This is a genomic window from Pseudomonas sp. Irchel 3F6 (assembly GCF_900187595.1).
GTDB classification, from domain to species: domain Bacteria; phylum Pseudomonadota; class Gammaproteobacteria; order Pseudomonadales; family Pseudomonadaceae; genus Aquipseudomonas; species Aquipseudomonas siliginis.
Window position 1 is genome coordinate 227082 of the sequence record NZ_FYDP01000006.1, and the last position, 57671, is coordinate 284752.

The window sequence follows — 57671 nt, forward strand, 5'->3', positions numbered from 1 at the left end:
GCTACGAACTGCGCAACAACGGCAATACCGTGGTGATCGTCGATGAGTTCAAGAGCTGTTCGCTGAGCAAGGAAAGCGATTGCGGGGCGACCACCAAACACCATGTGCTGGCGGGCAAGTCCTTTGCCTTCAACAAGGAAAAGGGCCGTGAGTACCGCTTCTTTCTGATCGAAGGCAGCGACAAGAAAACCATGAAAGTCGCCAGCCGCTAGGCCGGTTTTCCATTCACGCATCAGGTAGCCAACATGATCAAGCAATGCACCGCCGCCCTGCTGGCGGTCGCCGCCGCGTTGACCGCGGCAGTGACGTGGGCCGCCCGGGAGGAGCACACCTTCGAAGTGTCGCTGACCATTCCCAGTCGGCCCTTCTACATCATTCCGGCACAACCGGACTGGATTCACCGTCCGCAGGTGCTGGCCTGGCACCATGCCACGGACAGCCTGGGCAATCTGGAAAAATCTTTTGACATGCGGCATGACAGCAGCGCCATCGAGGCGCGTCTGGCCACCGAGCCATTCCTTGATACCGGCACAACGGGTGAAGTGATTGAGCTGCGGGTGACGTTCAATGACGTCGTGCTGAGTTCGCACATCATTCCGCAACAAGTGCTTTCGGAAGAAGAGGCGGCTGTCGGTAAACGTGTGCTGCTGAAAATCGAACCCATCAAACCCCCAGGTGGGTATCGCCCCGGGCATTACAGCGGCAACGTAGTGTTGTTGTTCAACGCCAGCGCGCCAGACGGCAATGACGCTGATGCCTGAATGTCTTACGCGGTGGGTATCGCAAGCACGACCAGGGTCCGTGGGCAGATTCGGCCAGCCTGAAACGCTCGCCGAATGCCGTGTGATGGTTTCAGAGTCCGGCCCTGTCGAGGGCTTCGCGACTCAAGGCGCGGGATAGCTCGTTGCGCTCGTAGCTGATTTTGTCGGCCAGCTTCCTGTACTCCCGGTCGCTGCTGAACACCTGGCTGTCGAGCTGACGGAATTTTTCTTCGAACAGGCGCAGATTTTCCTGATAACGGTCAGGATAGGTATTGCGCAGGTAATCCTCCCAGAAAGGATCGGTATAGAGATCGATCATGCCGTTGACCAGGCCATCCCCTTGTTCGCGCTGGATGATTCTCTGGTAAGCCGCGTTGAGCTTTTCCTCGCTTACCCCGGCCCGAGGCTGCACAGGCATGCCCTCCGCTTGCCAGGGCAAATCCAGACGCTCGCCCAGGCCCGCTTCGAACGCCCGATGAATCTGGATTTCGTCCGGCGCCGGCAGGCGCGGATCGATCAGGTGTTGCTGCTGCTGACGACTGACCTCCATGGCGGCCTCATCGCTGACCCGATCAAGGCGCGCCGCGCTGCGCGCCAGACGCACAAGTCTGTCTTCCAGCTGCGAGGCCGATGCCGTTTCGTTCCAGGCCTTGGACACCAGGACTTTGAGCCCCAGTGAATTGAACAGCTGCTGGCCCAGATCAGCGCAATCCTGTGCAGACACGTTCTGCTCGAAGAGCTTTTTGCGCAGATGTTCGTCGAGCGCCGCCGCATCGACCATGTCCCAGACCCGTGCGGTCAAATTCCGCCGCCCCGCGTCAGTCCCGTAATCGGCGGATTCGCGTTGCTTGCGGATCACGCTGAAAAATCCGGCGGAATCAGGCTCGGCCATCAGGTCATGCCAGGACTGCTCGCGGTATCGGCTGAAGGCTGCCGAAGGGTGGGACTGATCCGCATTGGCGGGCATCAACTTCCAGTAATCAAGCTCATCGGCGGCGGCGGATGAATAACCGGGCACGACGCTCAACCCTACCGACTGGCGATACTCGCCAAGACGCCGCAACTGGTCACTGTCGAATTTGGCAACACTGATCCGTGCGCGAGCCAGCAGGCGCGCCTGATCGCTACCGGGTTCGACCCGGGGCAGGGTGTCCAGCGGATTGTCTCGCATGTCCAGGTAGAACCCCTTCGGGCGCTGCCGTATCTGTCCATCGACTTCAAGCCATCCTGCCGGCCAATCGCGAATGCGCGTATTGACCAGGTTCAGTTCGACCAGTTGCTCCATGCGCCCGATATCCGGCGGCACACGCAGGTTGTTGCCATTGAGATTCAGGCTGTGCAAGCGGGTGAGATTGCCCAGGCGCGTGCTTGAGTCATAGGTCAGTTCAATGCTGTTGTGCGACAGATCCAGCGTCTGCAACTGATGCATTTTCCCGAGGGCAGCCGGCACCTCCTTGAAACCGCAGCGTTGGGCGCTCAATTGCCGCAGATTCGGGAAACTCGCCAGCAGGCTGTCCGGTGTGGTTGAAAGCGCAATGTTGGTGATGTTCAGTCCGGTAATCCGCTCGAAGTATTGCTGCATCCCGGGACGCCGTCGCAAGTCGCGCCACCATGACTCAAGGTTCGGTAGCGGCAGTTCGGCTGAAAGGTCCAGCGTATAGCCGTGTTCCGGATGGGGATTGCGTGCGCCGGGCCGTTCGTTCTCGCGTTTGAAGCACTTCCTCAACTGCTGCTCGATGTACAAGCCGCCCTCGCGGACGAAATCCGTTGGCAGCGCGATCAGTTCCCCGTTGTCTTCAATGACGGGGGTGTAACTGCTGCGCCAGCTGTCGAGGGCGTTGTCGAGCACTTCGCGTTCGCGCTCAAGGTCGGCGATGGCGCGTTCGCTGTTGCCCTTTTTTTCCAGCGCCGCCAGGAAACCCGCGACCTCTCTGTCGTTGAGTTTCGGGTACAACTGTCTGAGCCGCTGTTCCGGGGTTTTTGCCGCCCAGGGCCAGCCGCGTAGAAGAATCTCCGTCTCGCGGGGGGCGACCGTTCGAATCGGCGGTTGCGCCAGAGCAATACGGCGTTCGGCTGGCGGCGCGCACTGTTCCATGATCCACAGTTTCAAGGCGCGGCCCTGACCGCGCTGATAACCGGTGCTCGCCAGCGTTTCGAGCGGTACGGCGCGCAGGATGGCTTCGTGGAAGTCGCTACTGTCATGCAGCAACTGACCCTTGGCGTCGCGCACTTCATAACGGCCTTTGCCACGCCTCAGCAGCTGCCTTACGGTGCTGGCGTCTTGCGGCCCGACACTGCAGCGCAACGGACCGTGCGGGCTGCCGTCGAACACTTCGATGCGCAGGTCGGCAAAGGTGTCGGTGTGGATTTTCAGCGTATTGAGCGCCAGGCGTTCGGTCTGTTCGGTCATCAGATCGTCCCGATAAAAACCGTCGTACGCGCGACTGGCCGACGCCTCGAAATCCAGCTCCCGGGCCTGATTCTTCAGGCGTAGCGGCAAGTGCTGTTCATCGCTGATGCGTTGCCGTTCGGCGACGCGAGCCTGGCTCAGAACCGTCTCGGCCAAGGGCAACGGCAGGTCCGGGAACGACTGTCTGATCACCGCTATCTCGGCGTCGCCGCTGCGCTGCCCGGCCTGGTACAGATGGCGGGCGACGGCGCTGCGCTGCTCATTGAGCGCGTCGGCCAGTTGACTGCGCAGGACCTGGACCCGTTGCTCGGCAGTGACCATCGGGCCGAGCAGATGATTGAACTCGTCGTCGCGCAGGAACCCGGCGACCCGCTCGGGCAAATGTCCGGCGTTGAGATCAGCCTGGCTGATGCGCAACGTGTCGGCTTCGGACGCCAGCGCGTTGCCGTATTTATGCGAGTAGCCGGTCAGGTCCTGACGCGCGAAAACCTCCAGCGCGCGTCGCGGCGGCCAGCCCGGCAGGCTGGTCAGCATCGGCTCCAGCCATACCGCATCGGCATCGATCGGCTTGCCGTTACGCAGGTTCTGCGCAGCCTCGATGACATCCTCGTATGCACTGACGCGCCTGACCGTGTCGGCCAGCAGCGGCGGTGGCGGGCTGTTGTCGCTGTGCATGCGACGCAGTTCATCGTGGCTGGTGCCGCTGCTGCGCCGGATGTCCTCCAGTTGCACAGGCGTGAAGCGCTCGACGCTGTGACCCAGGCGAGGCATCAGCCGGGCGTCGGGCCAGTCGCCTGGCGATTCTGCTTCATGCAGCCAGGCGCCGTGACCGTTGTGTTCGATCCTTGGCTGGTAGGCATTTTCTCGATTCGGATGTTTGATCCGGTGAGTTTTGCTGGTGGCATCGGCGGAGGCTTTTTCCACCACGTAGAGCTTGCCCTCCAGCGGCAGGACGCTGGCGCTGGCATGTTGATGCAAACCGTGACGATCGGGCTTCGATTGCGCTGCCAGGCTCAGCTCGTCGCGTGCATAAGGGCTTAGGTCGCGATGCCACAGGCTTGGTTTGCCGTCGGGCAATTTGACCGGTTGCATGGCATCGACCTGCGGTGAGAGTTTTATCCGCAACGTTTCGCCAATCTGCGCGCCGGCGCCGAACGCCGCCAGTTGAATGACATCGGTCACCACACTGATGACATGTCCGGCAGCTTCCTCCCAGACGCCTTCGGCCAGATCGACGATGCCTTCAATTACATCGCTGGTCAGTTGATAGGCGGTATAGGCCATCATCACCTCGCCCAGACCAGGCACAAAGGGCGTGGCAATCAGCAGGGCGACGTTGAAGATGTCCGAGACGATCCGCTTGAAGTTGTCCCACCACGCCCAGCGTGCGTTGCTATCGGCATCGGCGGTCGAGACAGCGATTTGCCGCGCATCATTGATGACCTTGTTGAGTTTCTGCTGATAGACGTGCCGCCAGTAATCGCCCTGCAACGGCAAGCGCGTGAACTGCAACCTGGGCTTTTCCACCGGGTCCTTGCGCCACACCGGGCGCTGGTCGGTGCTCTGCTCGCGTTCGTGATGGCGGACGACGAACAACCGCTGTTCGAGTTCGGCAAAAAAATGCCCACGTTGCTGCTGATCGACGAACTGGCTGAAGAATTGCCGGTACGTATGCCCGGTCGAGGCGCTCAGGCGGTCCTCGCGCAACTGGCGGGTCAGTTCGTCACGAAACGCCGCCAGCGACTCGTACTCCTTGAGTGGATGATCCGGATCGTGCGGCACGTAGACGATCAGGCGTCGAACCCCACGACTGTCGGGGTGGCCGTGCATCAGCAACAGAATGCCGGTCAGGCGGGTACCGAGCATGGACAGGTCATTGCAGCGAATCGAACGGTTGTTGAGACGCAAGCGCGGGTTTTCCTCTGTGCTGAAGCTGAGCACCATCCTGAAGGTGTCGTACTGGATCTCTGCCTTGAGCAAGGCGATGTGCGCCGCGACGGCGAGGGCGTCTTTGAGGCTGGTGCCGATCTTGTATTGCAGAAGGCTCTCGGCCAGCGCTTCGCCGGGCAGCAAGTAGCCCTGCAAGTGCCTGGCATATTGCCCGCCCAGGTCGAGGTCGCGACACAGTGTCTGGAACTGGCTGATGGGCATTTGGTTTTTGAGCGGCAAGACGTCGAAGTGGCCGCGCGCATCAGGCTGGCTGATGTAGTCCGAGCCTGCACCGACCGTCTCTTTGGCGGCAAAGTTGTGCAGAGCGGCATCGAGCAGTGAGACCGTACGGGTCGTCGAACCGTCGACCACGTCGATTGCATACCAGGGACTGCTGGCGGGGATATACAGGCGCAGCCAGGTCTTCCTGACGTCCGGCTCGATGCCATGGCATTGCTTGATCCTTGCTTTGAGCAGCGGCTCGGCGAAGGCGTACAGGTCGGTCCTGGCCAGCAGATGATCGACCTTGTTCTGCGAGTCCCAGGCCTTGAGATTGGCGGCGGCGAGTCGGCTGGCAAACGTACCGGGTGCGCTGTACCAGGGTTCGCGCTTCAGTGGCGTGGCGGCGAGTGCCAGGCTGCGGCTGAGCGTTGCAGTTTTGAACGGCGCGCTGACAGCCGATTCGATGAACGCGTAATGCCGGCCTTTGTCGGCGGCTTCGGCAGGCTGAGGGGAGTCAGACATGGCCAATCATCCTTGATTGTTTGAGGAATGATCAGCGTACCGGCGGCAGGGCAAAACAAAAGTTCAAAGATCGGGAGCCAAACGTGTGATCGCCTCAGCGATGCGACAAGAATTCGAATCGGAACAATGCACGAATACCACCTTTTGCGCCGATGGCCTTCGGCGCGACGTGCAGGCTACGTTCGGTCAGTGCAGCGCCGATGCCACCACGGGCGCCTGTGGCGGTTGGCACTGTGAGTCGCTGCCCGGTTGCAGATACGGCGTGAGAATCGGCGCCATGCCTTTGAGTACCTGCGTGGGCAGAGCCGAGGTGAACTTGAAGTTCTCCGCCGAGCGCCCCGGGACGAACGCGGTGAGGGTGCCGAAATGGTGGTCGCCGATGTAGAACACAAAGGTCGCCGTGCGGTTGATCGACTTCGAACTGATGATCCGCCCGCCAGACCCGATCGCCGCAATGCGGTTGTCGCCGGTGCCGGTCTTGCCGCCCATGGCCAGCGGTGTGCCGTCGGGCAGTTTGAAACTGCCGGACAGCCGTTTGGCGGTACCGGCGTCGACCACTTGCGACAGCGCCTCGCGCATGGCTCGGGCCACTTCCACCGGCATCACGCGTTTGCCCACGTGCGGGTCGTTGATCAGCCTGGTTTCATACGGCGTATCGGCAGCAAAGTGCAGGCTGTCGATGCGCAGCGTCGGCATGCGCACGCCGTCATTGAGGATGGTGCCGATCAGCTCGGCGAGCGCGGCGGGACGGTCGCCGGAACTGCCGATGGCCGTGGCCAGTGACGGCACCAGGTGATCGAACGGGTAGCCGACTTTCTGCCAGCGCTGATGAATGTCGAGGAACGCTTCGATCTCGAGCATGGTGCGAATACGACTGTCTCGCGCACCCTTGTGCCGGCTCTTGAACAGCCAACTGTAGACTTCCTGGCGTTCGAAATGGCTGGCCTTGACGATCTCGCTGAAGGTCGCTTCCGGGTGATGCAGCAGGTAACCCATCATCCACAGGTCCAGCGGATGCACCTTGGCGATGAAGCCTTGGTCAGGCAAATCGTAACTGCCGGGGCCATAGGAATCGTAGAGGCGGATCAGACGGTCGTCGGTGAGTTTTTCGTTGAGCTTGGTGCCCTTGAGGTGCGAGCGCACGAAACGGTTGAAGTCTTCCTGACTGGCCTCCGGCAGCAGATAGCGATGCACCGCCGCCATGCGGATCGGCGTCGGGCGGATGCTGTCGAGGAAGGTTTCCAGGCGCGCCTGGGTGTCCTTGTTCTTGTACTTCTTCCAGAACTTGAGCAGGAACGAGGTGCCTTCGCGGTCGGCGAAACTGGCCAGGTATTCCTGACGGCGCGGATCGCGATCATCCTTGAGCAATTCGCCGTTGGGGCCTGAGTAGGTGGTGTAGCGGACGATGTCGCGCATCAGCCGGATGAACGGCAGGTTGATCGACTCGCGCAGCGAATCGCGCAGGGTCGGCAGGCGACCGTTGTCCTCTTTGCGGAAGTTGTTGAATCTGTGCAGGCCGCCGCCGGTGAAAAACGCCTCGCCGGGGCTGGCCGAGTATTTGCGATCGAGCGAGGCGCCGAGCAGCTTCGACAGGTCGTGATCCTTGTTCTGGATCAGGTAGTCGATGACCCAGCGGCTGAGGCGATCCTGATCGGGCACTTCGACTTTTTTCAGTTCTGCCACGCCCATCGCGCCGTATTTGTCGTGCAGCTCGGCGACGATTTGCAGGTACGTGGTCAGCACACGCATTTTCGCCGTCGAGCCGAGTTCAAGCTTGCTGCCTTCGTTGATGTCGAACGGCTGATCAGTGCTGTCGGTCTGCACGCGCACCCGCGAGCCGTCCGGGGTCAGTTCGAACAGGGTGAAGCTGTAGCGTACTTGCGTGGTGCTGGTCGGCGTCAGCAAGCGTTCGCCGAGCAGACCGATTTCTGCTGCGTAGGCCGGGTCGGCAAGTTTTTTCAGATAAGCCGTGGCCTGCGTTTGCAGATCGCCCTGCAGGGTGCTGGTGGCCGACAGGTCGAGGCGATCGAGGTCGTACAGCGGGCGATTGAGCATGCTCGCCAAGCGGCTGCGGGCAACACTGATGCCCTTGTTGGTTTCAATCGGCTGCATCGTTGGCTGGGTCTGCCAGTCGCGATACGACACGGTGCTCGCCAGCGCAGCGTCAGCGAGGGCGCTGTCGATCACGCCGTTCTGCTTGAGCAGGCGCAGGTGGCTGTCGGTGAGGCTGGCCAATTCGTCGCGACCCTTGGTCAGGTAATGCGAAGGGCGGCGCTGGGCGATCATCAGCGAGAGCATTTCACGCAAGGCCAGGCCTTTGGCGGCCATGGTCTGCGGGTCGGTCTTCGGGCTGTTCAGTTGCTCGTTGGCCTTGTTGAAATCACTGCCGTACCAGACCCGCAAACCTTCGGCCATGCCGTGCACTTCACCGTGGCCGGGCACCGCCGAGAGCGGCACGCTGTTGAGGTAGTCGCGCACGATGTTCTGCCGCGAACCGAGAGTCTGCGGGCCATCCTGATAGGCGCGCACGCTGGCGGAAATCATCTGGCGGATCTTCTCCGCGCCCGACACGGTCAGGCCATCGGGTGAGTGGCGATACTTCTCCAGTTGCGTTGCCAGGGTGCTGCCGCCGGCCGATTGCCCGGGCAGGTGCAGCAACTTCGCCACTTGCGACCACGCGGCCATGCCGAAGCGCGGCCAGTCCACCGCCGGGTTGGCCAGCGGCTGTTTCGGGTCGAGGAGAAAGCGGTTTTCGATGAACAGCAGGCTGCTGACCACCACCGGCGGAATCGCCGCGAAGTCGGCATACAGTTGCTGCGGATAGTTGTATCGATACAGCGGCGCGCCTCGGCAGTCGGTGATCGACAACCCGGCCTGGATCTTTTCCGAGTACGGCACGAACAGGCCTTTGTCGGTGTAACCGAGCAGGGCGGGGGAGAAGCGCGTTTGCTCGGTGATCACGTAATTGCGCTTGAGCAGGCGTGGCAGGAATTCGTCCAGAGAGCTGTAACCCAGGCGCAGATCGAAAGGGCCGTTGCCCGGATAACGAATCGCTTCGCTGGGACCGGGTTCCAGTTTGTAGGTCAGCGAAGCGGCGTACTGGCTCAGCTCCCGCGCCTGAAAGCGCGAAGTGCGCATTTCCTTGGACGCGGCGAGTCCCACCACCACCGCAATGATCAAAAACAGCAACCAGAAAGCCTTCCACCCGTGCCGCTGACGACGGGGTTTTTCAGGGACAGGCGCTTCATTCACACGTTCAGTCTGAACCACGGTTTTACTCGAATCGGTTTGCCACAAAGCGCCCATAGTCGACTGATCCATTCACGCAGATTGATCGGACTTGTCTGAAGCTTAGACGGTGGTTGGAGCCGGTGAAGAAAATGTGCAGAGCGGAGGAGACGGCTTGTCTGAATAACTGGAACACACACTGTGGCGAGGGGATTTATCCCCGCTGGGCTGCAAAGCAGCCCCAAAACCTGCCATCACGGTTTCTACAGGCACACCGCATGTGAGCCAGTTGCGCCTGCTACGCAGCCGAGCGGGGATAAATCCCCTCGCCACAAGGATGCTGTTCACATCCCAGGATGTTGTCTGTGTTGAGGAAAGGATTTAGGTGGCTAGCCGATTTATCAGTCATGCGGAAATTCCCTGTGGCGAGGGGATTTATCCCCGCTGGGCTGCAAAGCAGCCCCAAAACCTGCCAGCACGGTTTACGCAGGCGCACCGCATGTCAGCAAGTTGCGACTGCTGCGCAGCCGAACGGGGATAAATCCCCTCGCCACAAGGATGCTGTTCACATCCTCATGATGTGTCTGTGTGGGCATGGATTCAGTTGGCTAGCCGATTTATCAGTCATGCGGGGACTCCCTGTGGCGAGGGGATTCATCCCCGCTGGGCTGCAAAGCAGCCCCAAAACCTGCCACCACAGTTTCTACAGGCCCACCGCATGTGAGCAAATTGCGCCTGCTACGCAGCCGAGCGGGGATAAATCCCCTCGCCACAAGGATGCTGTTCACATCCCCATGATGTGTCTGTGCGAGCGATGGACTCCCTGTGGCTAGCAGATTTGTCAGTCTTGCAGGGACTCCCTGTGGCGAGGGGATTCATCCCCGTTGGGCTGCAAAGCAGCCCCAAAACCTGCCACCACGGTATCTACAGGCACACCGCATGTGAGCAAGTTGCGCCTGCTACGCAGCCGAGCGGGGATAAATCCCCTCGCCACAAAAAGGCTGTTCACATGCCGGGATGTTGTCAGTGTGAGGGATTCAGGCGGCTAGCCGATTTATCAGTCATGCGGGGACTCCCTGTGGCGAGGGGATTCATCCCCGTTGGGCTGCAAAGCAGCCCCAAAACCTGCCACCACAGTTTCTACAGGCCCACCGCATGTGAGCAAGTTGCGCCTGCTACGCAGCCGAGCGGGGATAAATCCCCTCGCCACAAAAAGGCTGTTCACATGCCGGGATGTTGTCAGTGTGAGGGATTCAGGTGGCTAGCCGATTTATCAGTCATGCGGGGACTCCCTGTGGCGAGGGGATTTATCCCCGCTGGGCCGCGAAGCAGCCCCAAAACCTGCCAGCACGGTTTCTACAGGCACAGCGCATGTGAGCAAGTTGCGCCTGCTACGCAGCCGAGCTGGGATGAATCCCCTCGCCACAAGGATGCTGTTCACATCCTCATGATGTGTCTGTGCGAGTGATGGACTCCCTGTGGCTAGCCGATTTATCAGTCATGCGGGGACTCCCTGTGGCGAGGGGATTTATCCCCGTTGGGCTGCAAAGCAGCCCCAAAACCTGCCAGCACGGTTTCTACAGGCACACCGAGTCTGAGGAAGTTGCGACTGCTGCGCAGCCGAGCGGGGATAAATCCCCTCGCCACAAGGATGCTGTTCACATCCCCATGATGTGTCTGTGCGAGCGATGGACAGATTTATCAGTCTTGCAGGGACTCCCTGTGGCGAGGGGATTTATCCCCGTTGGGCTGCAAAGCAGCCCCAAAACCTGCCAGCACGATTTCTACAGGCACACCGCATGTGAGCAAGTTGCGCCTGCTACGCAGCCGAGCGGGGATAAATCCCCTCGCCACAATAGATGCACTTATTCCAGAGAGCTGTTGCGCTCAGAGCCAGCAGGTATCCCAAAGCGGGTAATCACCGAGGTTATCGACCAGCCCGGCTCGCAAGGGATTATTGATGATATAGCGGGCGATGGGCTCCAGGTCCTCGCCGTCACGGATCGCTCGGTCATGGTAGCCGGTTTGCCACAGCGGTCCGTGACGTCCGGTGTTTCTGTTAACCGCATGCGTACAGCGAGCCTTTACACCGCCAATGACTTCACCAAGTGAGCCGCGTTGCAATTGCATCAGCCAATGAAAGTGGTCAGGCATGACAACCCAGGCGATGGACTGCGCGACTCCTTGCTCATGAGCCCGGCGCAGTTCTGCAACCAGTAATCGGCCTGTCCGCCAATCTGCAAATACAGGCTGGCGTTCGTGGATGACAGAGGTGATGAAGTAGGCACGACCGTTTTCCGAGAAACGACCTTGGCGCAGACGGTGGGAATTGGGACGGACTGGCATGTGAGCTTCCTTGCATGTGCTCCTGGCTTTTTCAAAGGTTAGTGGTTGGCCGCTCCGGTCGGCGCTGCAACTGTTGAGCGAAATTTCTGAATCCGCCGGGCGATTTATCCGTGATCAAGCGCGAGGGGAGACATCGCGCAGTGAATCAAATGCACCGGGGCTGGAACATGACGCTGCACCATGTCTGTGCAATACTTCGCGGCTTTTTCAGTGGCGACTTTTCCTACGTAATGCAGGTAATGCCTCTCCGCAGAACCCACTATTGCCGAGAGTTGTCGCTGAATGTTGTGACTTTTAGAGTGAAAAATCCTGCCCTGAGCTTTTTATACTGCACGCCCCGCTGATCTTCAGGCCAGCCCTGCAAGACACGTCTGCCCACGAAGCCGACGCGGTTTCCTGCCCAGCCAAGGCCTATCGGCCGACGCTTCGAAACCCGGTGGTCATATCCAATAACAAGACGAGGTTGTACCCCTATGCCAGTTGGCAATCCTCTGCCGCACGGCGACACCGCTTCGGGCGGTCCGCTCAAACGTGAACTCGGCGAACGGCATATCCGCCTGATGGCGCTCGGTGCCTGTATCGGCGTCGGTCTGTTTCTCGGTTCGGCCAAAGCCATCCAGATGGCCGGTCCGGCGATCATGCTCTCTTACATCCTTGGCGGTCTGGCGATCCTGGTGATCATGCGCGCCCTCGGTGAAATGGCCGTGCATAACCCGGTCGCCGGTTCGTTCAGCCGCTACGCGCAGGATTATCTCGGTCCGCTGGCCGGCTTTCTCACCGGCTGGAACTACTGGTTTCTGTGGCTGGTGACCTGCGTCGCGGAAATCACCGCCGTGGCCGTGTACATGGGCATCTGGTTTCCCGATGTGCCGCGCTGGATCTGGGCCTTGGCAGCGCTGATCAGCATGGGCTCGATCAACCTGATCGCAGTCAAAGCCTTCGGCGAATTCGAATTCTGGTTCGCCCTGATCAAGATCGTCACCATCATCGCCATGGTCATTGGCGGCGTCGGCATCATCGCTTTCGGTTTCGGTAACGATGGCGTGGCGCTGGGCATTTCCAATCTATGGGCGCACGGCGGTTTCATGCCCAACGGCGTGACCGGTGTGCTGATGTCACTGCAAATGGTCATGTTCGCCTACCTCGGTGTCGAGATGATCGGCCTGACTGCCGGTGAGGCGAAGAACCCACAGAAGACCATTCCTGACGCAATCGGCTCGGTGTTCTGGCGGATCCTGCTGTTCTACGTCGGCGCGCTGTTTGTCATCCTGTCGATCTACCCGTGGAATGAAATCGGCACCCAGGGCAGCCCGTTCGTGATGACCTTCGAGCGTCTGGGCATCAAGACCGCCGCCGGCATCATCAATTTCGTGGTGATTACTGCGGCGCTGTCGTCGTGCAACGGCGGCATCTTCAGCACCGGGCGCATGCTCTACAGCCTGGCGCAGAACGGCCAGGCCCCGGCCGGTTTCGCCAAGACCTCGAACAACGGTGTGCCACGCCGGGCACTGCTGCTGTCGATCGCGGTGTTGCTGCTGGGCGTAATGCTCAACTATCTGGTACCGGAAAAAGTCTTCGTCTGGGTCACCTCGATCGCCACCTTCGGTGCGATCTGGACCTGGGTGATGATCCTCCTCGCCCAGCTGAAATTCCGCAAAGGCCTGAGCGCCAGCGAACGTGCCGGGCTTAAGTACAAGATGTGGCTGTACCCGGTCAGTTCCTACTTCGCGCTGGCGTTCCTGGTACTGGTGGTCGGCCTGATGGCGTACTTCCCGGATACCCGCGTGGCGCTGTATGTAGGACCGGCGTTTCTTGTGCTGCTGACGGTGTTGTTTTACGTGTTCAAGTTGCAGCCGACGCAAGTGACGCAAGGTTCGGTGCGTTCGGTTTCTTGAACCTTAAGTGCGTAAACAACGAAGCCCTGATCGAGAGATCGGGGCTTTTGGGTTTTATGGGCAAGGCGATTAACGGTCAACGCCTTAAAATCGCACGGGAAGAGCTATTGACACGTGAGTACGACAAGATGACCGCTGGTCGGATAAAGCCCTCGACCTGTAATTTCTGACAGTAGACCGTCTTCAAGCTCTGGCCTAGTTTGGAGGTCCGTCCTCTGGCAGCGGCTGGCCCTCACCATGAAAGGATTCTCTGCAACCACCGCCATCGGAGTGGCCGATGCGCTCATCCATTGGCAGATATTTTTCGTGCTCTGTCAGGCGGCCGCCCTGAGTCAGGCGGCCAGCAACTTTGCGGCGTTCTGCGTAGCTGCTGCGCTCTCTTTCTATCTGAACATGCTTTATATCTTTGAAAGGGAAACGCCGGTATTTCCCTATCTGATGTTCATCGGCCTGATGGGCGGCGTGAGTTTTGGCGTGGGTGTCATTGGGGATGTCTGGCGCTTGTCGGGGCTTGTGACGGTCGCTTCGTTTTCGCTGGTGAATATTGTTTTAGGGTACTGCGTTTTCCGCTTTGTCCTTTTTCCAGGGCGACGGGCATGAACGTCTCTCCGCCTGACGTACTGCCGATGTCAGCGTCCTGCGCTGCTTCAATGCCCTTCGTAGTTGATCTGGACGGTACCCTCGTCAAATCTGATCTGCTGTTCGAATGCGTGATGTCCTTTGTCCGCAGCAAACCATTGCACTGCCTGAAACTCTTTCCCTGGCTCTGGCACGGCAAGGCGTATCTGAAAGATCGACTGGCAATGACATCGGACGTCGATCTCGCGACTTTGCCCTATGATCCCGACGTACTCCGGATGATCGAGGAACAGCGCAACGCCGGTCGGAAAATTGTTCTCGCCACAGCCAGTCATTACACATTGGCAGTGCGGATCGCCGAGCATCTGCAGGTGTTTGATGACGTTCTGGGTTCAACCCTCGAGCAGAACCTTTCGGGAACGAACAAACGTGATGCGCTGGTGGCGTTATATGGGGAGAAAAGTTTCGATTACATCGGCAATTCGCTGGACGATCTGCCGATCTGGCGGTCGGCCAGGCAAGCTTATATCGTCAATCCGCTAGCGGGCGTCCAACGTGCCGCCCGGCATCTGGATAACGTAGTCCAGGTGGTTCACTCTCGCGTTACGTATTTCAGAAGTTTGTACAAAGCCTTGCGCATTCATCAATGGATGAAGAATGTGCTGATTTTCGTTCCCCTGCTTGCAGCGCATCAAGTGGCCAACCCGCTGCTATTGGGGCGCGGCTTGCTGGCCTTCATGCTTTTCGGCTTGTGTGCATCCAGCGTCTATCTTCTGAACGACTTGCTCGACCTGAACGATGATCGCAGGCACCCGAGCAAACGCAATCGACCCTTCGCCAATGGTTCGTTATCCATCCAGTCCGGTCTGCTGATTTTCCCCCTGCTGTTGTCAGTGTCGTTCATCGGCGCGTGGTTGTGGCTGCCTCACCCATTCATTGCCGTGCTGGCCTGCTATTACGGCCTGACGCTGGTGTATTCGCTGGTGCTCAAGAGGTTGATGGCGCTGGATGTCATCGCTTTGGCGCTGCTTTACACCTTGCGCATCATTGCCGGTGGCGCCGCTTTCGGGCTCGACCTGACGGGGTGGATGCTGGCTTTTTCCATGTTCATGTTTTTGAGCCTCGCGCTGGTCAAGCGCTATGCCGAGCTGTTGCTGGCGCTGCACGGCGGCATCACCGGTAAGGCCGGCGGCCGCGACTACTTTCCTGCGGACCTGGCAATGCTCTCCTCTTTGGGGGCCGCATCCGGTTATCTCGCTGTCCTGGTGCTGGCGCTTTACATCCATGACAGCGCAACTACCGAGTTGTATGCATATCCCCGATGGCTCTGGTTTGCCTGCCCATTGATGCTGTTCTGGATCACTCGTATCTGGCTGCTGACGCATCGCGGCCGCATGAATGAGGATCCGGTGGTTTTCGCACTGCGTGATCGCTTGAGTCTGGTGATGGGAACAGTGTTCTGTCTGATTTTCTGGGTGGCGGCATGATGGCCTCGCTGGCTTCCTGGGGAAACTATCCCTATGCCCCGCAGAGTGGTCGTCCCTGCCACTGGCAAGCGGATATCGGACCGCAGTGGCAGCAGTTGATCGAATCACACGGGACAACTTTGCCGTTTGGCAATGGGCGCAGCTATGGCGATAGCTGCATGGCCGCAAGCGATCATGTGCTGCAATTACGTCCCCTGAACCGCTTCATCGAAGCCGACTGGGAAAAGGGTGAGATCTGCGCTGAGGCCGGCGTGACACTGGGCGAGATTTTACAACTCGCCATTCCCCGTGGCTGGTTTTTGCCCGTCACACCCGGTACGCGGCATGTAACGCTGGGTGGGGCGGTGGCCAATGACGTCCACGGGAAAAATCACCATCGCTGCGGCACGTTTGCCCATTCGCTGGTGTGTTTCGGGCTGCACCGTTCCATGCAATCGCCGATGGTGTGCTCGGCGACGCTAAACCCACAGTGGTTTGCCGCCACCATCGGCGGGCTCGGCCTGACGGGCGTGATTACCTGGGTGCGCATTCGTCTGCGCAAAATCCAGTCCAGCCTGATCGACAGCATACGGGTGCGTTTTGACTGTCTGGATGACTTTTTTGCCCTGTCGGCCGACATGGATGCGCGGCATGAATACAGCGTCGCGTGGATCGATTGCCTGGCCAAGGGCAATGCGCTAGGGCGCGGATGCTACACGGCTGGGGATCATTGCGAGGCGGGGCCCCTTGAGGTCGCTGCACCACGTTCTCTGTCTGTCCCGATCCGCCCTCCGGTATCGCTAATCAATTCGCTCACCTTGAAACTGTTCAACTATCACTACTGGAAACGGCAGCCAACGAACGGACAACATCAAAAGGTTGCCTACAGCTCGTTCTTCTATCCGTTGGACCGTATCGAAAACTGGAATCGCATCTACGGACGCAGAGGTTTCCAGCAATTTCAGTGCGTATTGCCGGCCTCGGTTGCAGCCGTGGCACTGGCCGAATTACTCAAGTCGATTGCGCGTAGCGGCAGTGGCTCCTTCCTCGCGGTGCTCAAGCGTTGTGGCGACATTCCTTCGCCGGGATGGCTTTCCTTTCCTATGCCCGGTACTTCATTGGCGCTGGACTTTCCACACGACATAGATCTGCCGAAAAAACTTCTGCCGCGTCTCGACGCCATCGTGCGGGAAGCAGGCGGTCGTTTGTATCCAGCCAAGGACGCTCACATGAGCGGCAGCGATTTTCGCCAGGCCTATCCCGCCTGGGAGCAGTTGGAAGCGATGCGCGATCCGACCCTGATGTCCCGTTTCTGGCAGCGAGTCACTCGATGAAAAAAATACTGATTGTGGGCGCCACCTCGGCGATTGCCTGCGCTTGCGCACGATTGTGGGCGGCTGATCGCAGCGAATTGTTCCTGGTCGGCAGGGATGCGCAAAAACTCCAGCAAACCAGCGTCGATCTTCAGGCTCGAGGTGCCAGAGCCGTGACCACGTACGTCATGGACGCCAGTGATATCGCCGCACATCCGGTCATGTACGAGAAATGCCTGGCGACGTTGCAGACGGTGGATATCTGTCTGATTGCCTATGGCTCGCTGCCAGATCAGTACGCGTGCGAAAAACACGTTGAACAGGCTATGGAGCAGTTCGCCAATAACGGCAGTTCAATGATCGCGCTGTTGACGCTGTTGGCAAATCGCATGGTTGTCCAGCAGCACGGCACGCTGGCGGTCATTTCCTCGGTTGCCGGGGATCGAGGACGACCTTCCAATTACCTGTACGGCGCGGCAAAGGCGGCCGTTTCCACGTTCTGCGAAGGCTTGCGGGTACGCTTGTTCAAAGCGGGTGTGCATGTGATCACGATAAAGCCTGGGTTAGTCGACACGCCCATGACGCGAGGGGTGGCGCTGCCCTCCGTGCTTGTAGCGCAACCGGATACGGTTGCCCGGCGAATAGTCAGAGGGATCAATCGACAGGTGGCGGTGCTGTATGTGCCCGGCTTTTGGGCGGTGATCATGTGGCTGATTCGGGTGATGCCGCAGCCGCTGTTCAAGAGGCTGAACCTGTGAATCAGACACTGAGGTTATCCGGGTGGCGTTACCGCGTTTTGATTGGCTCGGTGATTTGCTCCGCCCTCGCTTATCTCGCTGTTTCCCTGTGGGGTGGGTGGTCGGCGGTGAGCGCGGCGGTCAGTCGAGTGGGTTGGTGGCAGTGCGGGCAAATCGTCTGCGTGGTTTTGCTTGGATACGGTCTGCGTTTTTTGCGTTGGCAGGGTTATCTGTCTGCCTTGGGTCACCGGTTGCCTTGGCGGCCGAGCTTGAACATCTACCTGGCCGGATTCGCCCTGACGACGACTCCCGGCAAGGCCGGGGAGGCGTTGCGCGGTGTTTTGCTCAAACGTTTGGAGGTGCCTTACGCACAGAGCTTTGCCGCGCTGTTCAGTGAGCGGCTTGCGGACCTGCTGGCGATGGTGGGCCTGGCATTGTTCGGCTTGAGCGCGCATCCGGAATGGTTGTCGATGATCATTGCCAGTTTCGTCCTCTTGGTATGCGGTACATCGATGATGTTTTCGCCAAGCCTTGTCAGCGCGATTGATCGTCGCACTGAGCAACGGCACGACAGATTCTCGCGGTTGCTGGGGCATGCCGTTCAGGTATTGCGTCAGTCGCGCCGCTGTCATTCCCCTCGTCGCTTCATGGGCGCAACGCTATTGAGCCTGCTGGCCTGGGGGCTTGAAGCATTGGCGTTTTACTGGATTTTGCAGGCGATGGGCGCGGACGTGGGCCTAACGTTGGCGATCTTTATTTATGCGGTGGCCATGTTGGCGGGGGCTCTGAGTTTCATGCCGGGCGGTTTGGGCAGTGCCGAAGCAGCGATGCTAGCGCTGCTGGTTTCAGGCGGAGTCGGGTTGGCAGATGCGATCGCGGCGACGGTTTTGTTACGGCTGGTAACGTTGTGGTTGGCGGTCGGGGTGGGAATGCTTGCACTTTTATGGAAGAGGTCGGTAGCCGGTTTTGATCATGGCTGAGTAACTACTGAGGAGATGACAATGGACACTGCGTCGCGAAAGTACAAATTGGCAATGTACCTGTGTCTGATTGGCGCAATTGGATTTGGCCTGTATGTAAGGTTGCGCAACATCGATGCTACTGGCCTGTGGCTGGATGAGGCCTTCAGTGTATCGGTAAGCGATCCGCAAAATGGATTCTTTGACGTGTATCGAACTACATTGAGTGACGTTCATCCTCCCTTTTATCAGATTTTACTGTGGACTTATTATCAGGCTGTCGGGTTTGGCGAACACACAGGGCGGTATCTCTCTGCGGTAATCGGCGTGCTGTTGATTCCCTCTGTATTCCTCCTCGGGCGCAAATTGTTTGATGAACAAGTAGGGCTCATCGTTGCGTGGTTGGCAGCGGTCAATAGTTTCTTGGTTCAGTATTCGCAAGAGACTCGCTCTTATGCGCTTCTGTCGTTGCTTACCGTTTTGTCTTTTGTGATCTTCTTGCGCTGCTTAAGTCGAGGCAGAGGGCAGGATTTTTTTTGCTATTGGCTGACTTCCGCCGCGCTGATAAATACTCATTACTTCGGTTATCTGCCGGTCTTTGCTCAAGTGCTTGTGTTGCTTCACATGATCTTGCGCAGCGAGGTCCACAGCCAAGTTATATACAGGTTCATTTGCGCCGGATTTTTTGCCGCATTAACCGTAATTCCTGGTTTATCGTACGCTGAGAGTAGCTTTTCTCGGGATTTCTGGATTCAACCACCCGAAACTGTTTTTTTCTTCAAGGTTTTCCTGTTGTATTTCGGAGATACGTTTCTGGCCGCTTTGCTCGCTGTAATTTTAATTTCAGGGCTGGCGTCGATGGCTCAAAATCCTGAAAGCGCAATTGCTTGCAGGCTGATTGTGTTCTGGGGGGTAGTAGGAATTGTGGTGCCCTATGTCTGTTCTGTTTACTTACGCCCGGTGACAACTCAACGCAATTTTATTTTTCTTCTGCCCGCCGTATTGCTGGTGGCTGCGTACGCAGTTGGCAATATAAGAGATGTGCCAGTAAAAGTGTCAATGCTGGTGGTATTGATGACATTTTCTGCTACGCCTTTATTCAGGGATATCAGTTATCTGAGGGATCCTGAAAATCCGTACTCACGCGAGACGCACATGAGAGATATCGTCATCTCTGTAATGAATAAGTCAAGCGTGTTGCCAATCTATTCGCTTGATGCGATTCAGTTTGGTGTCTATTTCAAGTTGCTGGGATCTCCGCTGCTTGTTAGTAATTTAGAGAAGCTGAAAACTGATTTGTCGTTGCCCAGTCACCCGAAAGAATTTTATGTTCTGGAGACGAACTATGGTCCTGGTTTTGCTCAGGGAATCAAAAATCTAGAAAGGTACGAAGCAAAAATTATCGATAAGGAAGAAATAGGTCATGTGCGATTATTCAAGATCCGTACATTTGAACCATGATCGGTAGCGGTGGGCATTCCGAATGGAAATGCACACCTTTGAGCAGTTACGCAGCGACGACCTCGCTCGGCTCAAAACTGTCCGACCGCGCCATCTGCCACATCCGCGAATAGAACTCGCCATTCACTTCGCCGGTAAGCAATTCCCCCGGTTTCAGAAATACATGCAACTGCGAGAACAGTTTGATCTCGGTCGCCGACATGCGTCGTACCAGATGCTTGGCCGACAGTTGCGAGGGATGCTCAAGGCCTGCTGCAGCGAGCATTTCCGCCAGTGCTTTGAGCGTGCTGCGATGGAAGTTGTAGACGCGCTGGGCTTTGTCCGGTACCACCAGAGCGCGTTGGCGCAAGGCGTCCTGGGTGGCAACGCCGGTCGGGCATTTGTTGGTGTGGCACGACTGCGACTGGATGCAGCCGATGGCGAACATGAAGCCGCGCGCGGAGTTGGCCCAGTCAGCGCCGATGGCCAACACGCTGGCGATGTCGAAGGCGCTGACGATCTTGCCGCTGGCGCCGAGTTTGATCTTGTCGCGCAGGTTCAGGCCGACCAGCGTGTTGTGCACGAACAGCAGACCTTCGCGCATCGGCACGCCGATGTGGTCGGTGAACTCGACAGGGGCGGCGCCAGTGCCGCCTTCCTTGCCATCGACGACGATGAAATCGGGAAGGATGCCGGTTTCCAGCATGGCCTTGGCAATGCCCATGAACTCCCACGGATGGCCGAGGCAGAATTTGAAGCCCACCGGTTTGCCACCGGACAATTCGCGCAGTTGCTGGATGAACTGCATCATCTCGATCGGCGTTGAAAACGCACTGTGGCGCGACGGCGAGACGCAGTCTTCGCCCATCAGGATGCCGCGTGTTTCCGCAATCTCCCTGGTGACCTTATGCTTGGGCAAGATCCCGCCATGGCCGGGTTTGGCGCCCTGGCTCATAAACTTATACCCTACAAACCTGTAGACCTAAGGAGCCAAGAATGGGCCGTAAGCACATCAAGCATGATGTAGAGCAAGCGCTGAACCTTGAACAGTCCCTCCACCCCCTGGAACTGAGGAATGATGAAGGCATTTACCCTTTCTCCCCCGTATGGCGTTGGACGCCCCAGAACGGAAAGAGAAGAGGGGAGACTGTTTCCCTCACTATCGATAGCCGAAGCGCCTCTGCCAAAGAGCTAATTGAAGAGGGAAACAACGGTCGTCGTTTCTTTTATTCGGAGTATCAATCGCAATACGACTGGGCAGTCGTGGCACTTGGCCAAGGCCTCAAGACAATGTGCATGGAAAACCGTTGTTCGCAAAATGAAGCTTCTTATGCAAGAAATGCCGTGGGCAGTTTTTTTGAGTACTGCAGGCAAAAAAACGTCAGGTTGGATACTTTCAAAGATTTCAGTTTTCAGTTGATGTGCGCCTGGCGTAATGACCTACGATCTGTGGAGATGAATAGCCGATATAAAGCAGCTGTGTTCAGGCGATTCAGTAGAGTCGTTGAACAGGTGATGGGAACAAGTTTATTTCCCGTAAAATTCACGATGCCGGTGTATACGTCGGATGCCCCGGATCCACTGGCACCTTACAGCGATGCTGTGATGTATCAGTTGATCGGTGCATGCGTCAGCGATATTGAAACAATCATGGAGGCTGCGAAAGGTTTTAAGCAGCTAGGTGATACTGCATTCGTGCCGGAGACGGAGTTGTACGCAAGGGGGGCTGACTGGCGGCGTATTGTGCGGGCCTATTTTGAAAGTTGCTCATTTCGAGGCGGGTATGTTCCGGATACTCATCCTGAATCGGATGGTCGTGCCAAGCTTACTTCTATTGCATCAAGGGTTTCGAGTGTCTCGACAGCTGAGGTCGGAAAGTTTACAGACGCGGTAAAGCTGATTTGCACTGAAACTACATCGGATGGTGTAGATGCTCACAAAAGACTTACAGAAAAAGAAGTGGCAACCCGTGGCTCGCTGTTTCCATTCCTGCTGTTTTTCCTCATTTGTTCAGGTAAGAACAAGGAGGTTGTGATGTCATGGCAGCGAATGTATCGCATCGGCAAGACCTCTGTATCACCACTGGATTGGAAAGATCCTCTTGATCCAACCAAGTGCCGTGTACGTGGTTATAAGTCACGAGGGAAAGGTAGGGGCAAGATTGAAGCCGACGATACCTACATCAAAATTTCAGAAGAGGGTATGTATCCCATTTTCAAGTTTTTGATGTGGTACACCGAACCGCTTGTATCTTTGGTAGGGGAGCGGTCGAAGGACAGTCTTTGGTTATATTTCGGGAAGCGAGGTGTAAATGATTGCAGTATTACGGATCGATTCCTGCAGTCCGCGCTGGCCTTTCTTGATAGGCATGAAATCTGGGACGTCCATGTAGGTGCTAACGGTGAAGTATCGAATCGTCGCTTGGCGTCTTTGGACTCACGTCGTTTTCGAAAAGTGTACGCCGCCAAGGAGATGATGAAGGCCATCAATGAGGCACAGAATCATCGGGAGCTCGCGGCGAGCCTGACCCACGCACTCAAGCATAAGCAGTTTGATACAACGCTTGGCAGCTACCTTTTCCTGGGCACCCCGAAAGCCATTACGGACATTGGAATCTTCACGCTCCAAGAAAACTACCTTGAGGAGGCGCGCAAGTTTCGCGGAGTTCGTAAGGAGAACGCCGACGTTGAGGGGCTCCCGGGCTTTTATGCCGCCTGCGCCAATCCAAAGGCTCCGGATTACGAGGGAGCAGCCGCATCGGGGGTAAAGGTTTGCCAGGAGTACGATATGTGCCTTGGGTGTACGCAGAGCAGGGTTTTCGACGCGCATTTGCCCAGGATTGCCAAACGTATCCTTCAATACGAAGCGCAACGAGAAACGATGCCACGCGAAGGTTGGGAGGCTGCATTTGGCCGCAAGTTGGCCAGGGCCCAAGATGTTCTGAATGGGTGGTCGGATAGGGCTGCTGTGAATGATGCGTGGGACGCCGCAAAGAACAATTCGGTTTTCCTACCTGAAATTATCTGTCGTGGTTAAGGGGGAAACTCAATGAGCGTCTACGTAAATCAGCCAACAGCACAGTCGTCGGCTGTCGAGAGCGTTGCCGAAAGCATTACCGACAGTGTTGTCGCAAAACACTGGGAGTTGCTGAGGTATATCGAAAGCCGTTGGGGTGATACAAAAGTAAGCAGTCTGAGCACCTTCATAAATAACGAGTGGGATTTACGAAAGGAGGGGGCGCCGTATCGTTTTAATTTTAATGGGATTGCCGGCAGCGATGCCATGACTCACTTTCCAATGCGAGTTTTGCTGAAATCTTTAACTTTTTCACTTCTCGGGCATACGGCGATCATTCAAAGATCGCCAAGGACTGTCTACAATATTCTCAGTGGGGCTAAACCACTCATTACATGGCTCGCTGATCTCAGTTGTTTGGTCGCAGACACGGAAGGTGGGTATTTCAAGTTGCCAAGGGATATCACTCTCGAAGAATTTTCGGATTTTTTCAAAGGTGTGAATTCTGAAGATATTCACCAGAATAGCAAATGGGACAGGGTGCGATTGCTTTCCGAGTGGTGGAGTCTCTCAGGCGATGAGGGTGTTCTGCCCTCATTTCTAAGATTGGCATGCGACCCTTTCAATGGCAAAAAATTAGTTGATCATGGTGTCAGTAGTGACAATGACAAGCCTGAGCCAAAACTGGAAGAAGAGTCCGGGTGGCAACCGATCCCTCTTGAATATGCATTTCCTTTAGCCAATGCGGCGGCAGACTATATTGAGCGCTATGCAGAGCCCCTGATTCAGTTTCATAAAGTGGTCTATGAGGGAGTCGTTGATAAGCGTAGCAGCAGTGTAGTTAGCCAAGGTGCTTTTACAGAAAGGTGTACGGAGCTTGGACTTACTATTGATCAGGTCGCTGCTGGTCTACCCTTTGAATTAAAGTTCAGCAAGTATGCCTCCCCTTCGGATCGCACAAAGTACACCTATAGGCTTGAACGCAAGGACGCGGAAAAAAGCCTCGCTCATATGAAGAGGGCGGCGGTTACCATTGTCCTGTTCACCACAGGGATGAGAAGCAGCGAGGTGTCTTGGCTGGAGGTAGGGTGCTGTGTGCCTGACTATAGTATCGGGGTGGAGAACTTCTATCGAATGACGGTGACCGTGCGTAAAACCAGCAAAGAATATCAGGCTGGGCAAATCATCACCATTCCGGTTCCTTACATCACTTACCTTGCCGTGCGAGTCCTGGAGAAGCTGGGTTCGCTGAAGCGTCGTGGGAACTACCTGGTGGCTCCCTTGCAGTCGAACGAGAAGAGTGACCATGTTACTGGCCCGGTGAACGTCGGGAGTATTCTCAATTACGTCAAAGGGTTTGCTCAAGAAATTGGCAGCGCGTACATCCCTCATCCGCACCAATTCCGGAAAACCATTGCGGGTTGGTTTGTGCTCAATAGTCCCGTGCTGGGGCCATTGTTGGTCATGCGGTTGTTTTCGCACAAGTCACTGGCGATGACCGAGATGTACCTGAGAAACAACCCTCTGATTCAAGAGGCTCGTCAGGAGATGCTTGCCGAGCAGTCGCTCAACCTGATTCACGGCATCAGCCGGTCTGCCCAGGCGGGCAAGCTTGCAGGTGTATCAGGTGAGCGCATCAAAGCCGGAATGCTTCAGGATCCGTTGTTCGAGGGCATTACCGGGGACAAGTTGGGCACGACCATGGAGGAGTACCTTCGGGAACGCGCCCTGCACGGTTCCATGCATTTTCTACTGACGCCGTTGGCGGTCTGCATGTTCGATCCTGAAGACGAGGAAGAGAAGCCATGCACTCAGTTGATCGCAAAAACCGGCGGTGAGGGCGTTCAGCCGCTCGACGCTGCTGCCGGTGGTTTACCGATCGTCAATAACTGCGTGGGTGTGAAGTGTGATCGGTGCTTGATCACCCAGTGTGAGTCAAAGTCACTCGACCAGTCTCTTGGTTTTTACAGCGAGCTTATCGGCGGCGCTATCGAGGAGGACTACGCGGGCAATCTTCACCTCATGTCCAGTGCTCAGGAGTTTGTTGAGTTGTATTCGCCAGTTTTGGAAAGTGTTCGATGAGTTTGAAGAGAGACCGATTCAAAGAGGCCAAGGCCTGCTTCGAGGAGATGAAACAGGAGTTTGTACAGACAGGCGCGGTGCCCACGATCGCAGCCGTGGCGAAGCGTGCCCAGGTCGACCGCAAGTATTTTTATGGGAACATTAATACGCCAGATTCGGGATTGCGTGACAAGTGGGTTGCTCTGGGGAAAGAGATCAGCGCCTACAAGTTGGTGCAAAAGCAAGCTGTGCTTGTCAGTGATGAGCCAACGGATAGCGATAAACTGAAAAACGCGATCATTGAAAATTACGGTTTGGTGGAGCAAGTCAGACAGCTCGATGAGATGAAGGATCGGCTTCAAACGCTGTGGTCTAAGTCTCAGGAGCAGGTCGATAAACTTGAGTTACATGTCCGTCAACTGGAAGGGCAAATCCATGTTCAAAATGTAAAGGGCCCAGTTGTTGCCTTCAGTGGTCGCCCAACCGTCATCAGCCCGGATGCTTTGCGCACGGGGACTGATGCGCTCGCCATGAAAAAAGCGTGGATCGAGGCGTTGAAACATCTGAAGGCCGCAATCGACACGCCCAACCAGAAGAATGTGTATGTGACCATTGGTGCACCGGGGAGTGGCAAATCTACATGGAGTTCCACGTTCACCTTTAGTCATCGGATCTCGGTGATTTTTGATGCCTGTAATTTGACTCGAAGCGATCGTTATGAGCTGTTTGATATCGTTAGACAGAACCCTAGAATTCATATCGTCGCCGTGGTGTTTTGCCTTGCACTGGAAACGTTGGAGGAGCGCAATAAGAAGAGAGTGTCAGCGGATAAGCTACCCATCCAAAAACTTCGTGCGTGTTATGAAAGTATCGAATATCCCACGCTCTTTGATGAACACGAGATTTTCGATGAAATCATAATGGTTCGAGGGTAGGGGGGATCATGTACATTGAATTCGTAAAGAATACTGACGGTACCCATATTCCTCACGTTCAAGGGAAGCTGTGCGTTCCGCTTGTTCAATTCCTGATTTACCAGCGTGTGACGCCAATGAGTCGAGGTGGACGCCGAGAGCCTACCACCATTAACAATATGGCGATCCATATGAAAATATGGTTCGACTATTGCGCAGACTTGGGCTTGAAATTTGATCAGGTTACTTTCGAACTGCATTTGGAGGTTCTGAAAAAATCGTTGAGAGCCAGCCGCGCACAGCCTCAGTCCATCAATGCCTATTATCGTACATGGCGGGTCTTCTATGAGTGGTGTGATATCCAGGGAATTGGGCATCTCATGCAATTCCCCTCGAAAGTTGAATCAACCAAGAGTCAATCGCGCGGTAATCCTCTGCTCGCCAATCAGCTTACCAGCAATGCAAAAATTCTGACTGACCCCGGGCTAGAGGCAGTGACAACCGTAGATGACTATAAGGAATTCGTACTCAATCACGATGAATTTGCAGCTTTTGCCGAGGCGCTGCGGGTCGTAGATCCGGTTTATGAAAGTATCGGGTACATGATGGTTACCACGGGTTTGCGAATTGGTGGCATTATTCAAATGCCGGTGGGTGCGGATAAAAGGAATCCTAAATGGCTACGATACCCTGAGTTGGCGGCCAGTGGCGCAACGCTTCAAAAGCTCATCTACTTACCGAAAGGCAATAAGCGTCTCCTACAATGCATTGTTCTCACAGAGTCTTTGAAGGTGCTTCATGAGAGCTATATTCAAACAGTGCGTAAAGAACGGGCGCAGGTATACAGAAGTAAAAGCAAATCCGCAGACGTTCCTTTGTGGTTGAATAGAAATGGCAAACAAATATACAAGAATGATATTTGGAATGCCTTCCGAGCAGCCTCACGGACGGTGGGTAGGGAGGTCAAGCCTCACCATCTGCGTCATACCTATGCAACCTACATTATTTATAACTACTTTAAAGCACACGGGTTAAAGCCAAACTTGGCCTACGCTCATGATATTCACGAGCAACTCAGGTCTCAACTGGGGCATCGTGATATCGAAGTCACGAAGATGTATATACGCACTGTGATACGAACGGAGACAGAGGCATGGCTGCCTGTTCTAACGCCCCACGTTAAGCACCGAGTTGAGGGGCGCATGGCAGATCACGTACTGGCGTCAATGGCGAAATTTTTCGAGCCGACTTCGCACTCGGATACGCTTCAGTAGTGAGTGGTTATCCACTGGGCTGCCGGCTAGGATGATGCTGAGACTCTAACTGAGGCCAAGGACAGCTCGATGATAAAACAGATCATTTTACGTGACGTATCGAGCTACTCCCCGACGGTGGATTCAGTCATAGGCCCACTTAACAAGGTCAACGTGTTCTATGGCCACAACGGGACGGGCAAAACCACGATTGGCAATTTTCTTCAAGATCCTGGGGAGCTTTGCTACCCATCGTGCAGAGTAGAGCCGCGCGATGATGAGCGCGAGATACTGGTTTACAACCACCTTTTCACGGAAAAGAATTTCCCCGCCGATGCTCAACCGGGAGTGTTCACTCTAAACGAGGGCAATATCGAGGCAGAGGCTGCCCTCCAGGCGGCGGAGGCGGCACTCAAGACGCTTGCTCAAGAACAGCAGGTGGAGATCGAGGCTGGCAAGGCTGTTGTCGCTGAGCAAGAGGCTGCAAAGGAAGCGTTAAGGGAGCATGTCTGGGCTTTGAAAAAAACGTTTGACAATACGCCTCTCAGGTACTGCTTTAGTCAACTCAACACCAAAGAGCGGCTTCTGGAAAGGGTTATCCCTCTTGTGCACACCACGACTACCGATACCCCTGAGAGCCTTAGCGCTGAAGCGGCAGAGCTTCAATCAGCAAGTGATTTGGAGTTACCCGGAATCGCGTCGTTCAGCTTCCGCGAAATGGATGTTGAGGTGAATACCGTACTGACTGAGGTGATTGCAGGCTCCGGCGATTCTTACCTCTCCGCGTTGATTCAAGAGCTTGGGCATTCCGACTGGGTGAAGGATGCCTTGGGATTCGTCGATAAAAGCGACGAGCACTGCCCTTTTTGTCAACAAGTCTTGCCCCCAGATTTTTACGACGAGGTAGCCAGGGTCTTCGATAAGACTTACGAGCAGAGGCTAGAGCAAATACGGCAACTCAAGTCTCGCTACGACAAAGGTGTCGAGCGAGTGCTTCTGCAGTGTGGAAGACCTGAATACCAGAGCAGTGCGTATCAACTGCATGTCGCTAACCTGAGGGTGATGCTTCAGAGGAATGCCCAAGGCCTTGTGACCAAGCTTGCGAGCCCTTCGACTTCAGTCGCGTTGGAGTCGACTGTCGATTACTTTAAGGCGCTGAATGAAGCGGTGAAGGTTGAGCAGGAAAAAATCGATGCGATCAATCTCAAGGTCAAGGACAAGCAGAAGTATCTTGAGCAGATAAAGGCCAGGTTCTGGAACTGCTTCAGAGGCAGTTGCGATACGGTGATCAAGGCGGCGACGAAGAAACACCGCGAGCTCGACGTCAAACGAGAGGAAAAGCGAACGGCCATTGAACTCATTCGAGAGAAGGTCAAAGTCCATCGTGAGGTGATCACGCAGAGCAAAGCGAAAATCACGAACATCGATCAGTCCGTTGATAGCATCAATAATGCTCTTGGACACTTGGGTCTGCAGGGGTTCAGTTTGATCAGGGAGGAGGGGGATGTTCCCCAATACCGATTACAACGGCCTGGCAATGCTAACGACGTGTTCCGAACCCTCAGTGAGGGTGAGAAAACGCTCATTTCCTTTCTGTATTTCTTGGAAGTGTGCAACGGCGATATGGATGGCAAAGCCAGCAAACTGAAAAGTAACCGGGTGATCGTGATTGATGATCCGATTTCCAGTTTGTCACACAACTACATCTATGATATCGCATCACTAATCTACAGGCGCGTGCTGAACCCCAAAGACCGTTTCAAGCAAGTGTTCATCTTGACGCATAATCTTTTTTTCTTTCACGAGATGCTGAAGCACCTGAGGAGGGCAGACCAGTTTTCACTTTTCCGGATTATCAAATCTACATTCAGTGCGGTGATTCCCATGAAAGATACGGATGTCCAAAATGACTACCAATCTTTTTGGCAGACCATCAAGGATGCTTTGGAAGGGCGTACATCAGCGAACGTCATTCCGAATATGATGCGCAATATCCTAGAGTACTATTTCACGTTCGTTCATCGTCAAGAAGCACTGCAGCAAGCCCTGTTTGACCTCGCCGATGAGGATGCCGATTTCCGGGCACTTTACCGCTACGTGAACCGAGAGTCCCATTCAGACGCCATCAATCTCACGGATTTCGGCGAGATCAATCCTGCGCACTTTGTGGAACGCTTCAGGCAGGTTTTTGTGCGTACCGGCTTTGAGGAACACTACGACAAAATGATGAGTTGATTGCCTGAAAGGGCGACCCTTTGGCGGGCCATGGATACTGCGAGACAGGCCTTGATTTCAATGCTGGGTCAGTGAGATCGGCCAATAAAAGTGCGTCGAGACTACATTAAAAAATGGATTGTAACGCTATGCACAATGACCTAGAACATTTCGATTATGAACAGTCGCTATCAATCATGATTGGTGAAAACGGTAGCGGAAAAAGCCAAATGCTAGCGAGGATTGCTGAAGCCTACATAAGTAAAAAATATAGAGTTATTGCCATTGCCAATTGTCCTTTTGATAAATTTCGCGATCATGGCAAGCGGTATCATTTTATGGGTGGTCGCTATGGGAGGGACTTTATTAGTATTGCGCTAGCGGCAGTTGTGAAGTCTATCAAGGAGCCATCGGTCACCAGGTTTAATATTGGAAAAGTGTTGTCATATCTCAGGTTTGATCCAATTCTTGGAGTTTGTCAGAAAGAGAAGCAGGGTCAAGTGGATTGGTATAACCTAGAGTCAAGTAACTCCGCAGTATCAAGAGATAGCATCGACCTTGGACGGTGGAGCTTGAATTTAAACAAAACGGAGCTACAGAATTGGCCTGCTGTTTTTCTGAGAAAGCAAGGGGTGGAGTTTCCCTTAGAACACGCTAGTTCTGGCGAGATACAGATGTTCACGATGCTGGCATTCATTGCGTCCAACATTACTGAGCGCACTGCTATTATAATTGATGAACCTGAGAACAGTTTGCATCCGCGCTGGCAGCGGGACTATATAAGTCGGCTGTTTGACTTGTTTTATGGTTTTTCGCCGTTGGTGATAATTGCCACTCATTCTCCGGTTTTGGTAACCTCAGCGCCTAATGTGGATGTCCGTCATAGTCTGTACAAGCTTAAGCAGGGGTGCATTCATCCCGTGTATCCGCACGCAGGAGGTATGGAACAGGTAATGTGGGATGCGTTCAAGATTCTCACGCCAAGGAGTAACTTTCTTTCTCGATATATTGCTGACTTGCTGCACCAGTTTGAGGTTGGGCAAATCAGTAAGCTAGATTTTGATCAGGCATTTGAAGAGTTACGTGGTGCTGCTCAGTATGATGATAAACAGTTGATGCTGATCGACCAAGCACGGCGGCTTGCGCATGAGTGAGTTTGAGTACTCGTTAGATGAGCATCGACTGATCATGCAAGCGTTAGGGCTGCGCAGAGAACCGGCGTCTAATTCGACCAAAATCTGGGATGCGCATTGCGTTAAGCCCGTGAAACGTAGGCTGAAAGACCATAGACTGCGAGAACAGCGTGGGGTGTGCTGTTACTGTCAGCAATATATCCAAGGTCAGCATTCAATGACGCTGGATCTTGAGCATATTTTACCGAAAAGTATTTTTACGCATTGTATATTTGATCTAAAAAATCTGGCTGTTTCATGTCGTAGGTGTAATTTTTACAAAGGGGATAAGGTTGACTTTCTTCTTGATGACCTGCTGATGGTTCCGAAGATTGATAAAAGTAAACTTTTCAACATGATGCATTATAAGTTTGCTCACCCTAATCTTACTGATGTTTTTAGTCATCTAGTAGTTCAGAAGGCGCAGGACGGGCCGGCTGTTATACTTCGATATAGAATTGTTTCTGAGATCGGAAAGTTTACTTACGACTACTTTAGGCTCCAGGCCTTGGAGGTTAGCGCCATGGATGAGGTTCAGGGTATATCACCCCCAGAGAGTGGCTTCTTGTATGCTTTAGTGCAACAGATCGAGAAGGAGGTTTATGAATGATAGTGAATAGCCCTTCATCCGACATTTGCCTCACTAGCCAGCACCCGTGAAAAGTGTGAAGTTTTGCCTCGGTGTCGTTATCGAGGCATCATGGGGTAGAGCTTCCTTGCAAAAATAACGCGTGCTTGAGCATATCCCGTTATCCCGATAATACCTTGCAAAGGCAGACGCATCACTGGCTTGAGTACATTTGTATTCACTGCTGCGAAGTGGCGTTTCAAGAAGGTAGCCATAGATAAGACGATACAGGAAGGAAACATGGCTCAAGTTTAAGCGCGGCAGACCTGCATCCATGATATGCATGTTTGATCGGGAGATACTCTACAGCGACCCCAGCCCTTGCTCAATTAACGGTGCATCAATTAAAGCTCAAAACTATCCGACTAGTTACAGATCGATCACTAAAATCAAGATGGTGATGAGTGATGCTCCGTTTCAGATTGAGAAGAATCAGATGGTGCTCGACTTCATCAAAGCAACAGGAAGAAGTGAGTGAGGCGGATGTAGTCAGATAATGCAACTACTCAATCCTTTTGCCAGTAGCGATGCACTGTGGACTTCGATAACCCAAGAATCCGGCAGGTTTCTGCTTGGCTTATTCCTTCAGATTTTAATCTCTTAACCGCCTCAGCATTTTCATTATTGGTCGGTTTGCCAGGGCGACGCTTAACCAGTTCGTTTCCGGCATATTCGCCTTCCAGCTGCTTGATACCTCCCACGTGTTTGAAGTCACTCAGTTGGGCATGGGCGCGTTCGAGTGCCTGATCGGGAGTATTGCCATCTCGCAGGGCAACGCATATCGCCAGCAATGCCACTGGATCAAAATCTAATGCGGCGGCCAGATTCACTAGCTTGTCTAGGCTAGGGTTGGCATTGCCTTGCTCCAACGCGCCGATATGGGCTCGCACGCTGACATCGGCCAGATCCTCATACTCGATGCCACGTTGCCGGCGAATCACTCGGATTGCTGCGGCAAATTGTTTAGTGAGCGACATGTTCGTCCCAAAAGACAAGGATGGGGCCACATCGCCGATGTTCCGATAAACACAATCTAGTGGTATTATAGGAACTTCTGGCTTTTCGACCCAGTGCATCTGCACCGTCAGGAGGGCCGGTCGCACCCAGCACGTGTGAGGCTGCGCGTAGGGTCTAAGCAATATAGGTTTAAATCGAGATCGAGCGAGCCATGAGGATTCGAGTTTACTCAGACCTGCACAACGAGTTCGCCCCTTCGAACCACCCACAACAGACGCTGACATCGTCGTGTTGGCCGGTGACATCGACATCTTGGCGCGCGGCGTGAAATGGGCCAACGAGACGTTCAGCCAGCCCTTCATTTACTGCGCCGGCAACCGCGAATTTTACAAAGGCCGCATCGACCACACGCTTCGCAAAATGCGAGAGGCCGCTGCGCCGCATGTGCAAGCCCTGGAAATCAGGTTTGGATCTGCAACCAAACACGCTTTCTGGTCTAAACAGTCTGGACGGATTTCACATCCACCTGAGACCCGGTGGAAGCGATGGTGACCTGCGACTGTGGATGAACGACTTCCAGGTGATCAGAGCTGAGGAGAACTTTCGACGGCTACGTCCAGCAGACGTGATTGAGCGAAACCAGGTGCGTATGAATTCTTGAGCGATGAATTTGCTAATCCGTTTGAAGGTTCAACAGTCATTGTTACGCACCATTGTCCGATCCTGGAAGTTGAGGGAGACAAGCATGGCAGTCATCTCAGCGCGGCTTGTACAAATCGGTGGCATTCACTTTTACCGATGACAGACGTTTGGATTTTGGACATACACATTGCGCTGTTGATGTGGAGATTGGCAGGGGCTGGATCATCTCAAATCCTCGCGGTTACCCCGGCGAAGGCACAGGATTCATTCCGGATTTCACGATTGAAATCTGACCCAGTTGATGAGGGTAGCCAGGATGTACTGGATAAAAACCTATGGAGCTAAGCACTGTGATTTTCGCTTTCACAGATACCCCAGTGTCATTGAGAGAGCACGTAAAGCCATTGCAGATCCGGATATTGCCGGGTACTTGCTCTGCGCCTTGGAGCGACCTCCAAAAATCACAGGTCTGTTGTTTTTCGACCCGGCAAAAAAGTACCCGGAGGGACTTCCCTTTCATGCTCTGCCAGTCATCAATCGGTGTCGGAGAGCAGGCTACGACCTTTTCACGATAATCGATGGTGGGACTTTCGTTGTTGCTCACTGGCTACATGAAAATGGCGCTTTAGATCGTTTTGACCGGGTTCATTGATGCTGCCTTCGTTGGCGTTTGCAGGTAAAAAACGGTGGGGAAATGGGGTTTCCACAATGTGTGCGGGACGCAGAGAAAAATCGATTTCGGTGTGCCGATTACCGGGTACTCACGAGGCAAGACCAGCAGCTGCCTGGAAGGTTTTCGTGCGGATTCAGAATTTTTTAAGAATTAGGCAACAGTGTGCAGACTGAACTGATTGAAGATGTGCTTTATGGCCCTGCAAGGATGATAGGGGGATCGCGATTAGGGGATGAAGAGCTGATCAAATTGGCTCAGGAGGAGTTTGCGGAGCAACGGTTTTGTATCGTCCGGAACTGGATGCTCATGGACGTCTTGCTCCCTGACACTCAGGAAAGGGATGTCCAAAAGCGCGGCTTGCAACCTTCAGCTCTGTTTGTCCACGAGACAGTATTCGACAGCGAAGGGCGAACTGCAGCTCGCGACAGCTTCATTACTGGATTTCAAAAAAACTTCCAAGGGTGTTTTTTTGAAAGCGAGGATGCGCTGTACGTACTTGCTGGCAGAGGCTTTCGCAAGCATGTGAGCATGCCGGCTTTTCAAGCGCTGAATGATTACAGGAAAGCACGCTGATCGTTACTGCCTACCTGTGTCCTGGTTCGCGAAAGCTCTCCCAAGCCTCCTCCATTTTTCACTTCGGATATCGTGAATGGTTGATCCACGCACCGAGCTCCACTTTTGTGCCAGCCACTACATACAAGCGGTAGAGGCTGTGCGAGGGCAGGGCGCAGCTCTACAGCTGCTACGGGAGTTTTTTTGCCTGAACGCTCATGCCGAAATCGTTTATGCGCAAGATATCAATGCCTACTTTCTTCGCCTGGATGACGTCGATCGGTGGAGCAACAAACGCGTCGGAATGCTCGATGCAGTGGCCACCATGCCATTTAAATCTGTGGAGGCGTTCCGGGCGGAAATTGTGACGTGGACACTACAGGATTACGCACATGTCCATGACACCACGGGGCTGGATGCCTTGATCAAATTAGGATTGCCCCTGGGCAACTGATCTCGGTTTCACAGCTGGTTCGAATCATCGATCAACCCAGCCCTATGCGAAGCGACGTGTTCCAACACTGCGAGATCCCCCTATGCTCGATCCCCAGCTGTTACGTAGCAACCTTCAGGACGTGGCGGATCGCCTAGTGCCCCGTGGCTTTGCCCTGGATGTTGCGCGCATCGAAGCGCTGGAAGAACAACGCAAGACAGTCCAGATCCGCACCGAAGCTCTGCAGGCTGAGCGTAACGCGATTTCCAAGAGAATTGGTCAGGCCAAGCAATTCGGCGAAGAAATCGCACCGCTGATGGTCAATGTCGAGAGCACGGGCGGCCAACTGAGCGAGAACAAGGCTGCATTGGACGAGATCCAGGCTGAGTTGGAAGCGATCCTACTGGGCATCCCCAACCTGCCGCACGAGTCCGTGCCGGTCGGCGAAAACGGGAGTGTCGAAGTGCGCCGCTGGGGTACTCCACGAATCTTTGATTTTGAGATCAAAGATCACGCCGCGCTTGGCGGGAAGTCCGGTTGGGTGGACTTTGAAACCGCCTCCAAGTTGTCCGGCACGCGCTTCACTCTGCTGCGCGGCCCGATTGCCTGTCTGCACCGCGCCCTGGCGCAGTTCATGATCAACCTACACACCAGCGAGCACGGCTACGAAGAGGCCTACACCCCATACATGATGCGGGCCCCTGCGCTGCAAAGCACCGGTCAACTGCCGACGTTCGAGGAAGATCTGTTCAAGATCGCCCGTGAAGGTCAGGACGATCTTTACCTGAACCCTACGTCCGAAGTCCCGTTGACCAACCTGGCGGCAGGGCGGATTCTCGATGCGGAACAGCTGCCCCTCAAGTTTGTTGCCCATACCCCGTGCTTTCGCAGCGAAGCCGGCGCTTCGGGGCGTGACACCCGTGCCATGCTCCGTCTGTACCAGTTCGATATGGTCGAACTGGTACAGATCGTCGAGCCGTCTAACTCGATGGGGGCGCTGGAAGACTTAACCGCCAACGCCGAGAAAGTCCTGCAACTGCTGGGCCTGCCTTATCGAACTATGGCGCTGTGCACCGGCGACCTACCTTTCAGCGCGGTCAAGACTCACGATCTGGAAGTGTGGATTCCGAGCCAGGAAAACTACCGCAAAGTTTCCTCATGCTCCAACTGCGGCGATTTTCAGGCCCGCCGCATGCTGGCACGTTTCCGTAACCCAGAAACTGACAAGCCGGAACTTGTGCACACTCTAAACGGCTCTGCTTTGGCGGTCGGTCGTACGTTGGTAGCAGTAATGGAAAACTACCAGCAGGCCGACGGTTCGATCCGCGTACCGGATGTACTGAAGCAGTACATGGGTGGCATGGACATCATTAGTTGTGGGCGTTGAATTTTCCTTCGCCGGATCCAGAGGTCGACAAGGTGGCCGCTGCGCAGCAGATTGCTGGTGCGGCAAGGCGGGTCTTAACGTGTTGAGAAAGTACAATGGTGAAGGCAAAAAAAACCTGCTTTTGAAGCAGGTTTGCATGCTTTTTACGTCGAGCGTTGATGGTTCAGAATCAAGTCGATTACGTGTTCTCTGCTGAGGTTGCTGACTCATTCAGGTGACTCACCAAGGCCTCGCGTAGCGTTTCCAGAGCGTCCTGCAGACGCCGCTTCTCTCGCGGGTTATCTCCTGCTGGCTCAAAGCTCTCGCAATGCCTGATCAACGCCTCACAGTCGTTTGCATTCAAATCAAACTCAATCATTTTGAATCCGCTCCCGGTGCGCTTTGAGATGTTCCATCTCCCGTACCCATAGTCGTAAAAAGCGTCGCCAGTCACTTGCGTAGCTTCCTTGGGGTAAGCGGGTTGAAAGCATGCTGGCGGCTTCAAATCTTGCGTGCCAAGGTTGGGGGATATGTTGATCCAGGACGATCACAAAAGGATGACCATCAGTGCCTTCGATTCGCGTCTCTGGAACGGCTTCACGAAGCTCATCGATCGACATGGTGTAGGAGTGTCCAATAGGGTTGTCCAGATCCTGTCGGTCGATTTTAGCCAGTGCGGCCAGAGGGGCTTTGGCTTCCGCTGCGCCAGGTTGCAGGCCTTCCAACTCCCACAGCGCTTCTCTACGGTCTCGCTCGCGTATCCAGAGCGCTTTTAGATCAGTATCCATCAACAATTCCTTACTACATTGACCGTCTGCTACCACCCTTGGCGTATAAGCGAATGCTATCAGTCACTGCGAGGAATAGGGCGGTGCGGATGATGAAGTTGGTGCGCATTTCGGTTCCTCAAGAAGCTCCTGCACAGGCGTAAGGAAGGGGTGGTTGCGAGCGCCCTCATACTGGTAGCGGCCTTCATTTTTCGCGGCTGGAAAAATTTATTTTTTTTCGCCCCTTGAAAATTTTTTTGTGCGACGGATCTTTTTATTTGAGGGCAACAGAAAAGCAGCGATCTCGGTGCCTCTCCGTTCACCGGTCTTCCCGGATAACCTATGTGGTTTTTCGCTGTTGCTGTGCTCTTGCTTCTGGCTTTTTCTTGCGACTTTTTCTGGCTGACGCAGGTGTATGGCCGCCTTATGGGTGCAGCAAAATCGTCCCTCAGCGGCTGAAAGCCGCTGCTAACCCGTTTGATTTCAAATTCACGGTCTTTTTTTTGAAAAAATACCCGTGTCGGACAACTTTGTGCGTGTCAGTACGCAGATCAACTGGAGAGAGCAGATGGAAGACGAGATTGAGTTTAAGGTTTGGCGCTCGGCGCAGCAGGCATGTAGCAAGGTGTCGTTTGCGCGACTGCTTGAAGAGGCGGTCGCCAGTTTCAAGAGAATCCCTGGGCTTGATCCTATCGTGCGCCTGCACGCGTCAGGGATCGGTGCTGAGAGCATCAGAGTGCTACGTGATGCTCTGGAACGCTCTGATATCGACGCTGGCCCAACTGAAAGTTACGTCGAGCTTAGATCTCGTCTGAGAATGCATTTACGCGACCATCTGCAATTGCACGTGATCAAGATGAGTTTTGCCTCTGACGAGCTTAAAGCGGATCTGCTTGAACGAGATCTTGGGTTGTAGCCATCGATGGCATCGTCGGTACCGCTCCGCTGCAAGCGTGCCGATCCGACAAATCGATGCAGTGCTTTAACGAAAACCACTATTAAATGCTCATCCTAAAAGAGACTAGACGCGGATCAACTGCTGCTTCCTGCATTGATGGGGCTTCTAATCTCTGCGCTCACAGTCGGCTATATACAATACTGGCGGCGCTGATGCGCTGGATCAGATTGCTCAACAGGATAGATTGCACGCCTGTGAAATCTTCAGTGAACTTAGATCTGCCGTCTTCATGAGAGCTGTGTAGCGGCTCTCGTTACTCGTCCCCAGGCTTATGGCTTACCTGGTTAGCAAGAGTCAGGCTTGAAGAGATTTTGAGGGGCCATTTTTGCTTTTCGACCTTCAGAGAGTAAGGCCGGAGCCGGGGGGAGCTCAAAATACCTGGATGCTTTCATCTGTTAGGAATTGCGATAATAGAAGGTAAGCTTTGCCAAGGTCATTGAGGGTCAATTGTAGCCTATAGAGTTCCGCCTCGCCTGCCTCCTCTCCGTAAGGGTAAAAGCCCCGTGTTTCATAGTAGTCTGATTCCTCAGCCCACTGGCTGGTGACCCAGTCACCGCGGTCTTCGCAATGCTCCTCATAAAACTCTTCATCAATGTCTGCGTCAGCCCACGGAAATAAAGCTCCAATCAAATTGCTAATTGATCTTAGCCTTCCTGAGTAGATGGCTGGGAATTTGGTGATAATTAATTTATCGCCACTCTTGCGTATGCGCGATATTGTGAATTCACTTCGCCCGAGAGATTTATTAATCCAGTCTTCAAATTCTATAACGATCTTTTGGCCTCTAGCCAAGCGCTGCATTATCGGCTCATCTAAAGCAAGTCTTCGCAGTCTCTGTTCACGCTCGGAACCCTGGAAAAAACCTCTGATTTTATTTTTTGCATTTTTGTCTAATATGTTTTCTTTGGGTATAAGAATGCTCCACCCTTTTTGGGTTTTCTTGGCTGTTTTCTCTGATACATTAATCCAGAAGTTTTTGCCAGCGTTGGGTATATGAGCGATCAGCAGTACAGGTAAGCTGTGGCTGAGCCAGTAGTCATAGTGAGCAAGAGAGCCGTAGTATCTATAGCCAGATTTCGTTTCGGTGAAATTCCCCTCACCCGATTTAATCTGTATCGCTATAAGCTTTCCAGTGACGTTGTCGTCATCAATAAGCTCGACTTGTGCATCGATGCCGATGTCCGAGGTATGCTGTTCTCGAAATATCCATCCAAAGTCCAGGAAAATACCTTCAACTGCGTTAACACCTTTGCGCTCAGTAGGCGTGTATCGAGAGCTTTTTGGTTTCATATATGCGCTTCCTCAGAAGCATTACCGTTATCAACGAATCGGATTGAAATTTCCCTATAGGATGTCAGTGGCACGTCGGCTATTCAACGGGTACCGACTGAGTGAGGAGGAGCCCGGCTTGAACGCGGGGCTGTAGGGAAAGTCGATAGTCCCTTGAATGAGCCGGAGTCTAGGGGTGCGGGCAGGGCATGAGGCTATCTCAGGCTGATGTCTTATGGCCAAAGGGTGGGGCTATTACGCTGATCTTCGCTTAAAGGGAAGGTTGACAGATGGGAATGGCGCCCTTGTTCTTGGCTCGGGGCACAAGCAGTCCGGTCACTAAGTCGTATCAGATCAGGAACGTCTTAAAGACAATGCTCGTCGGTTGCTAGCGTCGAAGAGGATTTCTCTGCAAAATCTACGAATGACGCAACCTAGTGTCATGGGAGGTGGTTAAACGTTTGGTGATACTTGGCGCAAAATTATGAGTGCAATAATTGATGGTTGCCTTTGTGTGGGTATCGCTTGGTCTAAATATTAATTGGTTGATTTTATAGAATGATTAAAAAAGAATTCGAAGACGATTTAGATGACAATTGGGTTGTAAGTGACAGAGGTTTTTATGAGCGGTATAAGCCGCTTAGAAATAAATTGCGCAAGTATTCCTCTGAAAGCATTTTGGAGGCCTGCATTGAGAAAATGAACAAATTCGATCAAGGCAGCGTGGAAGGGCTTTTGGCAATGCCTTGGCTTTGGATTGTTGCATTAAAATGGGCGTTCATTGACGTCGGGACAAGCTTTGGCAGCAGCAAAAAAATAACCAGCAAAGAGCTAGAAGGTCTCAATTTACTACTGGTAAAAATATCGAATTACGCCTTGCTCCCGACGCAATACAAACCTATGGAGCTGTACACGAGAGCGATTACGTACCAGCAAGCGCCTTATCAAGTACTAATTGCAGCATATGGATTGGCGCGCCAAGATTTAATGTTTGGAAAGTGTCAGGAGAACGAATTTTTCAAAGCGGATTTTCATGGATTGCACGGGCTTCCTTTGGAAGTGTTTCTGAGGCTTTCGGGATTTCTCGTTTCGATATTAGAAGTTAATAATAAACTAAAGTTTTCTATGTTGGATCTGCCGTTGCAGCTGTTTGAAAAAGAACACGTAGTTCGATATTTAGAGTCAATTTCTATCAATATTGAGGTGCTAGGCGAAAAGCTGTCAGAGGCCAGTCCCGGGCCTCGAAGACCAAAGGAGTTCTTTGAGCAAACACCTTTTATGTCGTTTCCATTAGTGAAGGTTGGCGACATTTATTGGTGCGTAAATAGAAAAATACTTATGCAAGCGCTCAATTATTTTGTTTATGATACGCTGAGAGAGAAAAGTAAGTTTTCCGATAAGTTTGGGAAGAGATTTGAAGGGTACGTGGGATCCATCATATTAGGAAGCGGCCTTAATCATAGGGTTGAGAGTGATTTGAAGAAGGCGCTGGGGAGCGACAGTAAGGTGGTCGATTTCCTAGTCACGTCAGAAGGTGCTAATTTCTTCATTGATGCCAAAGGTGTGGATTTGGCGGCAAGGGCAAAGCTGACCCATTTAAGTGATGTTTTGAAGGGGGCTGTGAAAAGTTCGTTGTTAAAAGCGATTGTGCAGGGGCAGGACACAAATCTACGTTTGACAGAGTTTGAATGTTCCGATCCAGTGATTAAGCCACGAAAAGAGAATTATCTATTCGCGGTTACCTACAAGCCACTATTTATTGGCAATGGCGAGTTTCTGAATCATCTTTTAGGTGGTGAGGAAGTTGAGCGCATTCTTGGAGATTACCCTCTTAGCAGTCAGATCCCTCTATCGAATATATATTTTTTTAGCATTGATGAGTTTGAATGGCTGATGCATTTGGTGAAAGAGAACAAGATCAGCCTTGTAAACGCCATTGAAAGAGCAAAGTTGGCGGATTCTGAATTTGAAACTGCGAAGTACTATTTTTCAGCGCATCTAAGTCAATGGCCCGAATATCACGAAGTAAATCCTCCTCTAGAGGGACAGGTTTCAGCAATGACCGCTGAATTTACAGGCTAGCAACAGCGAAGCATCCAAAAGAGCATCATTGCTGGCAAGCTCCCAAGATGGCGAGGTTTACTTATCCGTTCTGGCACTACCTAGGGTATCAAGCGCATCTCGCGTAGTTTGTCGAACACGTTGAAAAATGCTTGATCACTCGCCTGGTAGGCGGTGAAGCCCATGGCACGGCTTTTCGACATATCCGTGACAACTTCGATTGGTCGACCAAGGTCTGCATCGGTGTGCCATGGGGATATCAGGCGACCAATATCTGCTTCTTTCAGGCCGTGCTCCGCGACTATTTCCGCCCATACGACTTGGTCATCGGCCATCTGTGTCTCAAGTGGTGAAAGTGAAGCGGGATAATCGGCAGCAGGCAAGTCGAAATACGCGGCAATTCGGCTCCACATCCATTTCCAACGAAACACATCGCCATTGGTGATGTTGAATGCCTGGTTGGCTGCAGCCGGCGTGGTGGCTGCCCACAGTTGTTGTTTCGCCAACTGCCGGGCATCCGTCATATCAGTAAGGCTGTCCCACTGCACTTTTGATCCGGGAAACACAAAGGGGCGATTGGTTTGTTTGCAAATCGTGGCATAGACGGCGAGGGTGGTTGCCATATTCATCGCGTTACCTACGGCAACCCCGGTAACGGTATGCGGGCGATGGACGCTCCATGTGAAGCCATCCTTTTCAGCAGCGGCGAAGAGTTCGTCTTCTTGGGCGTAATAGAAGTTTTCGACATCCAAGCGACCCTGCTCTTCGCGGAACGGTGTTTGCGGGAGGCTGCCTTTTCCATAGGATTCGAACGGGCCGAGGTAGTGTTTGAGGCCGGTAACCAGTGCGACGTGCTCGACGCTTTTGGCTGGGCGAATGGCGGCGAGCACGTTGCGTACCATGGCGGCATTAACGCGAATGTTCTCGGCTTCCGTGGCTTGCCGTGACCATGTGGTAATGAACACATGAGTGGGTTTCAAATCCGCCAGCGCCTGTTCCAGCGAAGCAGGATCCTGAAGGTCTGCCGCGACAGGTATTACGCCTTGCACTTGCGACGGGTGCCTCGATAGCGCCGCGACCTGCCACTTGTTGTCGATGAGTAACTGAGTGATGGCGCTGCCGACGATGCCGCTGGCGCCGACGACCAAAGCTGTCTGGGTCATACGGTTCTCCTGGATTTAGGTTTGAGAGTCCTCCGAAGCGATGGAGGTTCAACCTAGCCGGATCCTCATTGGCGTACCTTGTATGCCAAGCGTTGCACTCGCATCGAATCCGCTTGGTCATCTACCTTCGCATCTTGGATGATTACTTGGTTTTTCATTTTTTCTTAAACCGGCGAGAACCCTGCAAAAGTGAGATCAGGCGCACACTCGCCAGCGCAGCCCTTTTTTGTCTTCTAGGGTGATAATGGCAAGGTTCATCCTCAATGTTTTTCTCCATCACGGTGATTCAATGACGCGGAAATTGAGCCTTTTGAAATATATGCGACTAAACTGCGTGCAGTTGTTATAGAAGACGGCTATACATTAAAAACCTAGCATATACGGACTTAACCTGCGGCATCTGGACGATAGGTTGAGTTTGAGGCGAAAGGTCAAGGAGGGCGTATGAAGCTAACCATTAATGTCTTTCTCCTTAAGGCAGGTCGTAGCCTTCGCGACGCGCTCTCTGATGAAGTTAGGCTAGACCCCATTCCATTCTCACTACCCGGAGTGGAGTGCCTTTTCTATCACCAAACAAACGCATCTCATCCCAAGTGGACGCAGCTCTTCAATGATATTGAACAAGTTGCGGAGCTAGACCTCCACGGTCGGTCGCTCAAGGCGCTGATGGTGATGGCTGTACGTGATCGCATTTTTTGTTTCACATTTGGGCATGCGCGGCACCTTATCGACGGTGCCGGGATTGAGCGCTATTTCGGCCTTCGCACCGCACTAAGCCTTACAGATCCGCTGTTAATAAAGTCTGTGGAGAAGTCAAATATTGATCGGACACCTCTGCGCTCGAAAGCCCAATCTTCGAAACATATGACGATATCAGAGTTCGACTTCAAATTTGACTCGGAAATTTTAAAGTCGCTCACGGGAGTCATTGAAGGTGAGAACGATGAAAGCGAATACGTGAGCGGTTCGGATTCATTGGCCTTGCATTCGGATGTCAGACTGGAACAGTTTCCGGACATTGCCTCAAGATTACTGGTTGCCTATGAGGACGAGCGCTGCAAGGAAAAATATCCCTGGATGGACTATATAGTTCCGGTACGAGACGCAGCCCTTACGTCTCAGCTTGATGGGTTGTTGGTTGATGCCATTAACGCAGAGGATTTCGATCGGGTTCGTGCCGCTGCGCCCATGCTTTTAACAGATGACGTTAGCGGTTTCGGCTACGTTCGACATGGAGCGCGCTCCAAAAATGGGCCCGCGCTAAGCTTTGACTTGGATCTTCGACAAGCACTCGTTTCCAAACACATTTTAGGCGCTGTAACGCTACAGTCGCTGCATTCGGAGCGTATCTACCTCTACGGTGGGGATGAACAGCGACGCGAGTGTTGGCCTTTATACATATGCATTGAAGGTGAAATTGGGTTTCAGGAGAAGGTGTATCTATTAAGCGAAGGGGATTGGTACCAAATTGATCGTGAGTACACTGATCAGGTCAATCGGTATTTTGCAGCAGCTACTCCATCCGAACTGCATTTCCCTCCCTATCACACTGATCTTGAGGGGCCCTACCTGAGGCGAATTGCAGACAACATCAATTTCCATCTGCTTGATCAGAAACTGGTGCGACTGAACGGGGCCTCAAGCCCCTTTGAATTCTGTGACTTGGTTACCCCTGATCACCACATCATCCATGTGAAAAAGTACTCATCATCAAGCGTACTCAGTCATCTGTTTTCTCAAGCTTATGTGTCCGCCGAAGCGTTGATTAACTCTCCAGACGTTGCGGTTCAGGTGAATGCACATCTTGCGCTGGACGGTGACTTTCGCTTTGTCTTTGATCCGTCTACCCAGCCACGTAACCGCATTGTTTTCGCCATCATGCAGCCCCATGACGTCTTGCACATGCCATTTTTTTCTAAGGTTAACTTCCGACAGTTTTCACAGAGGCTGACTGCCATGGGGTACCAGGTGCAGGTGTGCCGGATACCCAGTTGATTGACTCACCCTGGTCTTGCCGTGGTGTGCAGCTAAGATCACATCGAATTGTCGGAAATGAAAAAGAGGGTGTGATTTGCTTAAGGTGAGGGAAGTCCGTCCCGGCAGTCACACGAGTCAATACTATCTATTGCAGATTGGAGTTTCTGTCTAAGCTGAGGCAGCTGCGATGCAGTCAGGGCGTGAGGCCTTTTCGCCATGCTTAGCAAGGCTGCTAGAGCAAAATCGGAATGCTTAACCAAGGCAACCAAATGTTCACCCCTTGGGCCGTTACTCCCAGACATCCAGTTTTTCACAGTCCTCTCATCCGCATTCGTCCAGCGCATCAAAGTCTTTGTCGCCTGATGAGTTTCACCAAGCTCTCTATGCAGGGCCAAGGCAATCTCAGCGGCATATTGTTTTTGGGGCAGAAAAGAATTGCCTGTTTTAGTGAACATATTTCGCTCCTCGGTCTTCTACCTTCTTAAGGGCTATTTTCGAAGAAACGCATTGACCGTTCGCGGCTTGTGACAAGTTAGGTCGGCCGTAGATCAGGACGAGGGTAACGCCCGTGCGGACGCTAATTGAGAGTGCGGATGACATTGACTCGCCTATGGCCTTGGCTGCGGCGTATGTCCGTATGTCTACGGAGCACCAGCAATACTCAACAGAAAACCAGCTCGACACCATCCGACTATACGCGGTAACGCATGGGTTAGAGATCAGCAAGGTCTATACCGATGCCGGCAAAAGCGGCCTGCACCTGGAGGGTCGAGATGGGCTAAAACAGCTGTTTTCCGATGTGGAAAACGGGCGTGCTCAATACTCTACGGTGTTGGTCTACGACGTGAGCCGGTGGGGGCGATTCCAAGATCCTGATGTCAGTGCAAGTTATGAAGTGAGATGTCGCCAAGCTGGCGTATCAGTCCAATATTGCGCCGAGCAATTCACAAATGACGGCTCGCCGGTATCGAACATCGTCAAAAGCGTCAAACGCATGATGGCAGGAGAATATAGTAGGGAGTTGTCGGTTAAGGTCTTTGCTGGGCAATCACGTTTGATCGAGATGGGCTTTCGGCAGGGCGGGCCCGCAGGATTTGGACTTAGGCGTCAATTGGTGGACGCGAGTGGGCAGCCCAAAAATGAACTGAGTATCGGTGAACACAAAAGCATCCAAACAGATCGGGTCATCCTGATACCTGGCCCTGCAAGTGAAATCGCGATAGTCCAGCGCGTTTATCAGCTGTTTGTAGAAGAGGGTAGAAGTGAACGGGAAATCGCAGACTGGCTCAATTCGCGTGGTGTAGTCAACGAGCGGGGCTCAGCGTGGTCACGCGGCACCGTTCACCAGATCCTGATCAATGAAAAGTACATAGGAAACAACGTTTGGAACCACAGCTCCTTCAAATTGAAGCAGACGCGTGAGCGCAATCGTCCAGAAGATTGGGTGAGGGCCAACGGAGTCTTCCAGCCAATTATCAGTGTGATTCTTTTTCAAGCCGCTCAAGCCGTCATCCAGACGCGCTCATACCGTATGCCTGATGATGAGATGCTTTGCGTGCTCAAGGCTATCTACGAACAGAAGGGATATCTGTCGGGACTGGTGATTGATGAGTCAGAAGGGTGTCCGTCCAGTAGCGCCTATCAACACCGATTTGGGAGCTTGCTCCGGTGTTATTCATTGATCGGTTACACGCCTGAAAGGGACTATCAATACATAGAAGCCAATAGGCGCCTTCGACATTTGCACCCGGTCTTGCTGGGGAAAACCACAGACAGAATCTCGGAGGTGGGCGGGCAGGTAATCATCGATCCCAACACAGACCTTATGCTGGTTAACCAGGAATTAGTTATATCGCTGGTGCTCTGCCGCTGCCAAATATCGATCACCGGCTATAAGCGTTGGAAAATTCGATTCGACGTTGGTCTGAATCCAGACATCACCGTCGCCGTGCGTATGAAAGAGCAAGAAGAAGCCGCGCTGGACTATTACATCTTGCCGACCGTGGAAATGGAAGCACCCTCATTGCGTCTGGCCGAGAGTAATCAGTCCAATCTCGAAATCTACAGGTTCGACTCATTGGATATCCTTGCGCAGCTGTCTCGGCGGTCTGCTCATCGGAGGGTGGCATGACGGCAATCCAAAACCATCGTAAAGCGTTGATGCATGTCGCAGAAGAATCATTGATTCGGCTCATTCCGTTGGATGATATTCGCGTGCTCAACCCTAGAATGCGTAACCGCCAGATTTTTGCGAAGTTAGTGGAGAATATCTCTGCATTGGGTCTAAAACGTCCAATCACTGTAACCCCTACCGCCATTGGCGCCGAGACATTTGAGATCGTTTGTGGGCAGGGTCGCTTTGAAGCCTACCAAGCTTTGGGGGAGAAAAAGATTCCGTGCATCGTTGTGAGTGCCAGCGAAACTGACCGTTATCTCATCAGTCTTGTCGAGAATTTGGCCCGCCGCAAACACTCGAATAAAGAACTGCTGCTATCGATTCAAATCCTCTCTGATCGAGGCTATACGCCTCAACAGATTGCCAGTAAAACGTGCCTGGATGTGACTTACATACACGGAATTCTCCTGCTTCTGCGGCAAGGAGAGGAGCGGTTGATAGCCGCCGTAGAAAAGGGGTGGGTTTCAATCTCCATGGCGACGGAAATTGCGCGCTCCGATGATGGAGAAGTCCAGCATGCCATGATGGAGGCATACGAGACCGGTGTGTTGAAGGGCGAGCAACTGATGAAGGTGCGACGCCTGGTTGAAAGGCGTAAAGCGTTGGGCAAGCGTTACGGGCAGCAGCCTCACAGTGATAAACCGACAACTCCGCAAAAGCTTTTGAACGTTTATCAAGCGGAGGTGCGTCGTCAAAGAGTGATGATCAAAAAAGCGGATATCAGCGAGCAGCGTCTGCTTATTATCGTTACGACAATGCGTCGACTGCTATCAGACGAGTACTTCGTCACTTTGTTGCGCACTGAGGAGATCTCGGACATGCCTAAGCCATTGGCAGATCGGGTATTCGGGGAGACTCAATAATGGCCGAGATAAAACAGGCTTTCGAGCAGCGCATCATTGCCATTCCAATTGAACGGATTCTCCCTACTCGCAAGATCGAAAAAATCATTCAGGGTAGTAAAAAATACGCCAGCATTCTCAGTTCGATCAAGGAACTAGGAATAATCGAGCCCTTGGCCGTGCACCCCAAACCAGTGGTGAGTGGTGGGGTGTCAATGTATATGCTCTTGGACGGGCATCTTCGCTTGGAGGCACTGAAGACATTAGGTGGTACGGAAGCTCTGTGCTTGATTTCTACTGATGATGAAGGGTTTACCTACAACCGACAGATCAACCGGCTGACACCGATCCAAGAGCATAAGATGATTATTGCGGCCCTGAAGAAAGGAATTGAGGCCACCCGCATTGCCCAAGTGCTGGGGATCAACGTGGATCGAATCCATGAGAGAGAGAACCTGCTCAACGGCATCGCGCCTGAAGTGGTGGAGATGCTCAAGGTTCGAATGGTCGCTCAGGACGTTTTTCGCGCTCTTAGACAGATGAAGCCCATTCGGCAGATCGAGACTGTGGAAATGATGATCTCGGCTAACTGCTTTACTCAAAATTATGCTCGGATGGTGTTGGCCGCGACTCGCCCAGAGATGCTCGTGGAGAAGAAGAAAAAACAGGGGGCGGATGTCAGCTCTGTGGATATTGCTCGCATGGAGCGTGAAATGGAAAACCTGCAGCATGATTACAAGCAAGTTGAGGACACGTTGGGTGAAACGATGCTGGTCTTGGTCGTCGCAAAAGGCTACTTGGCACGCCTGCTTCGCGATGAAGCCATTTCCGCTTACCTGAAGCGGCATTACGCAGAACTGCTTGAAGAACTGCAATCCATCATGGACGCAGTCACTTCAGATGCCCGTCATCTTGAAAGAGAATGACGGTACCTCACTATCACACCGCCAGATCTAGTTGCAGTCTCCATTCAAGCAAATCCTTGGGCCATCGCTCTGCAGGAATTGTCTGAATGACTCCCTTCAACAGGTGGGGATAATGTCCGTTCACAAGAGCAACTATCGTCGGGTCTGCTTAAAACAGTACTGACGTTTTACCTGCAAGATGCTGCCCTTCACGTAGACACTCTAAAGCGTCAGCGCCCAATCATTCCGGGCGCAAGAACCCGACACTGTCATTGGCGCCTGGCCTTCTGGCTGACGGTTTCATTGCAAAGGCAGTTTTTACAGATGGTCAGGCTAAGAGCGGGTTTTGTCATCTACCTGCTCCTTCAAGTGCAATGAAAGGGCGTCTCTCAGATCGAGCAGTGCCTCGCGCAGTCGCCGATCTTCACGAGCATCGCCAGTATCCGGATCGAATGTTTGTGCATGCCGAAGCAAAGCTTCGGCGTCGTTTGTGTTGAGATCAAAGGTGATCATGTCGATCCTTCACAAAGGGACGCATTAGCTGGCGAACCCATGATTGAGCCTATCGAGTTCTGCTTTCACGGCTTCATATTCCACTCGACTTTGAGCCATTTGCAACCGCGAGCAATCACCGGTTTCTGCGGTCGCTTGGCTCAGCCAATGATCGGCTTTCTTTTTGTTGCCAAAGACAAGCTCGGCTTGGTGTTGGATCTGCTCGACGTTGTTCACTTTTGCTCTCTGGTTTTACTGGTGGCTCTTTTCAATTGGCGGTAGAGGCAGAAGCAGGAGTCTTGGCGCAATATTCACGGAACGCCTTGATGCCGCGCGTGATGATCAATATTGGCTTAACCATATAGCGATAGCTGACGAACAAATTCAGCGCGATCCAGGCTAGCTGGTAGGACGAACCGTGAAAGCTTCGGTGGTTGTCGCTGTTTGTCCAGAACCCGTAGGCAATAAAAATAGTAAATATGGCGACCGCCAGAGGCAGGATCCCGAGCCTTCCCAAAGAGACGCCAATGAAGGGGATAGTAACCACCGAGCGAACAGGCTCTCCTGCCACTTGCATTGCCCAGATTCTGTAGACCTTGTCCTTACCCAGCTGTGCTGTCACTCGAACACGATCCCCTGCCTTGACGTGAGCGTCCAGCACATCTGGGATTTCGATCGGTTCGAGTTTTTTGCCGTCAATTTTCCAAAAATGGTAACTCACCATGTCGCCGCCGAAGCCGCGCGATTTCTCATCGAGCCGGCCGTCTAAGATCTGCATTTCCTTCATCTTGAGTCCCTGTCCTTGCGTCGCTGAGTGATGGCAAAAGGATATTTCTACCAAATACTAAGGAATACTTAGTATGCGGTCAAAGCAAATCTAAGAATCTCTTAGCCTTTCGGCGATGAGAAAATGAGTACGTTCGGCAAGCGTTTGAAAGAGGCGCGCAAGCTAAGGGGCTTTTCACAGGAGCGTTTGGGGATTGAGGCGGGCATTGAGCCGGCCACGGCCTCTGCGCGGATGTCTCAATACGAAAAGGGCGTTCACCAGCCTGGTGAAAGCATCGTGAAACAGATCGCTGCAGTCATGAATCTGCCGGTGCCGTATTTTTACTGCGAGGACGATGAGACGGCGCATCTGCTGCAGTGTTTTCATTGCTTGAAAAAAGGTGAGCGAGAGCGGGTACTTGATTTGGTTGAGAGTCTGGCCCTCAAAAGCTGACGTTTTTGCTTTTCCAGGGCTACGAGAGCGTATTCCGTTGGCGTGACCGGCTGAACTTATGTGCCGACGGCCCTCCTTCAGGGGCTCAGTTGCCATTCCAAAGCGATGCACTCTGCTTAGTATTCATTCGTGCGTTCAGACGCGGGTTGGGCTATTGAATGGAAAAGCCAGGCGCTTCGCTGGTGGAGCGAGAAGGTCTCGAATCTGTGATCGAAAATGCGCGTAAGTCAGCCGAGGCAGGTTATCCGGATAACCCGGCTTCCGATCCTGCAACGTTTGATGCCGATTTCATTATCGAGAGAGAGCGAGAGGGCATGAGTCTCGGGCAGGCCCTCCAAGCGTTGGTGGCATTCAACGTAGCCAGAGGTGAAGTAGCCAGTGTTTTTATTGTGCTATTCCGCCAGCGCCTGCAGCAGCTGATCCAACGCCCGTGCCCGCCGGACGTACCCGTCATCATCAAAGCGATTGGTGATCAATCCATGCTGTTCGAGCAGGTCGCCGGCGACGGCCAGAATTTCAGCCGGTACCACAGCATTAGCACGCTGCAGATGACCGACGTCTTCTGCCGAGCTGATGGACGGCGATTGATGGAACAGGAGTAAGGCAACGCGCTCACGCAAGTTCAAAATTGACCCTCTTCAAGATGATTGGCGCTTTGGCAATGGTGAGGTCATCAACTGCCTGGAGGAGATCACGCCGGTGTGGGTGAAAGCCGACTCGCCAGAAGCTGAGGTAAGTGCCCTTGTCGCCTGCGGTCAACGCTGATTTTCTATGCGGGCTATGGAGGCATAACAATGGACGTTGCAGTCAGCGCCTTCGTTGGGAATACGAGTAAAAAGATGTTGAAGGTGCTATTGAATGCCTCGCCAATGCATTCGTGCTCTACGCCATTCAAGTCGCGCAACAACACAACGGAGGCAGCTGTCATTCGACGACCAGGTGGTGGAACGAGTCTCCCCAGCCGGTGGGTGAAGTCGATGAACGGATCATTGGGAACGCCGAATTGTTGCTTGAATGCTTGAGAGGCTTCAATCCGGCGAACAGGGGCCACTGAGCCTCCGGTGGGAAGCTGTATGAGCGGCTCAAGCGCGTAGAGCACACAGGCGCGATGGTGTGTTCTCACGTACTCGCGCGACGAGGCGTAAACCGATGCGCCAAAATATTTCGCCAGTGCCATTGGGGTTTTGATCACACAAGCCATATCAGCGGCTTTGTTTTTATATGTGTCTCCCTGGAAAAGCGCATAGCGAGCGAAGTTGTTTGCTTCGCGTTCAAAAAGATCGGCAATGGTAGGGGAGAGCGTCAGGTCGCAGTCTTGAAATATTTTGAAGGTGTCACGGTGTGCTGGTATTTCATGATGGCCGGTCTCATGAAGCTTCAGAAAAGTTTGCTTGGATGCGACGACGCTTTCATCGATATGAATGATGTGCTCATTGGCATCGTACAAGCCTAAGACCTTCGATAGCGCGGATTTGAGTAGCTTCCCCGCTGCCGCTGTTTTCTGAGCCACATAGGCTAAAAAATTGGCAGCGTCGCGCATTCCGGAGGGGGCGACGCGTAGCTTGGCAGCTTCGAGTATGTCGTCGACTGGGGTGGGAAATCTGTCCCATGCATCGGCTTTGTGAAGAAGAGCGATCGCTTTGGCTTCGACGGCCAGCAGTTCGTGGTGTTCAAGGCTACTGTCGTCGGGTTTGGCCATCAGCGTTTTCGTCCCCTCATGAATTGAAGATACTCCAACAGTTCACCTTCTTCTTCTTGAGTAAGGTGATGCTCAGCAAAAGTGGCAATCCTGCCATGCCTATCTGCTGACTCTCTCGATTCTGGAAGGTAGCCCGCGAGCTCCATCAGCCTGATGTACTCAATCTCGTAAATCCCCGCGAGTGTATGAAGGACACTCGGGCTCGGTTGGTTGACCTTTCCGGTCTCCAACTGACTTAGGTAAGCGTTCGACACTTCCTTTCCACTGAGCTCCTCAACTCGCCTAAGTGACAGCTTTCTATCCTGGCGGATCGAAGCCAAATACTGTGCAAGTGTAGGTTTCACGATGTCCTCTTGTTTTCTGTGGCGGGGCATTTGCCAGACTGGAGCTGGCTTGATCATGGGGGCAGTTTAGCTCGTGACGTCGGCAAGACAATAATTTTTCGAAGTGTGCTTGATTTATCAAGCACGCTTGTCTAGCCTAGCGGTACACGGTCTAAAAGTCCTTTAAGGGGGACGAGGAGCAGGACATGGTTTCGCATTTTGGTGACGAAGTTGTGGATCTGGCAGCTGTAATCGCGAAGGGGGGTCGCCCTCCGGAGCACGGGCCCTACGGCATTTTGATTGGAAACGAAAATTTCCAATTCACTCCGGTTGTCATCGCTGACCCTGTGGTGACGGGCGCACAGATTTTGTCTGCGGCGGGTGTCCGTCAACCCGTTGAACATCTCCTATTTCAAGTCCTGGCCGATGGCCGCCTCGAAGAAATTAACCCGGAGGAAACAACGGATATCAGAAGCTCGGGGGCTGAGCGATTTCTTGTTTTTCGCAGTGATAAAACCTACCGCATCAATCTGGATGACCGGGCATTAGATTGGGGAGCCCGCTTTATCTCCGGTGCAGCTTTGAAGACCCTGGCAGGGGTCGATCTGAGCGATTTCGACGTATGGGAAATCGTCGTCGGCGGTAAGGATGAGTTGATCGGGAACAAGGAGTTTTCTGATCTCGAAAAGCCTGGCGTAGAACGCTTCCTCACCAAGCGTTTCAGCGCGACCATCATTGTGAACGCCAGGCCGAAGGAAGTGCATCGACGTCGGCTGTCTTACTGGGACGTGGTTGAACTGGCTTTTCCTGGTGCTCAGCCTACTCCGGGCACTGTTTACACCATTGATTATGACCGGGGCCCCCATGCAAATCCGGAAGGCTCTTTGGTTGAAGGTCAACATGTAAAAGTCAAAGAGGGGATGACCTTTTATGTCGCAGTCAGTGATAAGTCGTAGTCCTGATCTTCTCCGCCTGCGCAATGAAGGGCTGGAAGTTGAAGTGAGATCTGGTCATCTCCTGGTTCACTCGGTGCCTTACTTGAATGCCGAAGGTGTGGTGGAGTTTGGAGCGCTTTGTTGCCCTTTGACATTGGCCAGCCCAGAAATGACTGCAAAGCCTTCTGACCATGTCATGCATTTCATTGGCGGCTTTCCACATAAACTGAGCGGCGGGCCGATTACTGCTATCGAGCATTCAAAAGGGCCAATGGCATTGGCGGACGGAATTGTTGCCAATTACTCATTCTCGAACAAACCGAGAGACCCTACCGGGTTCGAGAACTTTTATGAGAAGGTCTGGAGCTATCTTCGAGTCATCTGGTACGAGGTGCGCAGCCAAGGGGGCGGGGAGACCCCTTGCACCTTCAAAACGGTCGATCCTGTCGATCCGGACTCCGTATTCGTTTACGAAGATACCGCCTCGGCGCGTGCAGGGATCGGCGCGTTGACTGGGAAGTTGAGTCTTCTGCGTATAGCTATTATCGGACTTGGAGGCACGGGCGCATATGTACTGGATTGCATCGCGAAAACGCCGGTGCGGGAGATCCATCTGTACGATGATGACGAGCTTCAGCAGCACAATGCGTACCGTTCTCCCGGGGCGATCAGGCGCGAAACACTTGATCGGCATATGAGCAAGGTCGACTTTTACCAAGAAACCTATTCGGCCATGCATAAGGGTGTCGTAGCCCACAATCAGAAGGTATCCGAGTCAAACATCGATGACCTGAGGGGATTCGATTACGTATTTGTCTGTGTGGACAAAGGGCCTGTCAGGCGTTTGATCTATGATCGTCTGGGAGATTCAAATGTCTGCCTGATTGATGCTGGTATGGATGTTCAGGCGACAGACGAAGGTTCCTTGTGGGGTTCCTTACGAGTCACTGCTAGTACACCGGACGCACGCGATCACGTGTTTTCTCGGGTACCAATGGGCGATGCGCAGAAGGAGAACCTTTATGCTTCCAACGTTCAGGTGGTAGAGCTGAATGCGCTGAACGCGACGCTCGCGGTCATTAAATTCAAACAGCTATGTGGCTTTTACTATGAGGACGGTGGAGGCCTAAATGCGTCCTTTAACACGGCCACCAACAAAATCACGAACTCTGAGACTCGGTGATGAAAATCGACCATTTCCGCAATGAGTTCGTCGAGTTCGTTCCAGACAAGCTGGAAGAGGGTGTCCTCTATATTTCCATGCCATATCGCACTGTAGCGCATTTGTGTGCGTGCGGGTGCCGCAAGGAAGTGGTTACGCCCTTGTCACCGACGGATTGGGTGTTGAGCTTCAACGGGGCGGTGACATTGAGTCCGTCCATTGGTAACTGGAATTTTCCCTGCAGGGCACATTACTTCATTCGTGGAGGAAGTGTTCGGTGGGCCGGGGAGATGTCGTCTGAGCAGATTGAAAGGGGGAGAGCGCTTTCTAGCTCGGCCAAAGAACGATTTTATGGAGCGAAAGCTCTGCCTGAGACGAAGGGAAGAGAGCCAGCAACCACACAACCTCAAAGCCCCATTGCGACTTCGGGGTTGTGGGGATGGATCAGGAGTCGAATCAAATTGTGAATGGTATCGCCCATCATAAAAAAAGACGCTGCTCGGCGGCACTTTAGAATGGTGTGCACAACGCAGTGGCGTCGATCACATCGGAGATTTTCGGCGCTCAAGCTTGGCTTCGAATTTCTTCAACTGTCGGGTGACAGGCCGAGTCTCGTTGTGGTCTTTCAGCGCATTCAATGCTTGGTTGGACGCAGTGCTTGAGAGATTCCAGATATGGAGCTTCTCAGAGCGTTTCCCGGCAAACTCGTAAAAGGGATCGTTCCAATCGTTCTTCACACCGTTAGTTCAGCGTTTCCCATGACTGTCGATTGGGAGTGGCCGAAGTCTGGGGTGAGGGCGTTGTTCGAAGTGGGATATCATCGCCCTGCAGTAATTTTTAACCAGGACGGTACGGTGGGGACTGTACGGATATTGGGAATCGGCAAATTCCTCTCACCCATCACGGATCCTGACGTGAAGGTTATCTCCTCGGTGAGTCCTCTGTACGGAACATCGCCATGAAAATGACGTGGGAGAGGTGAAGGGCTTCTACGCCAGTCAAACCTCTCGTCATTAATTCGGGCGGAGTGGCCGTAGCGACCGTGACTATGAAGGTGCCCGGTTTTTGGTCGGAAAACCGAGCTCTTTGAGTGAGTCGATATGCTTAAGAGCGTTAAATTTTATCTTCAAAACCTAACGTTTTTTTAATGTCTTTCGGCCGCTCGCCAATGCGATGGGATCAACGCATTTTTACCCCGGAACTCTGGGAGAACCCTCACGTTGGGGATGTCTTGAAACAGCTCCACCGGGACGTGTTCCAGAACAATCATCTGGAACTCCGCGTCATGGTTCTTCTTCATTCGGGTGACGAAGCTGCCCAATAGCTCAAATGCCTGGCTAACTTTTGCCTGATCCGAGTTTTTGAGGTGGACTTCGTCCATGATCTTTTCCTCGCCGTAGTACGGACGGCTCGGCTGATCTATGAAAAGGAAGCTTGGAACGAATTTTCCGCCCTTGGTGATTGCGACCTCATGCAGTGCAAGGAACATGAACAAATGAAGGAACATGTGGTTGGAGCTGCTACCTACGTTTTCAATAAATGAGGAGTGAGGCCTTCTGAGCTGCAATTTCTTCGCGTCGTAGTTGAATGACGTCAGGTAGCTCGCATAGTTGTCCATAGCAGCTGCTGCTTCGCTGAGCAAAGCAAGCGAGACATCATTGATGAGACCAATCGTACCGTCACGAACGCTGGCGACGTCGACGACCTCCATCGCATTCAGCTGTTGAGTCAGCTTGCTGATTTGAGCATCGTAATCTTCTGGGCTGTCTGTGGAAACAGCACTGTAAGTCTCCAGCTTCGTTTCTATTCGAGTGACAAACTTCACCAATTGAATGGTGTCTTCAAACGACTTTTGAGCTTTCGGTAAGGATTCAATAATCCTTAATTGTTCCTCTTTTTGCTCCTGTAATTGCTCCATCATGGCCGATACCTGGGTATCCACAGGTTGGCGGTTAGACGTCGCAATTTTCAGTGCTCTGAGGTCAGCGTTCAGACTGTCAATCAGGTCGTCGAAGACGTCCGTTTTAAGAAGCTGAGAGGATTGTGCAAGTAGTGTGTCCAGTGGTTTTAGACTGTCACGCGTGACGTTGAGGGCGGCCTTGTATTGCTTGTGCTCATCAGAGAACTCGCGTAAACGTCGCATACGACGGTTGAGTTCAAACAGCTTCGAGCGGGCGTTGGATAATCGCTTTGCGTCTTCCCCCGAAGCCTCCGGAGTTGGTACGTCCTTCACAATTCCTTTCAGGAAGTCGATTGTCACCACGTTGGGCACTTTCTCAATCAGCCCGTACTCGGCGGCTGTAGCTGCTAACTTGCGCGCTTCGCTCTCAAACAGGTGCCGGCCGCTACCGATGACCTGTTTCTTTTTTTCGAGCTTCTCAATCATTCGCCTAGTGTCATCGCGACGCTCACGCAACGCGATGTTCTCCAAGCTATCGATTCCTAGTCCAAGATCTAGGACGCGGGGTAAGGCTACTCGATATCTGTCTTCCTGCTGGTGATCGAAGTAAGCCGCTGTGTTTGTGATGATGTCTTCTGAGATGGTGTTGTATAGCAAAAAGTAGCGGAAAGAGACCTGGGTGCCATAGCGTACCCCTCTGCCTCCGTAGAGAATGACACTGCTGTCCAGATCAAATTCATTTTGCAGAATCACCTTGATGTCATCGCTGGTCGAATTACTAAACGGCTGGTCTGGAAACTGCCCTACGCTGGAGAAGTAAAGCTGGTCTGACACAGCCTGAGCATGGGGACTGTGCCGGGCAATCACTAACTCCTTATCGCCGATATAAAACTTGATGCCGTACCACGCAACGGTATCGTTGATGACATCGTGAGGGATTTTGTGACTGCTCGAAAGAAGGCAATAATCGATGATGTGAAGAAGAGATGTTTTTCCTCGGTTGCTTCGACCGGTAAGTACGTTGATACGACCTCGTTCGAAGTTCACGTCACGCGTTTCGCCGCTATGTGACCAAAGACGGATGGTGTCAATTCCAAATTTCACAATTCAATCCTGAGATTTAGGTAAAGCTCTTCTTCCGAAGTTTGCAAAAGCTTGGCAATTTCAGATGAGGCTTTCTCGATCAGTAGGGCACGCTTGCCAAACTCGCTGGTGCATTCAAATTTAATGTTTTGCGTCAGGCAAGAATCAAACGTCATGTAGTCCAGTTCGTGCAGCACTTGGATCGCATTTATTGAGTGGACTAGACTGGCATGAAAGCGGCGATTAAAGTTTTGAACAAAATCAGGACGCAGAGCGACAAGCGATGCGATTGCTCTCGACCGTGTTTTCTCGCTAGCTAGAAACTTCGTCGTTTCACTATGCATTATGATTGGCATAATCAGCAGCGCTTTGGACAAAGTCAGCTCTTGGATATGGTTGAGCACGCACCCTATCGCTACGGCGGCAATGCCAGCATTGTTATAACCACTCCAGGCGTGTTGTTGCGCATGTGGTGTGGAGGGCGGGGGATTTACGACTTCAATACTCATAAAATACTCTCCCAGTCACGGTGCCAGCCGATGGCGTCGTCCGAGAGGATGTAGAGTTCTCCGTTTGATTGCTCAGTACTCAGCATGTCGTCACCGAGTCGGAATAACTGTTCCCGCATGTCGTCAACAATTTCTTGTGCTCTGTCGTTTATATCGTCATCGGCGCACTTCTTAAAAGCTTTGCGATGCTTATTGCTCCATCGCAAAGTCACTTCGTCGTGCAGGGCGGTAACCTCATCTGAGACCACCTCCCCACCCTGTACCCAAAGTTCGAGATTGCGGGCCATCCGTACCTTGTGGGTGGACATCTTTGTAATGTCCTCAATGTCGGTTTCGCAAATGTCGTCAATCGCCACAAGCTGCTTGATAAAGCGTTGTCCCAGCATGTCCTCTGGTAACGGTACCTTGAATTTGTGAAGGGTAAGTCTCTTCTTGGATGATTCTGAAATGACACGTCTATACCGAGTTCTGAAATCCGCAAAACTAATGGTAGTCAGTGTTCCAGAAATGATTGAAATGTAGTTGTCATCTCGAATCAGCGTGC

The 57671-nt window shown here is 53.3% G+C and carries 46 protein-coding genes and 2 pseudogenes (2 of these 48 cut by a window edge); 31 read left to right on the forward strand and 17 right to left on the reverse strand.

The features are described from left to right. Both CKW30_RS20430 and CKW30_RS20435 read left to right on the forward strand, forming a co-directional pair. Positions 1-212, forward strand: partial view of a pilus assembly protein gene (locus tag CKW30_RS20430; protein ID WP_095181728.1) — the 3' end only. Its footprint begins 532 nt before the window's first position; only the last 212 of its 744 coding nucleotides appear in the window; the start codon falls outside the window, past its left edge; the stop codon is at positions 210-212. A 33-nt stretch (positions 213-245) separates the two neighbouring features. Beyond that, on the forward strand, positions 246-761 hold the full coding sequence (locus CKW30_RS20435) for a CS1 type fimbrial major subunit (protein WP_095181729.1): 516 nt from the start codon (positions 246-248) through the stop codon (positions 759-761). Positions 762-852: 91 nt separating this feature from the next. Here CKW30_RS20435 and CKW30_RS20440 read toward each other — a convergent pair whose 3' ends face one another. The 3 genes from CKW30_RS20440 to CKW30_RS20450 form a co-directional block, all read right to left on the reverse strand. Continuing rightward, the gene (locus CKW30_RS20440; protein WP_095181730.1) at positions 853-5844 is read right to left on the reverse strand and encodes a dermonecrotic toxin domain-containing protein; all 4992 of its coding nucleotides are present in this window, start codon (positions 5842-5844) and stop codon (positions 853-855) included. Positions 5845-6030: 186 nt separating this feature from the next. Continuing rightward, a complete protein-coding gene (locus tag CKW30_RS20445) occupies positions 6031-9150 on the reverse strand; it encodes a transglycosylase domain-containing protein (RefSeq protein ID WP_095181731.1) in 3120 nt (1039 codons plus the stop codon). Positions 9151-10959: 1809 nt separating this feature from the next. Further along, complete coding sequence (locus CKW30_RS20450; protein WP_095181732.1) at positions 10960-11418, reverse strand: transposase; 459 nt, start codon at positions 11416-11418, stop codon at positions 10960-10962. Positions 11419-11891: 473 nt separating this feature from the next. Between CKW30_RS20450 and CKW30_RS20455 the strand changes: the two genes are divergently transcribed. The 7 genes from CKW30_RS20455 to CKW30_RS20485 all read left to right on the forward strand — a co-directional run bounded on the left by CKW30_RS20455 (position 11892) and on the right by CKW30_RS20485 (position 19828). Continuing rightward, positions 11892-13313, forward strand: a complete 1422-nt coding sequence (locus tag CKW30_RS20455) for an amino acid permease (protein ID WP_095181733.1) — start codon at positions 11892-11894, stop codon at positions 13311-13313. A gap of 237 nt (positions 13314-13550) precedes the next feature. Then, positions 13551-13913, forward strand: coding sequence for a GtrA family protein (locus tag CKW30_RS20460; RefSeq protein WP_095181734.1), 363 nt, complete (start codon positions 13551-13553; stop codon positions 13911-13913). Beyond that, positions 13910-15379 (forward strand): UbiA family prenyltransferase, encoded by a 1470-nt coding sequence (locus tag CKW30_RS20465; protein WP_256584378.1) that lies wholly within the window; start codon positions 13910-13912, stop codon positions 15377-15379. Before CKW30_RS20460 ends, CKW30_RS20465 begins: the two co-directional genes overlap by 4 nt. Next, positions 15376-16692: an FAD-binding oxidoreductase gene (locus CKW30_RS20470; protein ID WP_095181736.1), complete on the forward strand. Its 1317-nt coding sequence runs from the start codon at positions 15376-15378 to the stop codon at positions 16690-16692. Before CKW30_RS20465 ends, CKW30_RS20470 begins: the two co-directional genes overlap by 4 nt. Further along, positions 16689-17429, forward strand: a complete 741-nt coding sequence (locus tag CKW30_RS20475) for an SDR family oxidoreductase (RefSeq protein ID WP_095181737.1) — start codon at positions 16689-16691, stop codon at positions 17427-17429. Before CKW30_RS20470 ends, CKW30_RS20475 begins: the two co-directional genes overlap by 4 nt. Beyond that, a complete protein-coding gene (locus CKW30_RS20480; protein ID WP_095181738.1) occupies positions 17426-18388 on the forward strand; it encodes a lysylphosphatidylglycerol synthase transmembrane domain-containing protein in 963 nt (320 codons plus the stop codon). Before CKW30_RS20475 ends, CKW30_RS20480 begins: the two co-directional genes overlap by 4 nt. A gap of 21 nt (positions 18389-18409) precedes the next feature. Continuing rightward, on the forward strand, positions 18410-19828 hold the full coding sequence (locus CKW30_RS20485) for a glycosyltransferase family 39 protein (protein WP_159894689.1): 1419 nt from the start codon (positions 18410-18412) through the stop codon (positions 19826-19828). Between the two features lie 46 nt (positions 19829-19874). Here CKW30_RS20485 and CKW30_RS20490 read toward each other — a convergent pair. Further along, positions 19875-20762, reverse strand: a pseudogene (locus CKW30_RS20490) (glutamate synthase-related protein); the annotation flags it as partial. Between the two features lie 41 nt (positions 20763-20803). Here CKW30_RS20490 and CKW30_RS20495 point away from each other — a divergent pair. The 7 genes from CKW30_RS20495 to CKW30_RS20525 all read left to right on the forward strand — a co-directional run bounded on the left by CKW30_RS20495 (position 20804) and on the right by CKW30_RS20525 (position 31046). Then, positions 20804-22843, forward strand: coding sequence for a hypothetical protein (locus tag CKW30_RS20495; protein ID WP_095181740.1), 2040 nt, complete (start codon positions 20804-20806; stop codon positions 22841-22843). A 12-nt stretch (positions 22844-22855) separates the two neighbouring features. Beyond that, the gene (locus CKW30_RS20500) at positions 22856-24904 is read left to right on the forward strand and encodes a tyrosine-type recombinase/integrase (RefSeq protein WP_095181741.1); all 2049 of its coding nucleotides are present in this window, start codon (positions 22856-22858) and stop codon (positions 24902-24904) included. Beyond that, positions 24901-25818, forward strand: a complete 918-nt coding sequence (locus tag CKW30_RS20505; RefSeq protein WP_095181742.1) for a hypothetical protein — start codon at positions 24901-24903, stop codon at positions 25816-25818. The genes CKW30_RS20500 and CKW30_RS20505 overlap by 4 nt, the downstream gene beginning before the upstream one ends. Positions 25819-25826: 8 nt before the next feature. After that, the gene (locus CKW30_RS20510; RefSeq protein ID WP_095181743.1) at positions 25827-27071 is read left to right on the forward strand and encodes a site-specific integrase; all 1245 of its coding nucleotides are present in this window, start codon (positions 25827-25829) and stop codon (positions 27069-27071) included. A 69-nt stretch (positions 27072-27140) separates the two neighbouring features. Beyond that, on the forward strand, positions 27141-29285 hold the full coding sequence (locus CKW30_RS20515; RefSeq protein ID WP_095181744.1) for an AAA family ATPase: 2145 nt from the start codon (positions 27141-27143) through the stop codon (positions 29283-29285). A 128-nt stretch (positions 29286-29413) separates the two neighbouring features. Continuing rightward, complete coding sequence (locus CKW30_RS20520) at positions 29414-30418, forward strand: AAA family ATPase (protein ID WP_159894692.1); 1005 nt, start codon at positions 29414-29416, stop codon at positions 30416-30418. Next, complete coding sequence (locus CKW30_RS20525) at positions 30411-31046, forward strand: HNH endonuclease (RefSeq protein WP_095181746.1); 636 nt, start codon at positions 30411-30413, stop codon at positions 31044-31046. Before CKW30_RS20520 ends, CKW30_RS20525 begins: the two co-directional genes overlap by 8 nt. A gap of 524 nt (positions 31047-31570) precedes the next feature. Here CKW30_RS20525 and CKW30_RS20535 read toward each other — a convergent pair. Then, on the reverse strand, positions 31571-32041 hold the full coding sequence (locus CKW30_RS20535; RefSeq protein WP_095181808.1) for a transcriptional regulator: 471 nt from the start codon (positions 32039-32041) through the stop codon (positions 31571-31573). 191 nt (positions 32042-32232) lie between these two features. Here CKW30_RS20535 and CKW30_RS27685 point away from each other — a divergent pair. From CKW30_RS27685 to serS, 4 genes and pseudogenes are all read left to right on the forward strand, one after another. Further along, positions 32233-32956 (forward strand): annotated as a pseudogene (locus CKW30_RS27685) (metallophosphoesterase). 542 nt (positions 32957-33498) lie between these two features. Next, positions 33499-33909 carry a hypothetical protein gene (locus CKW30_RS20545; protein WP_095181748.1) on the forward strand — a complete coding sequence of 137 codons (411 nt, stop codon included), beginning with the start codon at positions 33499-33501 and terminating at the stop codon, positions 33907-33909. Positions 33910-33985: 76 nt separating this feature from the next. Further along, positions 33986-34342, forward strand: a complete 357-nt coding sequence (locus tag CKW30_RS27690; protein WP_256584380.1) for a hypothetical protein — start codon at positions 33986-33988, stop codon at positions 34340-34342. Positions 34343-34424: 82 nt separating this feature from the next. Next, on the forward strand, positions 34425-35708 hold the full coding sequence (gene serS / locus CKW30_RS20555) for a serine--tRNA ligase (protein ID WP_095181749.1): 1284 nt from the start codon (positions 34425-34427) through the stop codon (positions 35706-35708). A gap of 350 nt (positions 35709-36058) precedes the next feature. On the opposite strand, the gene CKW30_RS20565 is transcribed toward serS, so the two are convergent. After that, positions 36059-36475, reverse strand: coding sequence for a hypothetical protein (locus CKW30_RS20565; protein ID WP_095181751.1), 417 nt, complete (start codon positions 36473-36475; stop codon positions 36059-36061). Positions 36476-37022: 547 nt separating this feature from the next. On the opposite strand from CKW30_RS20565, the gene CKW30_RS20570 reads away from it, so the two are divergent. After that, on the forward strand, positions 37023-37370 hold the full coding sequence (locus CKW30_RS20570; protein ID WP_256584381.1) for a hypothetical protein: 348 nt from the start codon (positions 37023-37025) through the stop codon (positions 37368-37370). Between the two features lie 411 nt (positions 37371-37781). On the opposite strand, the gene CKW30_RS20575 is transcribed toward CKW30_RS20570, so the two are convergent. After that, complete coding sequence (locus tag CKW30_RS20575; RefSeq protein ID WP_095181752.1) at positions 37782-38702, reverse strand: DUF4365 domain-containing protein; 921 nt, start codon at positions 38700-38702, stop codon at positions 37782-37784. 537 nt (positions 38703-39239) lie between these two features. Between CKW30_RS20575 and CKW30_RS20580 the strand changes: the two genes are divergently transcribed. Further along, positions 39240-40763, forward strand: coding sequence for a hypothetical protein (locus CKW30_RS20580; protein WP_095181753.1), 1524 nt, complete (start codon positions 39240-39242; stop codon positions 40761-40763). 80 nt (positions 40764-40843) lie between these two features. Here CKW30_RS20580 and CKW30_RS20585 read toward each other — a convergent pair whose 3' ends face one another. Then, entirely contained in the window at positions 40844-41905 is a 1062-nt protein-coding gene (locus tag CKW30_RS20585; protein ID WP_095181754.1) for an SDR family oxidoreductase, read from the reverse strand. Positions 41906-42349: 444 nt separating this feature from the next. Between CKW30_RS20585 and CKW30_RS20590 the strand changes: the two genes are divergently transcribed. Further along, positions 42350-43900 (forward strand): TIGR04141 family sporadically distributed protein, encoded by a 1551-nt coding sequence (locus CKW30_RS20590; protein WP_095181755.1) that lies wholly within the window; start codon positions 42350-42352, stop codon positions 43898-43900. An 80-nt stretch (positions 43901-43980) separates the two neighbouring features. On the opposite strand, the gene CKW30_RS20595 is transcribed toward CKW30_RS20590, so the two are convergent. Next, positions 43981-44337 (reverse strand): hypothetical protein, encoded by a 357-nt coding sequence (locus tag CKW30_RS20595; RefSeq protein WP_095181756.1) that lies wholly within the window; start codon positions 44335-44337, stop codon positions 43981-43983. A 155-nt stretch (positions 44338-44492) separates the two neighbouring features. Between CKW30_RS20595 and CKW30_RS20600 the strand changes: the two genes are divergently transcribed. Genes CKW30_RS20600 through CKW30_RS20610 form a run of 3 tightly spaced genes read left to right on the forward strand, consistent with a single transcriptional unit; the run spans position 44493 to position 47826 of the window. After that, positions 44493-46013 carry a recombinase family protein gene (locus tag CKW30_RS20600; protein ID WP_095181757.1) on the forward strand — a complete coding sequence of 507 codons (1521 nt, stop codon included), beginning with the start codon at positions 44493-44495 and terminating at the stop codon, positions 46011-46013. Between the two features lie 29 nt (positions 46014-46042). After that, on the forward strand, positions 46043-46921 hold the full coding sequence (locus CKW30_RS20605) for a ParB/RepB/Spo0J family partition protein (protein ID WP_095048645.1): 879 nt from the start codon (positions 46043-46045) through the stop codon (positions 46919-46921). Further along, entirely contained in the window at positions 46921-47826 is a 906-nt protein-coding gene (locus tag CKW30_RS20610; RefSeq protein WP_065614949.1) for a plasmid partitioning protein RepB C-terminal domain-containing protein, read from the forward strand. Before CKW30_RS20605 ends, CKW30_RS20610 begins: the two co-directional genes overlap by 1 nt. A gap of 312 nt (positions 47827-48138) precedes the next feature. Here the strand turns inward: CKW30_RS20610 and CKW30_RS20615 are convergent, their stop codons facing one another. The 3 genes from CKW30_RS20615 to CKW30_RS20625 are packed head-to-tail and all read right to left on the reverse strand — an operon-like array spanning position 48139 to position 49084. Continuing rightward, positions 48139-48318 (reverse strand): hypothetical protein, encoded by a 180-nt coding sequence (locus tag CKW30_RS20615; protein ID WP_095181758.1) that lies wholly within the window; start codon positions 48316-48318, stop codon positions 48139-48141. Positions 48319-48342: 24 nt separating this feature from the next. Next, positions 48343-48534: an antitoxin Xre/MbcA/ParS toxin-binding domain-containing protein gene (locus CKW30_RS20620; RefSeq protein WP_095181759.1), complete on the reverse strand. Its 192-nt coding sequence runs from the start codon at positions 48532-48534 to the stop codon at positions 48343-48345. Positions 48535-48565: 31 nt separating this feature from the next. Beyond that, positions 48566-49084: a hypothetical protein gene (locus CKW30_RS20625; RefSeq protein WP_095181760.1), complete on the reverse strand. Its 519-nt coding sequence runs from the start codon at positions 49082-49084 to the stop codon at positions 48566-48568. A 123-nt stretch (positions 49085-49207) separates the two neighbouring features. Between CKW30_RS20625 and CKW30_RS20630 the strand changes: the two genes are divergently transcribed. Further along, on the forward strand, positions 49208-49516 hold the full coding sequence (locus CKW30_RS20630; RefSeq protein WP_095181761.1) for a helix-turn-helix domain-containing protein: 309 nt from the start codon (positions 49208-49210) through the stop codon (positions 49514-49516). Positions 49517-49674: 158 nt separating this feature from the next. Then, positions 49675-50118, forward strand: a complete 444-nt coding sequence (locus tag CKW30_RS20635; protein WP_143497999.1) for a hypothetical protein — start codon at positions 49675-49677, stop codon at positions 50116-50118. Positions 50119-50294: 176 nt separating this feature from the next. Here the strand turns inward: CKW30_RS20635 and CKW30_RS20640 are convergent, their stop codons facing one another. Next, a complete protein-coding gene (locus CKW30_RS20640) occupies positions 50295-51215 on the reverse strand; it encodes an ImmA/IrrE family metallo-endopeptidase (RefSeq protein ID WP_095181763.1) in 921 nt (306 codons plus the stop codon). After that, on the reverse strand, positions 51215-51616 hold the full coding sequence (locus tag CKW30_RS20645) for a helix-turn-helix domain-containing protein (protein ID WP_371857562.1): 402 nt from the start codon (positions 51614-51616) through the stop codon (positions 51215-51217). Before CKW30_RS20645 ends, CKW30_RS20640 begins: the two co-directional genes overlap by 1 nt. A 128-nt stretch (positions 51617-51744) precedes the next feature. On the opposite strand from CKW30_RS20645, the gene CKW30_RS20650 reads away from it, so the two are divergent. From CKW30_RS20650 to CKW30_RS27695, 3 genes are all read left to right on the forward strand, one after another. After that, positions 51745-52494: a multiubiquitin domain-containing protein gene (locus tag CKW30_RS20650; protein WP_095181764.1), complete on the forward strand. Its 750-nt coding sequence runs from the start codon at positions 51745-51747 to the stop codon at positions 52492-52494. Beyond that, on the forward strand, positions 52469-53656 hold the full coding sequence (locus CKW30_RS20655; RefSeq protein WP_095181765.1) for a ThiF family adenylyltransferase: 1188 nt from the start codon (positions 52469-52471) through the stop codon (positions 53654-53656). The genes CKW30_RS20650 and CKW30_RS20655 overlap by 26 nt, the downstream gene beginning before the upstream one ends. A gap of 77 nt (positions 53657-53733) precedes the next feature. Further along, complete coding sequence (locus CKW30_RS27695; RefSeq protein ID WP_371857563.1) at positions 53734-54102, forward strand: DUF6527 family protein; 369 nt, start codon at positions 53734-53736, stop codon at positions 54100-54102. Positions 54103-54779: 677 nt separating this feature from the next. On the opposite strand, the gene CKW30_RS20665 is transcribed toward CKW30_RS27695, so the two are convergent. The 3 genes in view from CKW30_RS20665 to CKW30_RS20675 are tightly spaced (each overlapping or abutting the next) and all read right to left on the reverse strand, a layout consistent with a single transcriptional unit that may run on beyond the window. Beyond that, positions 54780-56639, reverse strand: coding sequence for a DUF3732 domain-containing protein (locus CKW30_RS20665; RefSeq protein ID WP_095181766.1), 1860 nt, complete (start codon positions 56637-56639; stop codon positions 54780-54782). Then, positions 56636-57127: a three component ABC system middle component gene (locus tag CKW30_RS20670; protein WP_256584384.1), complete on the reverse strand. Its 492-nt coding sequence runs from the start codon at positions 57125-57127 to the stop codon at positions 56636-56638. The genes CKW30_RS20665 and CKW30_RS20670 overlap by 4 nt, the downstream gene beginning before the upstream one ends. Beyond that, positions 57124-57671 carry the 3' end of a hypothetical protein gene (locus tag CKW30_RS20675; RefSeq protein ID WP_095181767.1) on the reverse strand. 667 nt of this gene lie beyond the right edge of the window, so the window shows 548 of its 1215 coding nt (coding positions 668-1215); its start codon lies beyond the right edge, outside the window; its stop codon occupies positions 57124-57126. Before CKW30_RS20675 ends, CKW30_RS20670 begins: the two co-directional genes overlap by 4 nt.

Excerpts from the sequence above, each read along its gene's own strand:
- CKW30_RS20590 (WP_095181755.1), top strand. The coding sequence starts at position 42,350 with ATGAAGCTAACCATTAATGTCTTTCTCCTTAAGGCAGGTCGTAGCCTT.
- CKW30_RS20595 (WP_095181756.1), bottom strand. The coding sequence starts at position 44,337 with ATGTTCACTAAAACAGGCAATTCTTTTCTGCCCCAAAAACAATATGCC.
- CKW30_RS20470 (WP_095181736.1), top strand. The coding sequence starts at position 15,376 with ATGATGGCCTCGCTGGCTTCCTGGGGAAACTATCCCTATGCCCCGCAG.
- CKW30_RS20445 (WP_095181731.1), bottom strand. The coding sequence starts at position 9,150 with ATGGGCGCTTTGTGGCAAACCGATTCGAGTAAAACCGTGGTTCAGACT.
- CKW30_RS20655 (WP_095181765.1), top strand. The coding sequence starts at position 52,469 with ATGTCGCAGTCAGTGATAAGTCGTAGTCCTGATCTTCTCCGCCTGCGC.
- CKW30_RS20670 (WP_256584384.1), bottom strand. The coding sequence starts at position 57,127 with ATGAGTATTGAAGTCGTAAATCCCCCGCCCTCCACACCACATGCGCAA.
- CKW30_RS20460 (WP_095181734.1), top strand. The coding sequence starts at position 13,551 with ATGAAAGGATTCTCTGCAACCACCGCCATCGGAGTGGCCGATGCGCTC.
- CKW30_RS20580 (WP_095181753.1), top strand. The coding sequence starts at position 39,240 with ATGATTAAAAAAGAATTCGAAGACGATTTAGATGACAATTGGGTTGTA.
- CKW30_RS20585 (WP_095181754.1), bottom strand. The coding sequence starts at position 41,905 with ATGACCCAGACAGCTTTGGTCGTCGGCGCCAGCGGCATCGTCGGCAGC.
- CKW30_RS20610 (WP_065614949.1), top strand. The coding sequence starts at position 46,921 with ATGGCCGAGATAAAACAGGCTTTCGAGCAGCGCATCATTGCCATTCCA.
- CKW30_RS20465 (WP_256584378.1), top strand. The coding sequence starts at position 13,910 with ATGAACGTCTCTCCGCCTGACGTACTGCCGATGTCAGCGTCCTGCGCT.
- CKW30_RS20650 (WP_095181764.1), top strand. The coding sequence starts at position 51,745 with ATGGTTTCGCATTTTGGTGACGAAGTTGTGGATCTGGCAGCTGTAATC.
- CKW30_RS20520 (WP_159894692.1), top strand. The coding sequence starts at position 29,414 with ATGCACAATGACCTAGAACATTTCGATTATGAACAGTCGCTATCAATC.
- CKW30_RS20485 (WP_159894689.1), top strand. The coding sequence starts at position 18,410 with ATGGACACTGCGTCGCGAAAGTACAAATTGGCAATGTACCTGTGTCTG.
- CKW30_RS20600 (WP_095181757.1), top strand. The coding sequence starts at position 44,493 with ATGGCCTTGGCTGCGGCGTATGTCCGTATGTCTACGGAGCACCAGCAA.
- CKW30_RS27690 (WP_256584380.1), top strand. The coding sequence starts at position 33,986 with ATGGTTGATCCACGCACCGAGCTCCACTTTTGTGCCAGCCACTACATA.
- CKW30_RS20510 (WP_095181743.1), top strand. The coding sequence starts at position 25,827 with ATGTACATTGAATTCGTAAAGAATACTGACGGTACCCATATTCCTCAC.
- CKW30_RS20570 (WP_256584381.1), top strand. The coding sequence starts at position 37,023 with ATGGAAGACGAGATTGAGTTTAAGGTTTGGCGCTCGGCGCAGCAGGCA.
- CKW30_RS20455 (WP_095181733.1), top strand. The coding sequence starts at position 11,892 with ATGCCAGTTGGCAATCCTCTGCCGCACGGCGACACCGCTTCGGGCGGT.
- CKW30_RS20625 (WP_095181760.1), bottom strand. The coding sequence starts at position 49,084 with ATGAAGGAAATGCAGATCTTAGACGGCCGGCTCGATGAGAAATCGCGC.
- CKW30_RS20450 (WP_095181732.1), bottom strand. The coding sequence starts at position 11,418 with ATGCCAGTCCGTCCCAATTCCCACCGTCTGCGCCAAGGTCGTTTCTCG.
- CKW30_RS20495 (WP_095181740.1), top strand. The coding sequence starts at position 20,804 with ATGGGCCGTAAGCACATCAAGCATGATGTAGAGCAAGCGCTGAACCTT.
- CKW30_RS20500 (WP_095181741.1), top strand. The coding sequence starts at position 22,856 with ATGAGCGTCTACGTAAATCAGCCAACAGCACAGTCGTCGGCTGTCGAG.
- CKW30_RS20535 (WP_095181808.1), bottom strand. The coding sequence starts at position 32,041 with ATGTCGCTCACTAAACAATTTGCCGCAGCAATCCGAGTGATTCGCCGG.
- CKW30_RS20605 (WP_095048645.1), top strand. The coding sequence starts at position 46,043 with ATGCATGTCGCAGAAGAATCATTGATTCGGCTCATTCCGTTGGATGAT.
- CKW30_RS20435 (WP_095181729.1), top strand. The coding sequence starts at position 246 with ATGATCAAGCAATGCACCGCCGCCCTGCTGGCGGTCGCCGCCGCGTTG.
- serS (WP_095181749.1), top strand. The coding sequence starts at position 34,425 with ATGCTCGATCCCCAGCTGTTACGTAGCAACCTTCAGGACGTGGCGGAT.
- CKW30_RS20640 (WP_095181763.1), bottom strand. The coding sequence starts at position 51,215 with ATGGCCAAACCCGACGACAGTAGCCTTGAACACCACGAACTGCTGGCC.
- CKW30_RS20635 (WP_143497999.1), top strand. The coding sequence starts at position 49,675 with ATGGAAAAGCCAGGCGCTTCGCTGGTGGAGCGAGAAGGTCTCGAATCT.
- CKW30_RS20630 (WP_095181761.1), top strand. The coding sequence starts at position 49,208 with ATGAGTACGTTCGGCAAGCGTTTGAAAGAGGCGCGCAAGCTAAGGGGC.
- CKW30_RS20615 (WP_095181758.1), bottom strand. The coding sequence starts at position 48,318 with ATGATCACCTTTGATCTCAACACAAACGACGCCGAAGCTTTGCTTCGG.
- CKW30_RS20565 (WP_095181751.1), bottom strand. The coding sequence starts at position 36,475 with ATGGATACTGATCTAAAAGCGCTCTGGATACGCGAGCGAGACCGTAGA.
- CKW30_RS20475 (WP_095181737.1), top strand. The coding sequence starts at position 16,689 with ATGAAAAAAATACTGATTGTGGGCGCCACCTCGGCGATTGCCTGCGCT.
- CKW30_RS20505 (WP_095181742.1), top strand. The coding sequence starts at position 24,901 with ATGAGTTTGAAGAGAGACCGATTCAAAGAGGCCAAGGCCTGCTTCGAG.
- CKW30_RS27695 (WP_371857563.1), top strand. The coding sequence starts at position 53,734 with ATGCCATATCGCACTGTAGCGCATTTGTGTGCGTGCGGGTGCCGCAAG.
- CKW30_RS20440 (WP_095181730.1), bottom strand. The coding sequence starts at position 5,844 with ATGTCTGACTCCCCTCAGCCTGCCGAAGCCGCCGACAAAGGCCGGCAT.
- CKW30_RS20645 (WP_371857562.1), bottom strand. The coding sequence starts at position 51,616 with ATGATCAAGCCAGCTCCAGTCTGGCAAATGCCCCGCCACAGAAAACAA.
- CKW30_RS20515 (WP_095181744.1), top strand. The coding sequence starts at position 27,141 with ATGATAAAACAGATCATTTTACGTGACGTATCGAGCTACTCCCCGACG.
- CKW30_RS20525 (WP_095181746.1), top strand. The coding sequence starts at position 30,411 with ATGAGTGAGTTTGAGTACTCGTTAGATGAGCATCGACTGATCATGCAA.
- CKW30_RS20575 (WP_095181752.1), bottom strand. The coding sequence starts at position 38,702 with ATGAAACCAAAAAGCTCTCGATACACGCCTACTGAGCGCAAAGGTGTT.